Source organism: Buttiauxella sp. AC038, assembly GCF_979253565.1.
On sequence record NZ_CEEDCQ010000001.1, the window covers coordinates 1,612,352 to 1,670,022 of the forward strand.

Consider the following 57,671-nt stretch of genomic DNA (forward strand, 5'->3'; position numbering starts at 1 on the left):
CCACAGTTTGTGGCAGTTCAAGCGCCAGCAACTGGCCATCCCAGGTCAGAACTTGCATGTCTGGCATGCCGCCTTCCGGAATGAATTGCAGCTCTTCTTCAATCTGGTCTTTGGTGAAGATATACGGCGTGTAATCTTCTTTATCCATAAACACGTATTCGTTGCCGTCAATGTAAGAGAAGTCAACGTAACGGCGGGTCAGAGTGATGGTGTCGACAATATCATCACCTTTGAAGCGCTCTTCAACTTTCTGGCCAGAACGGACATCAGAAAAACGCATTTTATAAAGCGTTGCTGCGCCACGGGCGCTAGGTGCCTGGATATCGATATCTTTAACAATCAGCAGCTTGCCGTTGTAATTAAGTACCATACCCTTTTTGATTTCATTAGCTCTTGGCATCGGTGTTTCCTGTAAAAAATTGAGGAGCGAAAATATTGCGTCAAATTACTCGGGAGGCGTCTTTCAGGCAAGCGGATTTCAATGCAGATAGTGCATAAATCTACGTAGTAAAGCCGCACTGCTACTGCTAGAGTCCTGATCCTTGTCAGCCCACTGGAGTATTGTTGATGGACTGTCGTCCCGATTGCGGCGCGTGTTGTACCGCGCCTTCTGTATCAAGTCCTATTCCTGGCATGCCAGATGGCAAGCCCGCTGATACTCCATGTGTTCAGCTTGGCGCAGATATGCGCTGTAAAATCTTTCTTTCGCCGCTAAGACCAAAGGTTTGCGCAAACTTGCAACCGTCGCGGGAAATGTGCGGTACAACGCGCAAGCAAGCCATGGATTACCTGATCTATCTGGAAGCTGCGACTGCGCCCTAGATATCTTTAATTTTCATCATGCAATAAGCGGTGATGGCTATCATTCCCAGCGCGATATAAAACACCGTGTGGTAGTTCCAGATTTCGGCGACTACACCGGCCATCGAGCCGGCAATAATCCAGCCGACACGCGTCGTATTGGTATATAGCGTGGTAGCCGCTCCCGCCTGTCCCGGCATTAAATCCTGAAAATACAACATCCCAATACCTGCCAGAATGCCAATGAAAATAGCGTTCAGCAGTTGCAGGCCCAGCAGCATGAATTCGTTATGTAACGTCAACATACCAATGTAGAACAGCAGACCTGCGACTCCCGCAATACGCATTAGAAAACGCTTACCAAAACGTTTGGCGTAATAGCCCGCGATAAGCATGGTTGGGATCTCAAGCCCGGCGGCTGTCCCCATCATCACTCCCGCCAGCTTCTCCGGCAGATGTAATTCATTAATGATGTAAAGCGGCATATTAATAATGTAGAGACTGTTACAGCCCCACATCATGGTGCAGGCGACGAATAGCAGTAGGGCATCACGGCGGTTACGGCGCGGAGCTTCAAGCGTGGTGGATTTAGTTACCACCTCTTTACGCATTGATGGCAGGAGCAGCCGTACCATCACGCTGCAAACCACAAATGCGAAGGCCGCGCTCAGATACATAGTGGTAAAACCAAAACCTAAAGCCAGCGCGTAGGCGATAGGTGGGCCAATCACCCATGCAAGGGAGACCTGCGCACGCAAAATAGAGCTGAACATCACCGCTTCACGGCCCGTACTGTCAGCGTGTTCGCGCGCCAGGGCAAACATCTGTGGGTTAGCAGTGGAACCAAAGCTGCTGAGGAAAACGCCAACAAACAGCAACACAAAATAGTTACGGTTCCACGCAAACAGCACGCAGGCTAATGCACCCAATAAGCAGCAGACAAAAATAAGCGATTTGCGATCGCCTTTTCTGTCAGAACGCCCCGCAAGAAACTGGCTGACCAAAATACCGATGATGGCGCTGCCAGTGAAAAAGAAACCCACCATCGCAGGACGAACATGGACTTCTTCCGTCAAAAACAGGCTCAGAGTTGGGGTTTGTAATGCCCCCGCAATTCCGGTTAAAAAAGCTACAATCAAAAAGGCGGAAGAAGTTAAGTCAAGGGGCTTGCGTGTTGCTGCTATGGGGGAGTTTTGCATGCTCTCAGTGTCGGCTGGTCAATGAACGCGCGGATTTTACGCGCCTTGCCTGGAAATAAACAGTTGTTCAAATCAAAAGCGACACGAAAAGTTAAAACGCTGTTCCTGGCTATGTTCAGCAAAAGCTGATGCTTATAAATTGTCTGCTGAACGTACCGTGATGCTGCTCACTTTTTCGGCTCCAATGGGAGTGAAAATGTGCGTAACCTCTAAATTCTGGTAACGAAAATACAACATATCTTGCCTGAATCGCGGAGGATCTCCACACTACTTGAAACGTTTCAGCGTCGTCTTATTTAGTTTCAGGAGTGGGATGGCGCATTTTTCTCATTGCAGCTGAATCGTTTCAATTCAGCAGGAGAGGAGAACCATGTTCCAGTTATCTGTGCAGGATATTCATCCGGGCGAAAGTGCCGGAAATAAAGAAGAAGCCATACGTCTGGTTGCCACTGCGCTCGCGCAGGCAGGGAACGTCAGTATTGGCTATGTAGAAGGTATGCTGGCTCGCGAGCTGCAAACCTCCACTTACTTAGGCAACGGTATTGCTATCCCACATGGCACTACTGATACACGTGATCTGGTATTGAAAACCGGCGTTAAGGTGTTCCAGTTTCCACAAGGAATCGAATGGGGTGAGGGCCAGAAAGCTTACGTTGTGATTGGCATTGCAGCTCGTTCTGACGAACACCTTGGTTTACTGCGTCAGCTGACACATGTGCTCAGTGATGACGAAGTTGCTGAACAACTCACAACCGCGACTTCAGCAGAAGAGCTTCGCGCATTGCTGATGGGCGAAAAACAATCTGCATCTTTGCTGTTTGATAACTCATTATTAGCGCTGGATGTTACCGCCACCGACCTGATGACGCTTCAGGCATTAAATGCCGGGCGCATTAAACAGGCGGGTGCTGCCAACTCTGCTTTTGTAAGCCACGTAGTTTCCAGCAAACCACTCTATCTCGGGCAGGGTATCTGGCTTAACGACAGCACCGAAGGCAACCTTGCGAGTGCTGTGGCAATCAGCCGCCCAGCATCAGTTTTTGAAGCAGACGGCCAACCGGTATCGCTGTTGATGACGGTTGCAGTGGCCGACGACCAACCCTTACAAGTTCTCAATCGCCTGAGCGACATGTTGATAAACAACAATGCTGACCGTTTGCTGAACGCAGATGCACCTGGGTTGCTGACGCTGCTGACCACTGATGTCCCAGCTGAACAAAATAGCCTGAGTGCTGATTTCCAGATTCGCAATGAACATGGTCTACACGCCCGTCCTGGTACGGTGCTGGTGAATACCATTAAACAATTTAATAGCGAGATTACCGTGACAAACCTTGATGGAACCGGGAAGCCAGCCAATGGTCGCAGCCTGATGAAAGTCGTCGCACTGGGCGTGAAAAAAGGCCACCGCCTGCGCTTTACGGCCGTAGGTGAGGATGCTGAACTTGCGCTGCAAGCCATTGGTGAAGCGGTTGCTGCCGGTCTTGGTGAGGGGGCAGCATGAGTCGTCGTGTCGCAACAATTACGTTAAACCCGGCTTACGATCTGGTCGGTTACACCCCGGAAGTTGAACGTGGCGAAGTAAACCTCGTGCGTACAACGGGTCTGCATGCCGCCGGTAAAGGGATTAACGTTGCTAAAGTTCTTAAAGACCTTGGCATCGATGTCACGGTAGGTGGATTCCTGGGTAAAGATAACCAGGATGGTTTTCAGCAACTGTTCAGCGAGTTGGGTATTGCCAACCGTTTTCAGGTGGTGCAAGGCCGTACCCGCATCAACGTAAAACTGACTGAGAAAGATGGCGAAGTGACCGACTTTAATTTCTCAGGCTTTGATGTAACTCCTGCAGATTGGGAGCGTTTTGTTGCTGATTCCCTGAGCTGGCTTGGTCAGTTTGACATGGTGTGTGTCAGTGGCAGTTTACCTGCCGGTGTTTCACCTGACGCTTTCACTGACTGGATGAAGCGTCTGCGTAGCCAGTGCCCTTGCATTATTTTCGACAGCAGCCGCGAAGCATTAGTCGCAGGTCTGAAAGCCGCACCGTGGTTGGTTAAACCAAACCGCCGCGAGCTGGAAATCTGGGCTGGTCGCAAATTGCCAGAGATGAAAGATGTGATTGAAGCTGCCCATGCACTGCGTGAGCAAGGAATTGCGCATGTGGTGATTTCTCTGGGTGCCGAAGGTGCACTTTGGGTTAACGCATCGGGTGAGTGGATAGCGAAACCGCCAGTATGCGAAGTCGTCAGTACCGTTGGTGCGGGGGATTCTATGGTCGGCGGGCTTATCTACGGCCTGTTAATGCGTGAATCTAGCGAACATACCCTGCGTTTAGCGACGGCAGTGGCTGCGCTGGCTGTAAGTCAGAGCAATGTCGGAATTACAGATCGTACTCAACTGGCGGCTATGATGGCCCGTGTTGATCTGAAACCATTTAACTGACAGCAGGAGAGGAACTATGAAAACGCTGCTGATTATCGAACCAGGTCTTGGGCAAGCTCGTGCGTACCTCGCGAAAACATTGCTGGGTTCAGCCGCGCAAAAAGCGCGCTTGCAGATTATCGACAATCCGAACGATGCCGAAATGGCAATCGTTGTGGGAACCGCTATTCCTGCCGATAGCTCGCTGAATGGCAAAAAGGTATATCTGGGTGATATTGACCGTGCAGTTCAGCACCCGGAACTGTTTTTAGGTGAAGCGAAAGATAAAGCGAAGCCTTATACCGCTCCAGCTAGTGCTGCACCGGTCGAGCTGGCTAAAGGGCCAAAACGCATTGTTGCAGTAACTGCTTGCCCAACGGGCGTCGCGCATACCTTTATGGCTGCTGAAGCCATTGAAACCGAAGCGAAAAAACGTGGCTGGTGGGTAAAGGTTGAAACACGCGGTTCGGTTGGCGCAGGTAATGCAATTACCCCTGAAGAAGTGGCTGAGGCCGATTTAGTCATTGTTGCGGCCGATATCGAAGTTGACCTGGCAAAATTTGCTGGCAAACCGATGTATCGCACCTCAACAGGTCTGGCACTGAAGAAAACGGCACAAGAGCTTGATAAAGCAGTTGTTGAGGCAAAGCCTTTTGCAGCGACAGGGCAGAGTGCAGCCAGCGCGAATGAAGGAAAAAAAGAGTCGGTAGGTGCTTATCGCCATCTGTTAACCGGTGTTTCCTTCATGCTACCAATGGTAGTCGCGGGCGGTCTATGTATCGCGCTGTCATTCGCTTTTGGTATCGAAGCATTTAAAGAGCCAGGTACATTGGCTGCGGCACTGATGCAAATCGGTGGTGGTTCAGCCTTTGCGCTGATGGTGCCGGTTCTGGCGGGTTACATTGCTTTTTCTATCGCTGACCGACCAGGCCTGACGCCGGGTCTTATCGGCGGTATGTTGGCCGTTAGCACCGGTTCTGGTTTTATCGGCGGGATTATTGCGGGCTTCCTCGCAGGCTACGTTGCTAAGATGATTAGCACTAAGTTGAAACTGCCACCAAGCATGGAAGCATTGAAACCAATCCTAATCATTCCACTGTTCTCAAGCCTGATTGTGGGTCTGGCGATGATTTATCTGATCGGTACGCCGGTTTCGAAAATCCTCGAAGGTCTGACTCACTGGCTGCAAACCATGGGCACCGCGAATGCGGTACTGTTGGGCGCAATCCTTGGCGGTATGATGTGTACTGATATGGGTGGGCCGGTGAACAAAGCGGCTTACGCATTTGGTGTCGGGTTACTCAGTACCCAAACTTACGCACCGATGGCCGCCATTATGGCTGCAGGTATGGTGCCACCGTTGGCGATGGGTCTGGCAACATTTATTGCGCGTCGTAAATTCGACAAAGCTCAGCAGGAAGGCGGCAAAGCAGCGATGGTTCTGGGGCTGTGCTTTATCACCGAAGGGGCTATCCCGTTTGCAGCACGTGATCCAATGCGTGTTCTTCCATGCTGTATCGTTGGTGGTGCTGTGACTGGTGCAATCTCCATGGCCGTAGGCGCTAAACTGATGGCTCCACATGGCGGCTTGTTTGTTCTGTTAATCCCAGGTGCGATTACCCCGGTTGTGGGTTACCTGATTGCGATAATTGCTGGAACATTACTGGCGGGTCTGTCTTATGCCTTCCTGAAACGTCCGGAAGCAGAAGTTGTCGCAAAAGCTGCATAAGTAAACGAGTCTAATCGGGGCAGAGAATTCTCTGCCCTTTTTTTATGCCCATATTTTGTATCCCACCTCTCAAATCTCCCCTGCCTTGCAAACTGTACCTACAAAAAATTGTGACTTTGTTCATATCTATTCATTTTAGATCTGGGTGATGTATTTACTTTGCTCAAAACACGCCTACTATAAACACATGTTTGAATATGAACATGTGCTCTAATAAATAAACTCATGGTGGTTTATCTACCTGGTAAACTCATTTTTATGGCAGTTTATTGCCAGGGGACGAGCTATGCGTGAAAAGGAATACATAGTAATCATTGGCTCGGCCAATATGGACGTTGCCGGGTATTCAAATGCATCTTTAAATTATGCTGACTCAAATCCGGGCAAGATAAAATTCACGCCAGGCGGCGTTGGTCGAAATATTTCTCATAATTTGGCGCTTCTTGGTAAAAATACATGGTTGTTGACTGCTGTGGGTGGTGATTTTTATGGCCAGTCATTGTTGGCACAAACAAATAAATCTGGAGTGCATATTGATAAGTGTCTTGTTGTGCCAGGGGAAAATACATCAAGTTATTTATCACTACTTGATAATACCGGTGAAATGCTAGTCGCCATTAATGATATGAGTATTACTAATCATATTTCTGCCGAATTTTTAACACAACATGCTGATTTTATTCGTGGAGCAAAAGTGATCGTCGTTGATTGTAATCTCAGCGAAGAAACACTGGTTTGGGTATTGGAACATGCACACGATGTACCGGTGTTTGTTGACCCGGTTTCAGCCTGGAAGTGCGTCAAAATTCGCGAGCGGCTCAATCAAATTCACACCCTGAAACCCAATCGACTTGAGGCGGAAACCCTCAGCGGAATTACGCTTTCCGGCCGGGACGATGTCGGAAAAGTTGCCTCCTGGTTTCATCAGCATGGCTTAAACCGTCTGGTGCTCAGTATGGGGGGAGACGGTGTTTATTACAGCGATATCAATGGGGAAAGCGGCTGGTCTGCGCCCGTTAAAACCAAAGTCATTAATGTTACCGGCGCCGGTGACGCCATGATGGCAGGGCTTGTTTCCTGCTGGATGGATGGTTTGCCATTTATAGATTCAGTTCGATTTGCGCAGGGTTGTTCATCCATGGCACTTGCCTGTGAATATACCAATAACCCTGATTTATCTGTTGCGAATGTTACATCGTTAGTGGAGAACACAGAATGTCTGAATTAAATATCTCATCCGAATTATTGCAAATTTCACCAGAAGTACAGGAAGCATTAAATAATAAAAAACCGATTATCGCACTGGAATCAACGATTATTTCTCATGGCATGCCTTTCCCTCAAAATGCACAAACAGCAATTGAAGTAGAAGAGACTATTCGTAAGCACGGAGCCGTTCCAGCCACAATCGCTATTATTGGCGGCGTAATGAAAGTCGGCTTAAGTAAAGATGAAATTGAATTATTGGGCCGTGAAGGTCATAGCGTGACAAAAGTCAGTCGCCGAGATTTACCTTTTGTTGTCGCAGCCGGGAAAAATGGTGCCACGACCGTTGCCTCCACTATGATTATTGCCGCTCTTGCCGGAATTAAAGTCTTTGCGACAGGTGGAATTGGTGGTGTACATCGTGGGGCAGAACATTCATTTGATATTTCTGCTGATTTACAAGAACTGGCAAATACTAATGTCGCGGTTGTTTGTGCAGGTGCGAAATCTATTCTCGATCTCGGGTTAACGACTGAATATTTAGAGACATTTGGTGTGCCATTAATTGGGTATCAGACCAAAGCTCTGCCAGCATTTTTCTGCCGCACCAGTTTATTTGACGTCAGTATTCGTTTGGATAGCGCGCAAGAAATAGCCCGCGCGATGGCGGTGAAATGGAAAACTGGCCTGAGCGGTGGTCTGGTTGTCGCGAATCCGATCCCAGAGCAGTTTGCGATGGCGGAAGAGAAAATTAACGCAGCAATCGACCGGGCGGTAAGGGAGGCTGAAGAGCAGGGCGTCGTAGGAAAAGAGAGTACGCCATTCCTGCTGGCACGTGTGGCGGAACTCACCGGTGGCGACAGCCTGAAATCCAACATTCAGTTGGTGTTCAACAACGCCGTACTAGCCTGCGAGATTGCCAAAGAATATCAACGGCTCGCCTGATAAAAAACCATGGGCAGAGCGGTCGCCCGCGAATATCAAACATACCAAAACCTGGCGTTAACGTCGGGTTTCCTGGCATGAAGGGAGAATCATTATGGACATAATGAGAAGTGTTCTGGGTATGGCGGTATTACTGGCAATCGCATTTCTGCTGTCAGTAAATAAAAAACGTATCAGCTTGCGTACCGTTGGCGCGGCGTTATTACTGCAAATCGCCATTGGCGGCATCATGCTCTATTTTCCTCCGGGGAAATGGCTTGTTGAACAGGCAGCACTCGGTGTGCACAAAGTGATGTCCTACAGTGATGCCGGTAGCGCATTTATCTTTGGTTCACTGGTGGGACCAAAAATGGATGTACTGTTTGACGGCGCCGGATTTATCTTTGCCTTCCGTGTATTGCCTGCCATCATTTTTGTTACCGCGCTTATCAGTTTGCTCTACTACATTGGCGTAATGGGGCTGCTAATCCGTGTGCTTGGCGGTATTTTCCAAAAAGCGCTGAACATCAGTAAGATCGAATCATTCGTTGCCGTCACCACCATCTTCCTCGGGCAAAACGAGATCCCGGCTATCGTGAAACCTTTCATCGATCGCCTTAACCGCAATGAACTGTTTACCGCAATCTGTAGTGGGATGGCCTCTATTGCTGGCTCAATGATGATTGGCTATGCCGGAATGGGCGTGCCGATCGATTATCTGCTGGCGGCGTCTTTGATGGCAATCCCAGGCGGCATACTGTTCGCCCGAATGTTGAGCCCGGCCACAGAGGCATCTCAGGTAACCTTTGAGAACCTGTCATTCACTGAAACACCGCCAAAAAGCATTATTGAAGCGGCGGCAAGTGGGGCGATGACCGGGCTGAAAATCGCAGCAGGTGTGGCGACGGTTGTCATGGCCTTTGTCGCTATTATCGCGATGATCAATGGCATTATCGGCGGCATTGGCGGCTGGTTTGGCTTTGGACATGCCACACTTGAAGGAATCTTTGGCTATCTTCTTGCCCCGCTGGCCTGGCTCATGGGCGTAGACTGGAGTGAAGCGACGCTGGCTGGAAGCCTGATTGGTCAGAAGCTGGCCATTAACGAGTTTGTTGCGTATCTCAACTTCTCTCCGTATCTGCAAACTGCCGGTACCCTGGATGTAAAAACGATCGCAATCATCTCTTTTGCGCTCTGTGGCTTTGCAAACTTTGGCTCTATCGGTGTGGTGGTTGGTGCGTTTTCAGCAATTGCACCAAAGCGTGCGCCAGAAATTGCGCAGTTGGGAGTGAGAGCACTGGCCGCAGCTACGCTCTCTAACCTGATGAGCGCCACCATTGCCGGTTTCTTTATTGGTCTGGCATAACATCGATGCGTGCCAGTGGCGACTGGCACGCTACATCATGCTTTCGTGGTTTGTAACAGGTAAAGCGCGTTATCGGCGGAAAGTGTTGGGTTATTTATGCTAATGCTGGCGCGTGATAATGCCGCGCAGGCCATCGCAAAATTTGCGCTATCGCGAAAATCGCTCCCTTCCAGAAAACTGTAAATCAGACCTGCCATAAAGCCGTCATCGGCACCAAAGCTGTCAACCACCGGATGTGCAGGACGGGAAAGTAAGAATTGCTCACCGTTGTGCTCACTACAAAAGACAGACTCATCTTCAAGGCAAACAAAGATTTGCTGCACACCTTGCTGATGCAGGGCATTCACCGCCTGTAGGCGGTCTGCGTCTGAATTTATTGGCTGGCCCCACAGAATCTCCAGCTCTTTTTGCGTGGTTTTCAGGGTATGAATACGCGAATACCAAGTCTTGATTTTTGCCGCTTTGAACTCAGAAACGGTGTCGATAAAGACAGGAATATTATCAGCAATGGTAAATACCCACTCAATGGCTTCCGGCGTCAGGTTGCAATCCGCCAGCACCACACCGGAGTGGCGAATCAAATCTCGCGAGCTATTAAGCAATTGCGGCGTGAGTTGTTGCAGAATGTGGGTGTCGTTAATCGCCAGCACCGTTTTTTCTTGCTGATTGGCGATGGACAGATAGGTTGAGGTGTTATGCCCATGCAGGCGGATACAGCTGGAGACATTGACACCCGCCTGGCGAGTCTGTTCCAGCAGCGTTTCTCCGTAAAAATCGCTGCCTACTGCTGAGATCAAATGGACATCACGACCCAGCAGCGCCAGGTTATGTGCAATATTGCGGCCCACGCCACCTGCCGAGCAGTGAATGCTGCCAGGGTTGGAGGCCGCCTGCGGATAATGAATATCCGCAACACCACGAATATCCATATTGATCGCGCCGACGACTACGCAATACGCTTGCTCGGTAAGGATATAGCCCTTGCCCTTAATCATCCCTTTACGCATCAAATCCATAATGTGGGCTGCAACGCGTGAACGGCTGATTTGCAAAATATCAGCAATTTCATTTTGCTGAATAAGCGGATTGCGACGCAGAATTTTGAGTATCTGCTTTTCCCTGTCGTTCATGGTTATGCAACCGCCTTTTCAGTTTGTTGAGCTTTCAACCAGGCTATCTCTTCAGCCCAGATATCTGGGTTCGTCGTCTCCAGAATTAGCGGAATCCCATCGAAACGGTTATCACGCATGATCCAGGCAAACGGCATGTGGCCAATATTGCCTTCACCCAGACTGTTATGGCGGTCGACACGGCTCCCAAAAGCACTTTTCGCGTCATTAAGGTGCATGCCACATAAATATTCGAACCCAACAATTCTCTCGAATTCAGCGAAGGTATTTTCGCAGTCTTCTTCGGTGCGCAGGTCATAACCTGCTGCAAAGGCGTGGCAGGTATCAATACACACGCCCACTCGGGATTTGTCTTCTACGCCATCAATGATTGCGGCCAGATGCTCGAAACGAAAACCGAGATTGCTGCCCTGGCCCGCTGTGTTTTCAATCACCGCAGTCACGCCTTCGGTTTTATCTAGCGCAATGTTTATCGACTCAGCAATGCGGGCAAGGCACTCTTCTTCAGGGATTTGCATCAGGTGGCTGCCGGGGTGGAAGTTCAGCAGCGTTAAACCCAACTGCATGCAACGTTCCATCTCATCAATAAAGGCTTCACGGGATTTTTCCAGCGCTTCCTCAACCGGATGGCCAAGGTTAATGAGATAGCTGTCGTGAGGGAGGATTTGTCCCGGCCCGTAATGATACTTTTCACAGGCTCGTTTGAAATTGCTGATAACTTCGTCAGTAAGCGGAGCTGCACGCCACTGGCGTTGGTTTTTGGTGAACAGGGCAAAAGCAGTGGCTTCGAGTTCGTGCGCGCGAATTGCGGCATTTTCCAGACCACCTGCAGCACTGACATGTGCGCCAATAAACTTCATCATTCTTACTCCTGTCAAAACCCGCTATCGGGAAACGGACAATGATAGCGGGTTAGACAGGAATTTTCCGTACCTCTTTATGCCATCAGGTGATGGATACCAAGGTTAATTGCGCCACCGCCAACGATCAGCCAGAGAAATAGCACTAGAGCCATCAGCAGCGGGCGTACACCAGCTTTTTTCAGCGCGCTGAAGTGAGTGGTTAAACCCAGAGCCGCCATCGCCATTGCTAGCAAGAAAGTATCCAGTGTTATCAAAGCATTGACCGCCCAAGCTGGCAGTAAGTGCAGTGAGTTAAACATCGCAACCACAATAAACAGCACCGCAAACCATGGAATGGTGATTTTGCTTTTCTGCGCCTGGCCTGCCGGAGCCAGTTGTTTGACGCGAGCTGCCAGGAAAATCAGGAATGGAGCCAGCATCATTACGCGCAGCATTTTCGCAATTACCGCCGCGTTTTCAGTTTCAGGGCTGATGGCATGCCCTGCGGCAACCACTTGAGCGACTTCATGCATCGTTGAACCGGTATAAATCCCAAAGGTTTCTGGCGTGAACCATTGTGTAACGTACGGATAAATCATTGGATAAATGAAGATCGCAAGCGTGCCAAAAATCACCACCGTTGCGACCGCTACGGTTACTTTGCTGGCTTCGGCTTTCACAACCGGCTCGGTTGCCAGAATCGCCGCAGCACCGCAAATACTGCTACCGGCGCCAATTAACCAGCTGGTTTGTTTATCCAGACCAAACACTTTCTGACCCAGCCAGCAGGCGAGGGCGAAGGTGCTGGTTAATGTCAGAACATCAATAATGACACCGCTGGCGCCGACATCCGCAATCTGAGAAAACGTCAGTCGAAAGCCATATAAAATGATCCCAAGACGCAACAGATGTTGCTTGGCAAACAGTACACCGCCATCACAGTGTTGCCAGATTTTCGGGTAAAGCGTGTTGCCAATCACCATCCCGCACAGAATCGCGAGCGTTAATGCACCGAGTCCGAGACCTGCCACGGAGGGAATATTCCCCAACCAAAGCGCCAGTGCAGTAATTGCACCTGCAAGCAGCAGTCCTGGCAGGAAATGCCACAATGTATGTCGATGAGTGGGAATTGATAACGTAGCCATAACCTTCTCCTTTGTGTAGCCGTCATACTTCAAGCTGCAGGTGCGTTGGCTGCACGCGCTCACCCGAATCACTTACCGGCGTAAGCTCATCGGGGTTCTCGCGCTTGCCGCCTTCCTACAACTCGAATTATTTTGGCTTTATTGGCAAAAGAGTAAGTCCAGGTGGTTTAAAAATAAAATTGATTATATATTTATAATCAATCTGAATAAGTGTTAAGGCGTGTCCACTATGCATATCACACTGCGGCAACTTGAAGTCTTCGCTGAAGTTCTCAAAAGCGGCTCTACTACACAGGCATCGCAAATGCTGGCGTTGTCTCAGTCTGCGGTAAGTGCGGCGCTGTCCGATCTTGAAGGGCAGTTAGGCGTGCAATTGTTCGATAGGGTAGGCAAACGCCTGGTTGTCAATGAACATGGCCGTTTGCTGTATCCGCGCGTGGTGGGTTTGCTTGAGCAGGCAGTAGAAGTCGAACAACTGTTTAAAGAGGATAACGGTGCCATTCGCGTTTATGCCAGCAGCACTATAGGCAATTATATTCTGCCGGAAATGATTGCTCATTATCGCCGCGATTTTCCAAATCTCCCGCTGGAAATGAGCGTTGGCAACAGTCAGGATGTGATTAACGCAGTTGCCGACTTCCGGGTTGATATTGGTCTGATTGAAGGGCCGAGCCATATGACCGAATTGGTGACCGAGCCCTGGCTGGAAGATGAGCTCGTCGTATTTGCGCCACCAAGCGCACCTTTATTGCAGCAGCCGGTCACTCTGGAAAGTCTTGCACAGCAGCAGTGGATCCTGCGCGAAAAAGGTTCTGGTACACGTGAAATTGTCGATTACTTGCTACTTTCTCATCTGCCGCAATTTCATCTCGGTATGGAATTGGGAAATTCGGAAGCCATTAAACATGCGGTGCGCCATGGTCTTGGCATCAGTTGCCTGTCGCGAAGGGTGATTGCGGAACAACTGGAAACTGGCTCGCTGGTGGAAGTGCCAGTACCGTTGCCGCGCCTGGTGCGTACTTTGTATCGGATTCACCATCGTCAGAAACATATTTCTAATGCCTTACAGCGTTTTTTAAAATATTGCGATGAGTAGCAGGCTAGCTGGATTCACAGGTGTTGTTTACAAGGCGTCCTTGTTTAAAATCAATTAAGACTTTGCTGTTTTGGGTATCCTGCTGCTCAGCAAACAGGCTGCTACCCCCTTTGTAAACGTCAGAGATTATAAAGCAATGGATGTTAAAGAAACTGCATCAGCTCGCTACACCGACAACCTGAATCTTTATCGACTCTGTGCAAACTGTGCCGCAATTTTAACCATTGTTGTTGGCACGGGATTTTTACTGCTTGATATCGTTACAGTACACGGCATTGCAATGCAGTGGGTGATGTTGGGGGCCGCAGTAGGCACCACAATTTTATTGATTGGGAGGCGTTACTTTCCTCGATTTTGTTCAGCCTGTTTGCTGGCAAAGTTTCACTTTTCTAATGCCTATTTTGCCTGGAAAGGGCTTGATATCAGCCCTTGGTTTACGCTAATCAGCTCCACCTTTTTCTGCATGGGTTTTGTTGAATCGGTGCAGTCTATGCGGATTAAAAAGGGGCTGAATTCATTTTGGTTTGCGCAGCCACGTGTACTACCAATCATGCTAATTATTTTGACTGGCACTCTTTTGGCTATGATTTCTAGCGGTTACATATATAAACTCATTTTTTAATAAAATAAATTATACAATTGTTGTTAATTTAAAGTTGCCTGCTTGGTCTCGCAAGACATTAATAAATTATAAAATCAATATACCGTATTTAAACGGAGTTAATTTGTGATTTTATAAATTAATCATGAATACAGTAAGTTACAAATAAAATTCAACCCTGCTTTTTGTTATTGTTTTTATTGATGCGCTGTTTATAAATCGCCACGTAGTATGGCGTTTTTAAATCCAGAGTTTCTAAAATGAGCAATTTATTGATTACCGGAGCCACAGGTTTTCTGGGTGGTGCTGTATTAGCTCGAGCGCTTTCTGATTCTTCAATTAACTCATACTTGTTATTAGTAAGGGCTAACTCGCCTAAAGAAGGTGTCGTTAGGGTCAGGAATAACCTTGCTAAGTTTGGTTGCAGTGAAGCCTTACTTAATAAAATTAATGAAGAAAACATATTACTCGGTGATTTAGCTGCTTCAGAAGATTTTTTGGATGATGCCAGGCTCTCTTTTGTAACCCACGTGATCAACTCCGCCGCTGTCGCTTCATTTGGTGATAATGCGCTGATCTGGAAAGTGAACGTTGAAGGTACACTTAAATTCGTCAAACGGATGGCGGATGTGTCGGGTTTGGTCCGTTTTGTACATGTGGGAACCGCAATGTCATGTGTACCGGATGCAGGGACGCTGGTAACAGAAAGCATGGCGCGCAAGCCTGAAGAAGAGCATTTGGTTCAATATACGTGGTCTAAATCCACCATTGAGCAATTGATGGTAGAACATTGCCCGCAACTGCCTTTAGTTATTGCTCGCCCTTCAATTGTGGTAGGGCACAGTGAAGAAGGTTGCCGTCCATCCAGCAGCATTTTCTGGGTATTCCGCATGGTGCTGATGCTTGGGAAGTTCATGTGTTCAATGGAAGATAAAATCGATGTTATTCCTGTGGATTACTGTGCTGAGGCACTTTTGTTATTAACAAAACGCTCAAAGCTAACCGAAAGGGTTTATCACATATCAGCGGGTGACACAGGTAGTACTCAGTTTGTCGAAATAGATAAAGCGATGGCCGCGGCACTCAATCAAAAACCTATCTATTCTACTTATCAGCAAGTGGATTACAGCGAGTTGGTAAAAGAACGCAGAGATTTCAAAACAATTTACGGCCCCTGTAATGAAAGGCTGATGCTAAGAGCAATGCGTTTATATGGTGAATTTTCTAGGCTGAATGTGCGTTTCTCGAATAAGAAACTGTTGGATTTAGGTATGTCACCGCCGCCGCGTTTTGTCGATTACATCAACCGCTGTGTTGAAACGACACGTGATGTCACTATCCCCGAATTAATGAAGGTCGATTTTAAATAGCAGTAACTTCTATTACCTGCAGGGGAAGGGACTCCCGCATCTCATTCAAATGTCGAAAAAAACCTCTCACAGACTCCCTGGTATAAGTGCGTTACTTATAATCCACCGCCGATTATGAAGCTCTCTTATAACAGCGTATTTCTACTATAAGTCTGACTCTGGTTTGCTACAATCTCGCCTCATTTTTTGGACGGACCGCAATTTTCTATGGTTTCTCAAGATAAAACAACACAAGCGCCTGGCTTACGCCGTGAGTTAAAAGCGCGCCACTTAACGATGATCGCCATCGGCGGTTCCATCGGTACTGGGCTATTTGTTGCCTCTGGTGCAACCATTTCTCAAGCGGGCCCTGGCGGCGCGTTGCTCTCCTACATGCTGATTGGTCTGATGGTGTACTTCCTGATGACAAGCTTGGGTGAGCTTGCGGCATATATGCCGGTTTCGGGCTCTTTTGCTACTTACGGGCAACAATACGTTGAAGAAGGCTTCGGTTTCGCGCTGGGCTGGAACTACTGGTACAACTGGGCGGTAACTATCGCGGTTGACCTGGTCGCATCACAACTGGTGATGAACTACTGGTTCCCTGATACCCCTGGCTGGATCTGGAGTGCACTGTTCCTCGGCATCATGTTCTTGCTGAACTACATCTCCGTTAAAGGTTTTGGTGAAGCAGAATATTGGTTCTCACTGATTAAAGTTGTCACCGTTGTCATCTTTATCATTGTCGGTGTGATGATGATCCTCGGCATCTTTAAAGGTGCACAACCTGCTGGCTGGAGCAACTGGGCAATTGGTGATGCACCGTTTGCTGGTGGATTCTCCGCGATGATTGGTGTCGCGATGATAGTCGGATTCTCATTCCAGGGGACTGAGCTTATCGGTGTGGCTGCTGGCGAATCTGAAGATCCAGGCAAAAACATCCCACGTGCTGTGCGTCAGGTGTTCTGGCGTATCCTGCTGTTCTATGTGTTCGCGATTCTGATTATCAGCCTGATCATTCCTTATACCGATCCGAGCCTGCTGCGTAACGATGTAAAAGACATCGGCGTCAGCCCGTTCACCCTGGTATTTGAACATGCTGGTCTGTTGTCTGCGGCGGCAGTAATGAACGCCGTTATTCTGACGGCGGTACTGTCTGCGGGTAACTCCGGGATGTACGCTTCAACTCGTATGCTCTACACCCTGGCATGCGACGGCAAAGCACCACGCATTTTCTCTAAGCTGTCCAAAGGTGGTGTGCCGCGTAATGCGCTGTATGCGACAACCGTTGTAGCGGGTTTATGCTTCCTGACATCCATGTATGGCAACCAGACAGTTTACCTGTGGCTGTTGAATACCTCAGGGATGACTGGTTTCATCGCCTGGTTGGGTATTGCGATTAGCCACTACCGTTTCCGTCGCGGGTATATCAAGCAAGGTCTTGATCTTAAAGATCTGCCGTACGTATCCGGTTTCTTCCCAGTGGGGCCAATCTTCGCCTTCGTCCTGTGCCTGATCATTACACTTGGCCAGAACTATGAAGCGTTCCTGGCTGATAAAATCGACTGGGCAGGCGTAACGGCTACCTATATTGGTATCCCACTGTTCCTGGCAATCTGGATGGGCTACAAGATCGCCAAAGGCACTCGTTTCGTTAAGTATGAAGAAATGACGTTCCCAAAAACGTTTAAAAACTAAGTGAGAAGGGCGCGATTATCGCGCCCTTTTTTACCCCCTCTGGCATCAACCTTCCGCATTATCTCCTTTCGATACATTACAAACTTTAACAATTTGATTGATAACCATTCTCGTTTAATTTATGGTGTCGCCACGCTTTATCTCGGCTGGATGTCGGTGAGTAAAGTGAGCAGTTGTTTGCCAAAGTAGCCAGCAACGCATTAAGGAATGTGAGCGCAATCCATCGTTTAGTTTGCCATTCACCTCATGGAGAAAGGAATGTTAAGGTTGAATCCCATCGTCCGGGGAGGACTTTGCGCGTCGATAATCAGTGCTGCGTTTCCGGTTATTGCCGAAGAACGTGAAGACACCATGGTGGTTACTGCTTCGGCTACCGAGCAAAACCTCAAAGATGCCCCTGCCAGTATTAGCGTTATCACCCAGGAAGACCTGAAAAGGAAACCGATCCAGAACCTGAAAGATGTGTTGCAGGAAGTCCCGGGCGTGCAGCTCACGAACGAAGGGGATAACCGCCAGGGCGTCAGTATCCGCGGCCTGAGTAGCAGCTACACGCTGATTCTGGTGGATGGCAAGCGGGTTAACTCGCGCAATGCGGTGTTCCGTCACAATGATTTCGACCTTAACTGGATCCCGGTCGATGCCATTGAGCGTATCGAAGTGGTGCGCGGGCCTATGTCTTCGCTCTACGGTTCGGATGCGTTGGGCGGTGTGGTGAACATTATTACGCGCAAAGTTGGCAAAGCCTGGCATGGCACCGTGACGGCGGATACCACCGTTCAGGAAGATCGAGATCGCGGTGATTCCTATAACAGCAATTTCTTTGCCAGTGGCCCAATCATCGACGACCTGCTTGGGGTGAAAGTTTACGGCAACCTCGGCAAGCGCGAGAAAGATAAGCAAGAGGCTTCCAGCACCAGCGCAACAGGTGAAACGCCGCGTATTGAAGGCTTTACCACCCGTAGCGGCAGCGCTGAATTTGCCCTGACACCAACAGAAAATCAGGATATGAGCTTTGGCTATGGTTTTGACCGCCAGGACCGCGATTCGGACTCGCTGAATAAAAACCGCATGGAGCGCCAGGATTATTCGATTTCCCACAATGGACGTTGGGATTACGGCAATACCGAACTGCGTTTTTATGGCGATAAGATTGATAACCTCAACCCTGGTAATAGCTCGCCAATCACCTCGCGCAATAACAGCCTCGACGGCAAACTGGTTCTGCCTTTAGGCGAGATCAACCAGTTGCTGACTTTCGGTGGTGAATGGCGACACGATAAACTGTCAGACCCGGTAAACCTCACCGGCGGCAACAGCTCTGAAACGTCTGCCAGCCAGTACGCACTGTTCTTAGAAGATGAGTGGCGGATTTTTGAACCGCTGGCGCTGACTACCGGCGTGCGTATGGACGACCACGAAACCTACGGCGACCACTGGAGCCCACGCGCATACCTCGTATACAGCGCGACAGATACCATCACCATGAAAGGTGGCTGGGCGACGGCATTCAAAGCCCCTTCATTACTGCAACTTAGCCCGGACTGGACCAGTAACTCCTGCCGTGGCTCTTGTAAGATTGTCGGTAGCCCGGATCTAAAACCGGAAACCAGTGAAAGTTTCGAGCTGGGTCTGTACTACGCAGGTGATGAAGGCTTGCTGGACGGGGTTTCAGGCAGCATCACTACCTTCCAGAACAACCTCGACGATATGATTGATATTAATCGTACTTCGAGCATCAGCCAGGCTCCGTCCTATCCAAACTTTGTTGGTTTTGACAGCGCGGGTCGCCCAATCTTCAAATACTACAACGTCAACAAAGCGCGTGTTCGCGGTGTTGAAACTGAATTGAAAGTGCCATTCAGCGAGCAGTGGAAACTCACACTGAACTATACCTATAACGATGGCCGAGATTTGAGCGGTGGCGGCAACAAACCATTAGCTTCGCTGCCATTCCATACTGCGAACGGTACGGTGGATTGGGCACCATTAGATGACTGGTCATTCTATGTGTCTGCAAACTATACCGGTGAGCAACGTGCCACAACCGACGGCTCGCCAACACCTGGCGGCTACGTGGTGTGGAATACGGGCGCTGCGTGGAAGGCAACGAAGAGCGTTAAGTTACGTGCCGGGGTAATGAACCTGGGTGATAAAGATCTGAGTCGTGACGATTACAGTTACAACGAGGATGGCCGTCGTTACTTTATGGCGGTGGATTACACGTTCTGATTTGAGCTTTTGCCCTCACCCTAACCCCCTTGTCAGGGTGAGATCTATAAGATGAGATGTTTTTCCGTTCACCCGAACGTCTGGTTATCTCTGCAACCGTTGTTAACGGTGAACGAGCCAAGGAGAGAACGCCCTCTCCTTGGCAATCCTGGCGCCCGGCCATTAAATTGCCGCTACGCGGTAAACCCCAGCTTATCCCCAACGTTCAGGGTCGTTCGCGACTCGCTCCCGGCGATCACAACCGACCCTGGGACTGAAAGGGAAAATGGAGGTTTACTGCGAAGCAGCGATTTAAACGCCGGGAGCCGGGATTATCAAGGGTGCTGCGGTAGCACCCTTGATACGTTCACCGGTTCGGTGAGGACAGATATCACTGAACCTTTAGTGAACGGAATCTACTCCGTATAGGCAGGAACCTCCCCTCAAAGTTGTGTATAAGAAACATCCCCGGGGTGAGGGCAATGAATTACGCCAAATGCTCCGCGTGGAACCGCAAATGGTCTTCGATAAACGAAGCAATAAAGTAATAGCTATGGTCGTAACCCGGCTGCACACGCAGCGTTAGCGGCCAGTTTTTCTGACGTGCTACTTCAGCAAATTGCGCCGGTTGCAGTTGATCTGCAAGGAACTGATCCGCATCACCTTGATCGATAAGCACAGGAATGGCGTTGGAACTATCAGCCTGCATCAACAAGCAGCAGCTATCCCATTCGCGCCATTTCTCTTGGTCTGTACCTAAATAAGCATTAAAGGCTTTTTGGCCCCACGGCACGCGAGTTGGGTTCACGATCGGTGCAAAGGCCGAAACAGAGCAATAACGATCAGGATTTTTCAATGCGATGCTTAGCGCACCGTGGCCACCCATCGAATGCCCAAAGATAGAGGCTTTCTCACTGATGCTGAAGTTATCAGCAATCAACGCTGGCAACTCATCATTAATGTAGTCGTACATACGGAAATGGTCGGCCCACGGCTGTTCGGTGGCATTCAGGTAAAAACTTGCTCCCTGACCAAGATCGTAGCTTTCATTATTCGGTACATTTTCACCACGTGGGCTGGTATCAGGCATTACCAACACAATCCCTAATTCAGAAGCGACACGTTGTGCTCCGGCTTTGGTGGTGAAATTCTCATCATTGCAGGTCAAACCGGACAGCCAGTACAGAACCGGTGGAGGTGTGGTGCGTGGAGTTGGCAGAAAAATACTGAACGTCATCGGACATTTCAGTACTGCAGAATCATGGCGCCAGCGCTGTTGCCAGCCTTCAAAACATCGGTGTTCTTCGAGGAGTTCCATCCAGAGGTCCTTAATTTTACCCTTCATACTTCAAGCCGCATTTTTGTTGGCTTTCCTCGCTCACCCCAGTCACTGACTTATGTCAGCTCCAGGGGATTCACTGCGTCGCCGCCTCAATGCAACTCGAATTATTTTAGGTATATATTCAATGTGATTGAGGAATATTCACTTCTCCCCAGTCTAGCCATGCGGCATCATACTGGCAACGAAATCGCAACATTTGGGGTGATAGTGGCGGCACGTATCGCGTTGACTGGGTTTCTGGTGTTGGTGGTTGCAATGGGCATTGGCCGATTTGCATTCACACCACAAGTCCCATTAATGATAACTGAAGGGCAACTTACCTTAACCAGTGCGGGTTTGGTAGCAGCGATTAACTACCTCGGTTATCTGGCTGGCGCATGGGATGCCATGCGTGCACATCGGCGGGTAGAGTTGCGTTTGCATGCTGGTGTCTGGGGAGCAGTCATACTGACGCTACTTTCTGCTACCGTGGATTCAGCCTTGTGGCATGCGTTGATTCGTTTTCTGATTGGTTGTGCCAGCGGCTGGGCGATGGTGTTAATCGCCGCATGGAGCAATGAGCAGCTGGCACATTTAGGCAAGCCGGGGTTAAGTGCGGCGGTGTTCGCAGGACCGGGGGCGGGAATATTTGTCAGCGGGTTGTTGGCGGTGGCAATCCACAGTTACGGGTTGTCAGCAAGCAGTGCCTGGCTGGTTTATGGCGCTCTGGCGCTGCTGTTTATCCTGTTAATCGCCCGAAATTTGCCACGCAAAGGGGAGTTGCACCGCCCGGAAACGGCACCCGAGCCGCTGGTGTTAACGCCACAACTCAAACGCCTGGTGTGGAGCTATAGCCTGGCCGGATTTGGTTATATTCTCCCCGCCACATTTTTATCGCAGATGGCGAGCGCACGTTTTCCTGGTAGCGCGTTTGCGCAGTTTGTCTGGCCGATATTTGGCGGTGCGGCGGTTTGCGGTATTTTGCTCGGCATTGCCGCGCGTCAAAAGCTGCAAAGCCATCAGCGCCTAGCGCTGGTTTTGTGGTTGCAAGCGCTTGGGGTATTCGCCTCAGATATGATTCCCGGCATGGTCGGGCTGGTTTTAGGTTCGTTGCTGGTAGGAGGTGGCTTCTTATGTGCGGTGCAATTATCGTTGCAATATGGACGCGAGCTGGCACCAAAGCATACCCGTTACATGGCAGGATTACTCACTACCGGTTATGCCATGGGGCAACTGGTGGGGCCGATGCTGTCAGCATTATCGACTTCGCTTACCGGGCAACTTGAGCCTGCGTTATACGTAGCCGGCGTAGCATTATTGATTGGCGGCGGCCTCGTCTGGCGTAAAGAGTAAAGGTATTGACGATTTCAATAATTATCGTTCGCACTACTGGATTATGCGACCGTGCTCACGCACAATGAGCGCACACTTTGCCCCATGTAGGGCCGAGGTCAGTCACACCTGCAGGAGAAAACAACATGTCATCACTAAGTCCAGAAGCCGCATTGGTTCATGAAGCATTGGTTGCACGCGGCCTGGAAACGCCACTGCGCCCACAATTGCGTGAGCTCGATAACGAAACCCGCAAACGCGAGATTGCCGGGCATATGACGGAAATCATGCAGTTGCTGAATCTTGATCTCAGCGACGATAGCTTGATGGAAACCCCACATCGCATCGCTAAAATGTATGTCGATGAGATTTTCTCCGGCCTTGATTATGCCAACTTCCCGAAAATCACCGTCATTGAGAATAAGATGAAGGTTGATGAGATGGTCACCGTGCGCAACATTACGCTCACCAGCACTTGTGAACACCATTTCGTGACTATCGACGGTAAAGCGACAGTGTCTTATCTGCCGAAAGATACCGTGATTGGCTTGTCGAAAATTAACCGCATTGTGCAGTTCTTTGCGCAGCGCCCGCAGGTTCAGGAACGCTTAACCCAGCAAATCCTGATTGCACTGCAAACCTTGCTTGGCACCAACAATGTGGCGGTATCTATTGATGCAGTCCATTATTGTGTGAAAGCGCGTGGCGTGCAGGATGCGACTAGTGCGACGACAACCACATCTTTGGGTGGATTGTTTAAATCCAGCCAAAATACACGCCAGGAATTCCTGCGCGCAGTGCGTCATAACTAACATTAATTAGGTAGGGTGTATGAGTAGAAACGTTACGCTGGATTTTGTCCGTGGCGTCGCTATTCTCGGCATCCTGCTGCTTAATATCGTGGCCTTCGGTTTACCGAAGGCTGCGTATCTCAATCCAGCCTGGTCCGGTTCCGCTACTGGTCACGATGCCTGGACGTGGGCGATTTTAGATCTCTTTGCTCAGGTAAAATTCCTCACCTTATTTGCTCTGTTATTTGGCGCGGGCTTGCAGATGTTGTTACATCGCGGCAAACGCTGGATTCAGTCACGTCTGACGTTATTAGTTCTGCTCGGTTTTATGCACGCTATTTTCCTTTGGGATGGCGATATTTTGCTGGCCTACGGTTTAGTGGGGTTGGTGTGCTGGCGTCTGATTCGTGATGCACCGGGTAATCGTTCATTGTTTAATACTGGCGTTATCTTGTATCTCACCGGTATTGGCGTGCTGCTATTGCTAGGTTTTATTTCCGGCGATGCACCGAACCGCTCGTGGATCCCCGATGCTGCAAATTTGCAGTACGAGCAGTGGTGGAAGCTTAACGGCGGGACGGAGGCCATTAGCAATCGCATCGATTTGCTCTCATCTAACCTTGTAGCTCTGGGCGCGCAATACGGTTGGCAACTGGCGGGGATGATGCTGATTGGCGCGTCATTAATGCGCAGTGGCTGGCTGCGAGGCGAGTTTAGTCTGCATCATTATCGCCGCATTGGCGTGTGGCTGATTGTGGTTGGGTTGCTAATTAACATTCCTGCGATTTATGCCCAGTGGCATCTTGGCTGGATGTATCGCTGGTGTGCTTTCTTGCTGCAAGCGCCGCGTGAATTAAGTGCACCGTTTCAAACTATTGGCTATGCAGCACTCGCATTTGGCTACTGGCCGCAGTTGTCGCGCTTGCGCCTGGTGAATGCAATAGCGCATGTGGGGCGAATGGCATTGTCGAACTATCTACTGCAAACAGTGATTTGCACTACCTTCTTCTTCCGCATGGGCTGGTTCATGAAGTTTGACCGCCTGAGCCTGTTGGGAATTGTGCCTTTTGTCTGGGTAATCAATATCTTATTCTCTATGCTCTGGCTGCGTTACTTCCGTCAAGGGCCTGTTGAGTGGCTCTGGAGACAACTAACCGCACGTGCTGCAGGGGTATCACTGAAGCATCCAGCAAGATAATGATATACATCACAAACGTTAACGATATGTATGTAACCGTTTTCATTGGTGTGATCATCCTCACGTAGTCATTCCCAAGTCGCTGCCAGAATAGCCACCTTGCCATATACAGGGTGTATTCATGAGACTAATTCCTCCTTCGCCTGGTGATAAATATGATCACCATTCGTGACGTTGCCCGAATCGCCGGCGTCTCCGTGGCGACCGTATCCCGTGTACTCAATAACAGCGCGCTAGTAAGCGCTGATACCCGTGAAAGTGTGATGCAGGCGGTGGCGCAATTGGGCTATCGCCCGAATGCTAACGCCCAGGCTCTGGCAACGCAGGTCAGCGATACAATTGGTGTAGTGGTGATGGATGTGTCCGATCCATTTTTTGGCGCATTGGTCAAAGCGGTGGATGTTGTGGCGCAAGAGCACAACAAATATGTGCTCATTGGCAACAGCTACCATCAGGAAGAAAAAGAGCGTCATGCCATTGAGGTATTGATTCGTCAGCGCTGTAACGCATTGATTGTTCATGCTAAAGCACTCTGTGATAAAGAGCTCGCCGAGTTCCTCGATCACATTCCTGGCATGGTGCTGGTTAACCGTATTGTGCCCGGATACGAGCATCGATGTGTCGGACTTGATAATGTCAGTGGCGCTTTGATGGCGACTAGAATGCTGTTTAATCAAGGTCATCAGCGCATCGGATATTTGGCATCGAGCCATGCAATTGAAGATAACGCGCAGCGTCGGGAAGGATGGCTGCGTGGCATGAGTGAACAGGGGATTGTACCGCCCGAAAGCTGGGTGGGCGTGGGTTCACCCGATATGCAGGGTGGTGAAGCGGCAATGGTTGAGTTGTTAGGCCGCAATCTGCAACTCAGTGCGGTATTTGCCTATAACGACAGCATGGCAGCAGGTGCGTTAACTGCTTTGAAAGATAATGGCATTGTCGTGCCGCATCATGTCTCAGTGATTGGTTTTGATGACATTCCGATAGCACGTTACACCGATCCACAACTTACCACGGTGCGTTACCCCATTGTTTCAATGGCACGCCTGGCGACCGAACTGGCGTTACAAGGGGCGGCAGGAACGCTCGATAATGGTGCAACACACTGTTTTATGCCGACTTTAGTTCGTCGCCATTCTGTTGCTCCACGGCAAATTGCGGCACCGATCACTCTCTGAAAAAAGTCTTTTATGTAACCGGTTTCAATTTGTGAGTAAATTCACAGTTAATTAACAATGTGATGACTATGATGTCAGCGTCTTATCAGCTGAAACTATATGTAACGGTGACTAATCAGTTTACTTATAGGTATTCGGCAAAAAACTACCAATAAAAGCTGTTATGGAACGTTATTGAACACGGAAGAGTTTTTTAGAACAGAAAAATTTTCGGCATTCAGTAACGTTTTTGTAACAACGCTGCCTGCCTGAATACCCCTAAGAACTACCCTGCAAAAAAACCGGAGATACCATGAATAAGAAGGTTTTGACCCTGTCCGCCGTTATGTCTTGCATGTTGTTTGGTGCAGCCGCTCATGCAGCTGATACCCGTATTGGCGTGACCATTTACAAATACGACGATAACTTTATGTCAGTGGTTCGCAAAGCGATTGAGAAAGACGCAAAAGCTTCGCCAGACGTAGAACTGCTGATGAACGACTCACAGAATGACCAGTCCAAGCAGAACGATCAGATTGACGTACTGTTGGCAAAAGGCGTGAAAGCACTGGCAATCAACCTGGTTGACCCGGCTGCTGCTGGCACCGTTATCGAAAAAGCGCGCGGCCAGAACATTCCAATCGTGTTCTACAACAAAGAACCTTCTCGCAAAGCGCTGGATAGCTACGACAAAGCTTACTACGTCGGTACTGACTCTAAAGAATCAGGCATCATTCAGGGCGACCTGATTGCAAAACACTGGGCGGCTAACCCTGCGTGGGATCTTAACAAAGATGGTCAGGTTCAGTTCGTACTGCTGAAAGGCGAGCCTGGTCACCCGGATGCTGAAGCGCGTACGACCTACGTTATCAAAGAGTTGAATACTAAAGGCCTGAAAACCCAACAGCTGCAGTTAGATACTGCAATGTGGGACACCGCTCAGGCGAAAGATAAGATGGACGCATGGTTGTCTGGCCCGAACGCTAACAAAATCGAAGTGGTTATTGCCAACAACGATGCGATGGCAATGGGTGCAGTGGAAGCGCTGAAAGCGCACAACAAATCTTCTATTCCAGTATTTGGTGTGGATGCCCTGCCAGAAGCGCTGGCACTGGTTAAATCTGGCGCAATGGCCGGTACCGTTCTGAACGATGCTAACAACCAGGCAAAAGCAACCTTCGACCTGGCTAAAAACCTGGCCGCTGGTAAGCCTGCCGCTGATGGCACTAAGTGGAAAATCGAAGACAAAATCGTTCGTATCCCATATGTCGGCGTTGATCAAAGCAACCTGGCTGAATTTACGGGTAAATAAGTCATACCGTGATTGCCGGGCGCAGATTTGCGCTCGGTATCAAACCTGATACTCAGTCGAATTAGGATACTCTTCAGATTTCGAGTTGCAGGTAGGCGGCCAGGGAGCTTATCCCCAGGAGCTTACATAAAGTAAGTGACTGGGGTAAGTGAGTGCAGCCAACACCCCTGCGGCTTGAAAGATGAAGAGTATGGAACCAGGTATAATTATGGTCGACAATAATACAAATCAATCGTCGGAATATTTGTTGGAAATGACCAACATTAATAAATCATTCCCCGGCGTTAAGGCACTGGATAATGTTAATTTAAAAGTCCGTCCTCATTCTATTCACGCATTAATGGGTGAAAACGGGGCTGGTAAATCAACGTTATTAAAATGTCTTTTTGGAATCTATGCCAAAGATTCCGGCAGCATCCTTTTTCAGGGAAATGAAGTTAATTTTTCCAGCACTAAAGAAGCGCTGGAAAATGGTATTTCCATGGTGCACCAGGAACTTAATCTGGTTTTACAACGTACCGTGATGGACAATATGTGGCTGGGGCGTTACCCAACCAAAGGTATGTTTGTCGATCAAGACAAAATGTACCGTGATACCAAACATATCTTCGATGAGCTGGATATTGATATTGACCCGCGCGCCCGCGTTGGTACGTTGTCAGTATCACAAATGCAGATGATCGAAATCGCTAAGGCGTTCTCTTACAATGCCAAAATTGTCATTATGGATGAGCCAACATCCTCACTGACAGAAAAGGAAGTTAACCACCTTTTCAAAATCATTCGTAAATTAAAAGAGCGTGGCTGCGGCATTGTTTATATTTCTCACAAAATGGAAGAGATCTTCCAACTGTGTGATGAGATAACCATCTTGCGTGACGGACAATGGATTGCCACCCAGCCATTAGAAGGGCTGGATATGGACAAAATCATCTCCATGATGGTAGGACGCTCTCTGAACCAACGCTTCCCGACAAAAGAGAACGTGCCGGGTGACGTGATTTTGGAAGTGCGTAATTTGACTTCGTTGCGTCAGCCTTCAATTCGTGATGTCTCCTTTGATTTGCATAAAGGGGAAATTCTCGGTATTGCCGGCCTGGTCGGTGCGAAGCGTACTGATATCGTTGAAACGTTATTTGGTATCCGCGAAAAATCTGCCGGAACCATTAACCTGCACGGTAAAAAAATTAATAACCATTCGGCAAATGAAGCGATTAACCATGGCTTTGCGTTAGTAACTGAAGAGCGTCGCTCGACAGGGATTTACGCCTACCTGGATATCGGCTTTAACTCGCTGATTTCTAATATTCGCAATTATAAAAACAAAGTTGGCTTATTAGATAATTCACGCATGAAAAGTGATACCCAATGGGTAATTGACTCAATGCGTGTAAAAACACCTGGTCACCGTACTTCTATTGGTTCGTTATCTGGTGGTAACCAACAGAAAGTTATTATTGGGCGTTGGTTATTAACACAGCCAGAGATATTAATGCTGGATGAGCCAACTCGCGGGATCGATGTTGGTGCTAAGTTCGAAATTTATCAGCTGATTGCTGAACTTGCTAAGAAAGGGAAAGGAATCATTATTATTTCGTCCGAAATGCCGGAGTTGTTAGGGATTACAGATCGTATTCTGGTGATGAGCAATGGTCTTGTTGCCGGAATTGTAGACACTAAAACAACCACGCAGAACGAAATCTTACGTCTTGCGTCAGTGCATCTTTGATAATTTAGGGGCTATTGAAAATGAGTGCGTTAAATAAGAAAAGTTTTCTAACTTATCTGAAAGAAGGCGGCATTTATGTCGTTTTGCTGGTGCTACTGGCAATTATTATTTTCCAGGATCCGACGTTTTTAAGTTTACTCAACTTAAGTAACATCCTGACCCAATCCTCGGTGCGTATTATTATTGCATTGGGTGTGGCGGGGCTGATTGTGACCCAGGGTACTGACCTTTCTGCTGGTCGTCAGGTGGGTCTTGCGGCGGTAATCGCGGCTACACTTCTGCAATCAATGGATAACGTCAATAAAGTTTTTCCTGAGATGCACAGCCTGCCTATCCCGGTGGTACTGCTTATCGTGTGCTCTATCGGTGCAGTCATTGGTCTGGTGAACGGAATTATCATCGCCTACCTGAACGTGACGCCGTTTATCACCACTTTGGGTACCATGATTATCGTTTACGGTATTAACTCCCTGTATTACGACTTTGTCGGAGCATCGCCGGTTTCTGGTTTTGAGTCGCATTTCTCGACATTTACGCAGGGCTTTATTGCGTTAGGTAGTTTCCGGCTATCCTACATTACGTTCTATGCGCTATTTGCTGTGATGTTCGTATGGGTGCTGTGGAACAAAACTCGCTTTGGTAAGAACATCTTCGCCATCGGTGGTAACCCGGAAGCGGCTAAAGTTTCAGGCGTTAACGTTGCACTGAACCTGATCATGATTTATGCGCTGTCAGGTGTGTTCTACGCCTTCGGTGGGATGTTAGAAGCAGGTCGGATCGGTTCTGCAACCAACAACCTCGGCTTTATGTACGAACTCGATGCGATTGCGGCGTGCGTGGTAGGCGGCGTGTCATTCAGCGGTGGCGTAGGTACGGTTGTCGGCGTAGTGACCGGTGTAATCATCTTTACGGTCATCAACTACGGTCTGACTTATATCGGCGTGAACCCTTACTGGCAGTACATTATCAAAGGCGCGATTATTATCTTCGCAGTAGCCCTGGACTCCCTGAAGTACGCTCGTAAGAAGTAATATTCATTGTTTTACCAAGACCCGCACAGCAAGCTATGTGCGGGTTTTTTTATGGACTTTGCCTGCCTCTATTTCTTATCTTTCTTCTGCAATTCCAGCAACTGCTCTGGCGTCACAGCCGGATAAGCTTGAGCATCTTCGGGGACTTCATGCATGGCGGGAATAGGGACTAGCGGCCCAAGGAAACGCGGCTCACGCTTGAAGATATACAAATCTGCCAGCGCACCCAGACGCGCACCAAACTCTCTGATACGTACAGTCATCATATTTTTTGGTGAAGGAACGGCGTAACACTGCGCCTGAATCCCCATATGCAGGGCGATAAACAGTGCGCGTTCGCAATGGAAACGCTGAGTGATAATAATAAAATCATTGGTATCAAACACTTTGCGAGTACGTACTATCGAGTCCAGAGTACGAAAACCTGCGTAGTCCAGTACGATATCGGCAGGGTCAACGCCACCGGCAATCAGATCTTTGCGCATGGTCATCGGTTCGTTGTAACTCTGGAGGGCGTTATCTCCGCTTAAAAGCAGATAGTTCACTTTGCCGCTGTTATAAGCATTTAAAGCGCCCTGAATACGGAATTGATAGTACTGATTAATCACGCCAGTGCGGTAATACTTGGCGGTTCCCAGCACCACACCGACCTGACGGTACGGTAAATCCTGAAGTTCGTCGTAGACGTAAGGCGCTGTTTTCCAGCTTATCCAGCGGTCAAGACACAGCGCAGCTACCACAGCCAAGCCGATGATGACCAACAGGCTATAAAACAAGCGCTTCAACATGGACTTGCAGCTCAATAAAGGGATGAAATTTTATTCAAGGCTACTTTACCTGGTGGTTAAGAGCAAGATTCGTGGAGTTGGTTGAATTAAAATTCGCCAGAACGGGCGTATTTACACCCGTTCTGTGAGTTTTAGCTCAGAAGTGCGCGGTCGATATTCAGGCAACCCAAAGCTTTCAGGGTCGCGGCCGTGGCATCCCATTGCGTCAATGGCGCATCAGCTTTCTCTGCAAGGATCGCTCGTTGAATTTCATTGTAGTCATAGCCTGAGAGGCTAAGCAGATTCAATGCAGCTTGTAGCGGAGGCAGGGAAGGGTTGAATGCTGCGTTCTCAGCATAACTTCCTTTGAAAATCGTTCCATCGCGCATTTCCAGTGCCACACCAGAAGGCGCGTTACTGTATGGCGCATGGCTGCGGTTTGCCGCTGCAATAGCCGCCTGACTTAGTTCATCACCGTGCAGCGCAAAGCCGTGGTCCATTGCATCAAGCAGTAATGTTTTGATTTCTAAATCGCGAGGGCCAAAGGCATCAGGCAAATAGTCGCCGAGGGTTGCAGGCTTACGACCTGGAAGGTTAATGCGCAGTGCCACGCCGCTGTTCAGTTCATTCATAAACTGGCGGCAGTGCCCACAAGGCGTGTAGTTGACGGTAATTGCAGCAAGGGCTTTCTCCCCGCGCATCCACGCATGGGTAATCGCGCTTTGCTCGGCATGAACGGTCTGCTGCATGGTGGAACCAAGAAACTCCATATTGCCGCCAAAATAGAGATTACCGCTTACGCCACGAGCCACTGCACCAACATAGAATTGAGATAAATCAGCACGAGCACAGGCGGCTGCAAGCGGCAGCAAAGCGAATGCCAGTGCATCGTCATCAAGGCCGGTCTGGGCTTTCAGTGAATCTACTTCCGTTGCACTAAACATTGCCGGGAAGTGAGAGTCAGCAATCAAGGGTTGCAAAGCGGCTTGCAAAGAAGCCGGGAGCTGTGCGAGAGCAGCCTGAAAACGTGAGCGCATAAGTAGTAGCCTCATAACAAGTAATTGAACCGCAGTTTACGGGTCTGTATGGGCTTTATATGTGATCTTTATCTAATTACAAATGCAACATATGAAATAAAGAACAAAATTGCGCGATCTCTCGCAAGTTTTAACCAAACACAGCCAAAATCACCGGGAATAAGAACGGAGCAACCAGGGAAGTGATGATGCCGCAAATTACCAACGCCAGTGAGCTAAATGCACCTTCCTGGAAATCCATCTCAGCGCAACGTGCGGTACCCAGCGCGTGGGAGGCCGCACCCATCGATAAACCGCGAGATGCTTTGGTTTTAATACCCATTAGATTCAAAATACTATGACCGAATACCGCGCCCAAAATCCCCACGAAAATCACGCATACGGCGCTAATTGCTGGGATGCCGCCGATACTGCCGCCAACAGCCATGGCAATAGGTGTTGTGACAGACTTAGGTAAGATTGACGCTGCGATTTGCGGTGTGGCACCCATTAATAATGCAACGGATGTACCGGTAATCATCGCCACCATGCTGCCAATAAAACAGATGGTGATAATGGATTTCCAGCGCGCACGAATCTGGTGAAGCTGTTCATACAGTGGGAACGCGAGGGCAACTACAGCCGGTTGCAGCAAATCGTTGAGCACTTTACTGCCGGCAAAATAGTGATCATAAGGCGTGCCGGTAAATACCAGAATAGGGATGATAACAATCATCGAAACCAGTAACGGGTTCAGCAGCGGCGACTTATAACGCATTCCGATTTGGCGGGCGAGAAAGAAAGTCACCACCGTTAAAGGTAAAGACCACCAGATATGATGCATCATTTTGTTTCGCCCTCACTTTCACCCACAACTTTACGTTCGCCGTGCACTAAATGAGAACTCCAGCTCACGATGACTAATACCACTAAGGTACTGATAAAACAGGAAACCACCACCGGGCCGAATTGCTGTTTAATCACATCGACATACTGCATAACGCCTACGCCAATCGGTACAAAGAGAAGCGCCATATAACGAATCAGCAGATGGCAGCTTGGCTTAACCCACTTGGCTGGCAGGATTTGCAGAGACAGCAAAACAAACAGAATTAACATGCCAATAATACTGCCGGGAATGGTGATTGGTAGCAGCGAAGAGATAGCAATGCCTGCATATAAACATATGTAAATTAATATAAAAGACCGCAGGTACTGCCAAATTACGGTGAGCAAGTTACGCATGGTGATTACCCTTTAATAAACGCATTCATCATACAATTAAAGCTTAAAATGTGCTACCGATCACATCATGAATTATGAGCATACCAAATATTCCTCGAAGGAACTTTCCAGAATGTTTTGGGCAATCTCACAGCACCATGTTTTGCAGGCATAAAAAAAGCGACCCGCAGGTCGCTTTTTAACTCAAACGCTTGATTAGTTCAGGCGAACCGGCATACCGGAACGGCCCAGAACTGCTTGATCGACAACAGCGCTGTCAACATCAGGCTGAGCGGTAATCGCAGTCACATTGCTTTTCAGCGTGATTGGCACGATCTCAGTTGAGTTGAACTGTTCTTCAGTTGTAGACAGTGGGTTGTGTACTTCAATGTAGCGCGAACCATCAGGCTCAACAGTTGCTTTCACTGGTTCATTGATGAACTGAACACGGGTCCCGACTGGCACTTTTTCGAACAGGAACTTGATGTCTTCATTACGCAGACGCACACAACCGTGGCTTACACGCAGGCCGATACCAAAGTTCGCGTTAGTACCGTGAATTGCATACAGGCGGCCAATGTACAATGCATACAGACCCATAGGGTTGTCTGGGCCAGCTGGAACAACGGCTGGTAATGGAGTACCGGCCGCGATGTATTCCGCATGCATTTTTGCAGTCGGCGTCCATGTTGGGCCTGCTTTCTTACGTTCTACTTTGGTCGTCCAGTTCAGTGGGGTGTCTTTACCCAACTGGCCGATACCGATTGGCAACACGATTACAGTGTTAGTACCCGCCGGGTAATAGTAGAGGCGCATTTCAGCACTGTTGATAACAATGCCTTCATGAACGGTATCCGGCAGGATGAGCTGCTGAGGAATGTTCAGGATGGTGCCTGGTTTTGGCAAATACGGGTCAACGCCTGGGTTTGCTTCCAACATGTTGGAAAGACCCATTTGGTAACGCGCTGCATATTCTTCCAGCGGTGCGGTGCTACCTTCAGGAATTGTGACAACCTGGTTTTGACCAATCAGACGGCTGCCATCGGTTGGCAGAGGATAGGTCACGGCAGAAGCTGTTTTGCTAAAAGCCACAACAGCCACAAATGCCAGTAAAATTGTGCGTAGTTTCATATTCATGTTATGCAATGTATTTATGGCCATGCAGGCTAGTTAGTGAAGAAACGGAGCGATTTGAGCGCGCATTATATGTGCATTCCCTCAGCCTGGGAAATCAGATGTGGATTAAATCACACTTTTTTGCACATTGATTATTTTATCACCAGCGCACAAGCAGAGCGATCTGCACGTTGAGTTATGGCATAATGTGCCCGATCTCACATAATACAAACCTTCTTTTACCAGGACATCTCTGTGCTAGTTTCCAGTAACGTCACAATGCAGTTCGGCAGTAAGCCGTTGTTTGAAAATATTTCTGTCAAATTTGGCGGCGGCAACCGTTACGGCTTGATCGGCGCTAACGGTAGCGGCAAGTCTACCTTTATGAAAATCCTCGGTGGCGATTTAGAGCCAACGCTGGGTAACGTTTCACTTGATCCGAACGAACGCCTCGGTAAGTTGCGTCAGGATCAATTTGCCTTTGAAAAATTCACCGTTCTCGACACGGTAATCATGGGCCACGCTGAACTCTGGGAAGTAAAAGAAGAGCGCGACCGTATTTACGCGTTACCAGAGATGAGCGAAGAAGACGGCTACAAAGTTGCCGATCTGGAAGTCCTGTACGGCGAAATGGACGGTTACACCGCTGAAGCGCGCGCGGGTGAACTGCTGTTAGGTGTAGGCATTCCTGTAGAACAACATTACGGCCCGATGAGCGAAGTTGCTCCAGGCTGGAAACTGCGTGTGTTGCTGGCGCAGGCACTGTTCTCAAACCCAGAAATCCTGCTGCTTGATGAACCGACGAACAACCTGGACATCGACACCATTCGTTGGCTGGAAACCGTGCTCAACGAACGTAACAGCACCATGATCATCATTTCGCACGACCGTCACTTCCTGAACATGGTTTGTACTCACATGGCGGATCTGGACTACGGCGAACTGCGTGTTTATCCAGGCAACTACGACGAATACATGACAGCGGCAACACAAGTGCGTGAACGTCTGTTGTCTGATAACGCGAAGAAAAAAGCGCAGATTGCTGACCTGCAATCCTTCGTTAGCCGCTTTAGCGCCAACGCCTCTAAATCTCGCCAGGCAACTTCTCGTGCTCGCCAGATTGATAAAATCAAACTGGACGAAGTTAAAGCATCCAGCCGTCAGAACCCGTTCATTCGCTTCGAGCAGGACAAGAAACTGTTCCGTAATGCGCTTGAAGTTGAAGGTTTGGCTAAAGGCTTTGATAACGGCCCGCTGTTCAAAGACGTTAACATGCTTCTGGAAGTGGGTGAGAAACTCGCCATTCTGGGTACCAACGGCGTGGGTAAAACTACTCTGCTTAAAACGCTGGTCTCTGAACTGACTCCAGATGCAGGTACTGTGAAGTGGTCTGAGAACGTGCAAATCGGCTATTACGCACAGGATCACGAATACGAATTCGAAAATGACCTGACGGTGTTCGACTGGATGAGCCAGTGGATGCAAGTAGGTGACGATGAGCAAGCGGTGCGCAGCATCCTTGGTCGTCTATTGTTCAGCCAGGACGATATTAAAAAGCCTGCGAAGGTGCTGTCCGGTGGTGAAAAAGGTCGCATGTTGTTTGGTAAATTAATGATGGAACGTCCTAACGTTCTGGTCATGGATGAACCAACAAACCACCTGGATATGGAATCCATTGAATCGCTGAACATGGCGCTGGAAATGTACCCAGGCACGCTGATCTTCGTTTCTCATGACCGTGAATTTGTTAGCTCGCTGGCAACCCGCGTGATTGAGATTACGCCAGAGCGCTTGATTGACTTTACCGGTGGCTACGAAGATTACCTGCGTAGTAAAGGTATCGATAACTAAGGTTATTGATAGTCAATGAAAAACCGCCTTCCGGCGGTTTTTTTATATCTTAAATCCTCCAGAAATCCTGCTCTTTCCTGTCAACGATCAAGCGGCGCTTCTCACCCGCCGGTAGCGTTAACGCCATCTCTTTCCATGCTGGGATGTAATCACCTTTGCAGGTGAACTCCACACGGATCTCGTCTGCCGTACAGCGAATTTCCCAGTTCAGCCACAGCGCATTACCTTGCTGATAACCCCATGACTCGCCATCATCTTCAAACAGGCTACCGTGAGAAACGCCAGTGCCTTGTAACGGATACACTTTTAGCTCGCGTACATTGTCAGCACTCGCTTTCACGTGAGTAATACGCGCGGAATGTGGCAGTGCGGCTCCGGCGCGAACCAGCAGTGGCAGGCGTTCCAGCGGTGCGTCGACAACAATCGCCTGGCCACCGCTATACCATTGGCCGGTGTAATAGTCGTACCAACCCACGCCATTTTCAGGCAGCCAGACTTCGCGCTCACGCAGGCCTTCTTCCACCACACTTGCCACCAGCAAATCGCGACCCAGCATAAAGTCGTCACACTCTTCGAAGGTTTTCGCGTCGTGTTCGTGGTCGAGAAACGTCGGGCGCAGCATCGGCTCGTCGTCGGCATGGGCCTGCCACAGCAACGTGTAGAAGTACGGCAACAGGCGATAGCGTGTTTCGATAGCACTACGAATTGCCGGGGTTACCGATGCATACATCCACGGTTCGTTGACGGTGCTATCGTCATTCCACGAGTGAATAGTGAAACGCGGATGCATCACGCCGTTTTGAACCCAGCGTACAAACAGTTCGGCCTCTGGTTTGTCACCGGAGAAACCGCCGACATCGTGCCCCACGTTGTACAACCCAGAAAGGCTCATACCCACGCCCATGCGGGTGTTATAGCGCAGAGTATTCCAGTTGGTGCGGTTATCGCCGCTCCAGGTCTGCACGTAACGTTGCATCCCGGCGCAACCGGAACGGGAGATCAAGTATGGGCGTTTTTCTGGAGCAAACTTCTGCTGTGCTTCCAAAGAGGCGCGCATCATCAGCAGTGGCATCACGGGGCGGATATTTTTGATCGCAATCTCTTCGCCAAAACCGTGGCAGCGCGCTTCGCCATCCCACACTTCGTATTCGTTATTATCATTCCAGGTAGAATCGATACCCATTTCCAGCAACTGCGTGGTCACACCGTTCTGCCACCATTTAACCGTTGCCGGATTGGTGAAATCAAGATGTGAACCTTCGTCATCCCAGAAGATCGAACGTTCCGGGCTATCCAGCTCCGAATCCTTAATAAACAGACCTTGCTCAACCACTTCCTGGTAACGCGGGTGATCTTGCAACAGGCAAGGCTTAATGTTCGCTGCAAGTTTAATGCCTGCGTCGTGGAACGACTGGCTCATCACTTTCGGCTGCGGGACCTTGTCGTAGTTCCAGTTGAACACGTAACGTTTGTTATTGATTGAGGTATAACCCGATGACAACTGGAATGAATCGCATGGAATCGCATGTTCGTCACACAGTTTGATAAAGCTCATCAGCTGGTTTTGCGCATCGGGCGCATCGGTGTAGTGCATCGTTGAACCGCTGTACCCGAGACTCCATTTCGGGCCAAACAGCGTTTTACCCGTCAGGCGAACAAACGCTTTGGTGACATCCAGCACTTGCGGGCCGAGGAAGATGTAGTAATCCACATCACCAGATTCAGCCTGCCAGCGGCGATAGGGCAGATGATAGTTGTCGATTTCATTGCCCAAATCCAGCCAGCAACTGCTCAGGTTGTCGTAAAACATCCCGAAGCTCACATCCGGGCGGCGTGTGATGGTAAACGGAATGTGTTTGTAGAGCGGGTCAGTGGATTCTGCGTTATAGCCCATTGCGTCCAGGTTGCGCATTTCATAACGCTTACCGGTACGTTGAAGTGGACCCGCTTTTTCACCTAAACCGTAATACTGCTCTTCTTTATAGCGTCGCTGATAGTGCGCCACGCCATCGCCATGTGCGTTGAGCAAATAAGCGCTGGTTGGGCGGTCGCTTGCCAAGAATTGCCACTCGGCTGCTTCGTTCAGATATTCCCATTGAAGCCATAGCGGCTGGTGAACAGTCACACGCAGTTTATCGCTGCTGATGCGAAGCGTATCGCCGAGTTCTTCCATGGTGAAACCCGGCAACGCAAAACCTTCCAGACTTTCGCGGTTACGCCCTTCCCATGGCACATCATTTTCTGGCGCGATACTCCACGTACGGTTCAGCGCCAGCTTGTTTTCGCGTTTAATCAGCACGCGGAACATGCCTTGTTCCAGCACAAAAAGGTTCAGGCGGTGCTTCCCATCCACGCTCAATTCCACGTGGTTGGCATCAGACTTCAATAGTGTCCAGGTCTTCAAAATTTTCATTATTCACAATCCGTTTCAGGCACGCTTGGTGCGGCGTTCAGCAATAAAAGAAATCAGGAATACAGCGCCAATCAGGTCAAAGAAGCCCATGGCGATAAAGAGAGGGTTGTAGCCAATCTTGTCAGCGGTGACACCAATCAGCAGTGAGAACAAGAAGCTGGCAATCCAGGCGGCAGAGCCACGCATGCCGTTGACCGTGGCCATTTGGCCTTTATCAAAGGAGTCCACCACCAGTGCACTCAACATGCAGGAAATTATCTGGTGCCCAAAGCCGCCGACAGAAATCAAGGCGATGGTGACGTACGGGTCTTTGGTGATGGCAACCAGTGCCAGAGAAATCATCAGGAACGCACCGGTAACCGAACTTGCCACGATGGAGTTGGTACGGGAGCAACCAAACCAGCGGGTATAAAGCTTGGTCAGGTAACCACTTGCCACACTACCAAGGTCAGCTGCGAGGAATGGCAACCAGGCAAACATGGCGATTTGTTTGAGGTCCATACCGCGTTCATTTGCCAGATACAGTGGCACCCAGAAGCTCAGTACCGCCCAGGCTGGTTCAGCCATGAATGCGGGAATCGCGATACCGTAGAAACGTTTATTTTTGCCAACCGTTTTCAGTGCAGTCAGGAAAGGTAATTTCACCGCAGCGGGTTCGTTATCTTGCTTGATGAATTCCAGTTCATCTTTGCTCAGATTCGGGTGTTGTTCAGGGTTGTGGTAGAACAACCACCACAAAATCACCCACAACATTGCCAGTACGCCGGTAAACATAAACGCGCCCTGCCAGCCGAAAGAGGCATGAGCAAAATAGACAATTGGCGGTGCAAGCATGGCACCAATAGAGAAACCAACTCCAGCCCAACCCGCGGCGATAGGGCGTTCTTTTTTCGGGAACCATTCACCGATGGTTTTGGCATTTGCCGGTGTTGCTGCGGCTTCAGCACCCCCCATAAAGAAACGCAAAATTGCCAGATGCATCCAGCTACCGGCACCAGCGTGCATCACGCACACCACAGCCCAGATCCCGGCACAAATCAGGAAGCCGAGTTTCAGGCCGATGACATCAATCAACCAGCCGCAAATTGGCTGGAATAGAGTATAGGCAAGCTGGAATGAGGCGACTATCCATGAATATTGCTCGGTGGTAATGCCGAGGCTGGTTTTCAGCTCAGGGGCCAAAATACCCAGTGAGTTACGGGTGATGTAGTTAACGGTAACGCCTAACAAAAACAGGACCAGAACCCACCAGCGCAGGTTGCGTACGGTACGCTTGGCCTTAACGGCGGTGACTCCCGGATTTATGCCATGACTCATGTCGTTCTCCACTAGAAGAGCTATCTATCGAAATATTTACCACAATCTTGAGATTGTGAAAGTTGTATCTAATTGATTAATAATTATTTTATTTGCTTCTTGCCACGAAAATGCAGGCTCAGTTGCGGCAATGGAGAGAGCGTAAAACAGTTATAAAATGGTCAATAGCGACTTTCATGCAAAAATTTTCACATGAAAGAAAAATTCGTGCGTTCGATAACGAAAATACCAGCGATTAAGCCCTACACTTCATCGTGAAAATTTTTTCATGGGTGAAATGGGCGCAGATCACAAAATGAGTAAAAAGCTAAAAATTGCCGAAATCGCTGCCGAAACTGGGCTTTCAATTAGCACGGTCTCTCGCGTGTTGGCTGGGAAATCGAACACCAGCGAACAAGCTCGCCTGCAAGTGCTGAACTGCGCTGGTCAAAAAGGTGTGCTTGCCGGAATGGCGGCGGGGCGCATGCTACTTAATAGTTTGGTCGTTTTTGCCCCGCAGCGTGCGTTCGATGAGCGATCTGATGTCTTTTATTATCGTGTTACACAGGGCGTGAGTAAGGCTCTGGCACCGCATGAAGTCCGGCTGCGCTACTGTGCTCTCGAAGAAAACGACAGTGATGCCAATATGTTCCTGAGCAAAATGAATGAAGTGGAGACGGAAGCGGCGATCTTACTGGGCATTGATGATCCACATATCCACGATCTGGCGTTCGATCTCGGTAAGCCCTGCGTGTTGATCAACTGCCGCGATCGCAAAATGCGCCTTCCCGGCGTTGCGCCCGATCACCAACTGATTGGCGACTATGCGGCAAGCTACTTATTTGAGCAGGGGCACAAAGCCGTAGTCAATTTGCTCTGCCTGCGCCGCTATACGATGGAGTTACGTCTGGCGGGGATTCGTGATGCCTGGGATGCTAACAATCTGCGATTTGATGATGCGCAGCATTTGATTACCGCGCAGAATTTCAGTGCTAAAGAGAGCGAAAGATTAATCAGTGAGTTTCTGGAAAAGACGCCTCGTCATCAGCTACCCACCGCCTTGCTAGTCGGTGGGGATTTTATGGCAGCAGGGGCTGTAAGCGCACTTCAAAATGCGGGACTACGAGTACCACACGATATTTCAGTGATGAGTATCGACGGTTTTAATCTGGCGGCTATTCATGATGTGCCGCTGACCTCGGTTCATGTTCCGCGTGACCAGCTTGGCGAAGAGGCTGTGCATATACTCCAGCAGCGTTTAATCCGCCCGGATGCCCCAGTGGGGAATTTACTGCTAAACGGTACGCTGGTAGTGCGTGATTCGGTGCGCCGCATTCGCTCGAATAAGCGCCATGCGGCGGTCAATAGCGTGGGGCTTTATGACGAGTGATTGACCTTAATAGCAATTCACCAGGCTCTGCTGGTTGAGTTTACCCAACTTGCGACGAATAGAACCCATATGCCGGTAAATCGTTTTTGCTGTTACGCCTCTAAGTTGCGATATTTCATGCAGTGAAGCGCCCTGTGATAAATAGTTGGCAACCTGTTTCTCCGTTCTGGAAAGTTGTCTTTTTTCTTCTCCTGCTCCAAATTGTCGTAAACCAGGCCAGCATTGGGTTGCTTACGCAGGCGTTGTTTGATTGCCTTCTCGTAATTCACCAGTGGACAATTAAGGTTAATCTCTTCCGGGAAATGAATGTGACCCCAGCATAAAGTGTTGTTCATAAGAAAAATATAATCTGAAAAATTATTCTGCTTTAACTGTGTCTGAATAAAACGATGAAATTCAAAGAAACTGCTAAACATGCCAGTGTCGACAATAATAAGGTTTCGATGCTGCATTAAATCTTGTGGTATTTTTTTATGTAAATGCTTCAGTGCTAAGGTGATGAAAGAGCAGTGGGTGGCGTAATGAATTCCCTGGTGTGGCATAAAATAAACCCTCCATGTATTAACTTTCCTGAATTAAATATTTTATTTGTACATGTCATATTATCTGGTGCTTAACTTTATATGTAATGATTTTTTAGTATGTGTGATGCAAATAAATCATCGACTAATTAGTTTACATTTTGAACAGCAGAAAATAATATGTTCGACGAATTTATGAACTAAATATCTTGAAAGGCAGGGGGTAATCTCTAGCTTCTCTACATGGTGCTATAATCTGGTTAAATGTGAGGTTGCCATGAACAATTTGCCAAAAATTAATCAGCTTAAAAACCTGCGAGCAATCATTCAATATGGCAGCATCCGCGCGGCTTCTCAGGCCGTCCATCAAACTCAATCGGCTATGACGCGCAGCATTCAGGAGCTGGAAAAAACGCTGGGTGTGACATTGCTCGACCGAACCGCTCGCGGTGCGCTACTGACCGAAATGGGGCGGTTGTTTGAACCCAGAATGAATCTGGTGCTTAACGAGCTTGAGCGCGCAGTAGATGAAATCCGCCAGCAGGAAAGCGCCACCAATGGCACAGTCGTGTTTGGTTGCTCACATTTACCTGCCTTTGGCATTATGCCAGGTGTGTTAACAAAGTTTCAGCAACGACACCCTAAAGCAGCTCTAACCGTTATAGAAGGCCAACTTTCTGAATTGCTCGGCTCATTGCGCCTGGGGCGTATGGATTTTTTTATCGGCATCATTACGCCGGATATTGCCCTGCATGAATTCAGCGAGGAACAGCTCAGCGTGGCAAAATTCTGTGTGTTTGCCCATAAGGATCATCCGCTGGCGGAGTGCCAGTCGTTACTCGAATTACGCAATGCTAAATGGTATCTCCCGACGGCAAGCACTGGCTTCTTTAGCGCAATCGAAAAGGTTGTTTTCCCCGGTGGAAAAGGGCCGGATTGCTCGGTGTTGTACGGCGATTCAACAACCATTGCTGAACAGCTCATTTTGGCTGAGGGCTATCTCTCCGTTGGTCCGCAAGCCATGCTGGAGCTCCCATGGCTCAAAGAAAAATTATGCCAGGTGAACGTAAAAGAGACTTTGCCAAACGGTAATTACAGTTTGATTTACCGCCAACAGCAAACACTAACGCCCATCGCTAAATTACTCATCAATGAGATTCGCCATGAATTTATCAAGTAATCTCTTATTGATAATTCTACTCATTATAAAACGCGAATAAAAATTGCGAATTTCATCAATACATACATATTGAATATTTCACATGGGAAGTGAGACTAATCTACATAAGGTAAATGTCATGTCTGGTCAATTTTATAAATTTCATTTTCAGCTCGATAATCTTATGGCAAATTCTTTTAAATTAATTACGCCACTAATCATTATCCCGCTTTCTTTTTCAACTCTGGCGGCAATAATTAATAACGGCCAAACCGTTACGGTTCCTTTTACTCATGGCGCACAAAACCCTGATGACACATCCAGCCCAAATGAATGGAAAGTGGATGGTTTTATTGGCAATTTAATGAACAACGGCACACTAAACATTTTGTCTGAAAATGGCGTCAGCGGATCCGTACATGCCTTTACTATGACGGCGGGTACCCAATCTGGAGAGTCGGGTACCGTGCTTATTTCAGGGCCTGGTTCAAAATTGGTTAACAACAGCTTCCTTGTCGTGGGGAGCAACGGTAGCGGTAGTATGACGGTCCGTGATGGTGGATACGTATCTAACAACTCTACTGGGCAATTAGGGGTCAGTAGCGGCTCGAATGGTTTTGCCCACGTGACGGGGCCAGGATCAAAATGGGACTCAAACAGCGAACTGCTCGTTGGCCTGGCTGGACAAGGAACCGTGCAGGTTAGTGATGAAGGGGCGCTCTCCGTAAACAACATAATCATTGCCAGGGACGCTGGAAGCACAGGAATAATGGTGGTGGGGGCATTGGAAGGTGCCACTCCCCTTGCACCCGGAATCATTCAGGCCAACAGAATTTCAGGCGGAGCGGGGAACGCGACCCTACTGCTTAATCACTCTTCGCAAGATTATGTCCTGGACAGCACTCTTAATGGCGCCAGGGATAATGCAGTGGGGTCTGACACCGGGCTGGTGGGTAATTTCGTCATTGACTCGCTGGCAGGTACAACACATTTAAACAGTGACCATGGTGATTTCACCGGCACCTTGCAGGCGCGTGAAAACGGGACGTTAAGCGTCAACGGCGATATGTCCCAGGCCACGGTTTCTCTCCTTTCCGGTGGTGTGCTTGAAGGAAATGGGCGCGTCGGCAATACCACTAACGGCGGAACAATTTCCCCAGGAAATTCCATCGGCACATTAACTATCGATGGGGATTACCACGGTGCGGGTGGCACGCTGGTGATGGAAAGTGTCCTTGGCGGTGATAATTCCCCTGCCGACCGGCTGATCATTACCGGGAGTGCAACAGGCGACACCCACGTCGAGATCGTTAACCTGGGGGGTGAAGGTGGCTTTACCGAAAACGGCATTCCTCTGATTTATGCCGCACAGCTTTCCGACGGCAATGCCTTTAAGCTTAAGGGTGATTTTACTACGCCCGAAGGGGAACAGGCTGTGGTGCACGGAGCGTATGCCTATGCATTTCGAACCCTTCAATATGGCACCGGGCGCTGGTGGTATTTGACCTCCGATCTTAGCGACCCGCAACAACCTGTCGCGCCATTGCCGGAAGTGCCAACGCCAGGTACGCCTGAGCCTGGCACCCCAACCCCTGGCGTACCTGTGGTCGAAACACCAGAACCTGGTGTGGTAACCCCTGGCGTGCCTGTTTTCCCTGTCATTCCTGAAGGGCCAGATGAAATTGCGCCGCAACGTTACCACCCAGGGGCTGCACTTTATGAGCAGTACCCGCAGGTTCTCGCTGAACTTAATCGAGTTCCCACTTTGCAGGAACGCGTTGGCGATATTGCGGATGATAAGAAAATCGGTGCCTGGGGGCGGATGGAAGGCAATTACAGCAAAAATCAGCCTGTTGCCTCCACCACCGATGCCGATCGTAAAATAAACCTCTGGAAAATGCAGACGGGTGTCGATGGTGCAATCGTTGATAACCACAATGGCTTGCTGACAGGAGGTGTTAATTTTAGTTACGGACAGGTCAATGCCGATATTAGCGCATATTCAGGAAGTGGTGACATCGACACCACTGGTTACGGCCCGGGATTGACGCTCACATGGTATGGAAATAACGGCCTGTATGTGGATAGCCAAGTGCAGATGATGTTCTTCAATAGTGATCTTAATTCCAGTACCGTCGGCACGTCTTTGAAATCGGATAACAAAGGTAAAGGCTATGCTGGTTCAGTGGAGAGCGGCTGGCGTCTTGATGCGGGAAACGGTTATGCCATCACCCCACAGGCACAACTGGTATGGTCACGAGTGAGTTTTGATAGTTTTGACGACACCTTTGGCAGCAAAGTTTCACTTAAAGATGGCGATAGTTTGCTGGCGCGGCTGGGCGTAAGCGGTGATCACCGGGCCGAATGGCAGACGAAGGACGACACTAAAACCCGTAGCTACGTGCATGTGAACCTGGATGTGCTTCAGGAAATGGCGGACGGCAGTACCGTTAAGATTGAAGAGGTGAAATTCAGCTCTCGCGATGCCCGCACGCAAATTGCGCTTGGCGTGGGCGGTACACTGGACTGGAACGATGGGCGCTACGCGGTTTATGGCAAAGTTGGCGTTCAGGCGAGCCCGCACAATCCGAGTGATAACTATGGTGCCGGCGGGAATGTAGGTATTCGAATCAGCTGGTAATGCGCGAAAAGGTTGATGGCAGCAGAATGCTAAGCTGCCATCTGCCTGTTAGTTACCACACACTTCGCATTGCGAATTTCGCGGCAGTCTCATTTCGCGAAACTGGCAGGTCATCGCATCGTACATCACGATTTTTCCGCTTGCTGGTGTGCCGTAGTTTGCCAGTAGCTTGATGGCTTCCATCGCTTGCAACGAACCAATTACGCCTACTAGCGGGGCCATCACCCCGGCTTCCACACAGGTCAGCGCATTCTCGCCAAACAGGCGGCTCAGGCAGCGGTAGCACGGCTCGCCATCCTGATAAGTAAAGACGCTGATTTGCCCTTCCATGCGAATGGCGGCACCGGAAACCAGCGGTTTTTTAGTGGTGAAACAGCACTGATTAAGTTGGTTGCGAATCGCCACATTATCGGTGCAGTCGAGCACCAGGTCATGCTGTGCGGTTAGCTCCAACAGTTGCGCTTCGTCTAACAGCGCATTCACCGCTTCAATCTGAATATGCGGATTAATCGCCGCCAACATATCTCGTGCGGAATCCACTTTAGGCTGCCCGATAGTGGCATCACGATGTAGCGTCTGGCGCTGCAAATTCGACAGCGCCACGGTATCAAAATCCAGCAATGTCAGGTGACCGACACCGGCAGCGGCAAGATACGGGGCGGCGGCACAACCCAGCCCGCCAAGCCCAACAACCAATACACGCGCAGCTTTCAACGCTTCTTGCCCGTCGAAATCAAAACCGCGCAGAATAATCTGGCGGTTATAGCGCAGCATTTCCTGGTCGCTTAATTCAGCGCTCATCTTTAGCCCCCGAACAGGTGGTTGAATGGTTCAACCTCAACCCAATCGCCTGCGTCAACATTGCCACGCTCACGTTCCAGCACGATAAAACAGTTGGCCTGGCTAAATGAGCTGAAAATATGCGAACCCTGGTGGCCGGTGCTCAATACTTCTAATTGCCCGTCTTCGCCCCTGCGCATGATGCCGCGCTGGAAATCGAGACGGCCCGGCGATTTTTTCAAACGCCCGACGGTACGCGCGCGCTGGCGTGGCGGCAGGGCATTGCCTTGCTCGCCGCTGAGTTTGGCAAGCAACGGTTGAACCAGCTGGTAAAACGTCAGTGCCGCGGAAACCGGGTTGCCCGGCAGGCCGCAGAACCAGCTATTTGTCAGACGACCGAAAGCAAAAGGTTTGCCCGGCTTAATCGCCAGTTTCCAGAAACCGACTTCACCCAACTCTTCGAGCAACTGTTTGGTGTAATCCGCTTCACCCACAGAAACGCCGCCGCTGCTGATGACCACATCGGCCTTGCTGTCGGCTTCAATAAATGCGGCGCGCAGCGCTTCGGGGTCATCACGGATAATGCCTACATCGATAACTTCGCAGCCCAATTGTTCGAGCATGATATGCACCGCAAGGCGGTTGGTATCATAGATTTGACCGTCGCCAAGCGGAGTGCCTGGCAGTTGTAGCTCGTCGCCAGTTGAGAACACGGCGGCGCGAACTTTGCGCAGTACTGCAACATTAGCAATACCCAGAGAGGCAATAAGCGGTAACTCAGCCGCAGTCAGTTTTTTGCCCGCGGGTAACACACTCGCACCCTGGCGAATATCTTCACCGCGCAGACGCACGTTTTGTCCGTTTTTCACTGCTTCGTTAAAACGCACACCGCTTTCGGTCACTGTGGCTTCTTCTTGCATCACCACGGCGTCGGTTTCTGGCGGTACAGGCGCGCCGGTCATAATGCGGATGCAGGTGCCTTCAGGCCAGACGCCTGCAAACGGCTGCCCGGCAAAGGCTTTCCCCGCGACAGGCAACGCCGTGCCCAGCGCGATATCTTTCAGGCGCACCGCGTAACCGTCCATTGCTGAGTTATCAAACCCCGGTACATCGATTGGCGACGTGACAGGGTGGGAGGTAATGCGCCCACAAGCCGTCAACAAAGGGATGGACTCAGATTCAGTGACAGGAACAATACGCGACAACATCTGTTCCATTGCGGTTTCAAGGGGGATAAGCCCGGCGGTAAATTCCATGAAAGCTCCTGCGGCGCGGGAAAAATATGTCGGACATTATGGCAGAGAAACGCCGCTGGCTGATATACCCGTCATACTTCAAGTTGTGGGGGTGTTGGCTGCACTTACTTACCCCAGTCACTTACTCAAGTAAGCTCCTGGGGATTATGCGGCCCATCCATGGGCCTTACCCCTTTGGGGACGCTGCAAGCAGCGTTCAAATTTGTTCCAGACAAATTTGTAGCTCCCTTGCCGCGTTACTCGGCGAAGCCTCGCCCCTTTGGGGCCAGCGCAAGCGCTGTTCAAAAGGCTGAAGCCTTTTGTCCCACAACTCGAATTATTTAGGGTAAGAGGAGTAACCCAAGGCGCCATTTCCCTTTACATCACATTTACATCTTTCTATATTCAAAAATCGTATTAGTTAACAGTCACTATTCTGATATTTATAGCTTTCGTAGTTTCCGTAGCTCGGATAAGCGCAGCGCCATTCGACAACACAACGGACTCCGACAATACAACGAACTCTGACAAGGCAATGTCGAAATGAGCAAAGCAGTAATCGCGATTCACGGTGGCGCGGGAGCCATCACTCGTGCGCAACTTAGCCCCGAAAAAGAGCTGCTCTACATTAAAGCGCTGTCGGAAATCGTTGAGGCGGGCCAGGCATTGCTGGCCGCTGGCGGCAGTGCGCTTGATGCCGTTACGGAAGCCGTGCGCTTACTCGAAGAATGCCCGTTGTTCAATGCAGGAACCGGTGCGGTGTTTACTCACGACGGCACGCACGAGCTGGATGCCTGCATCATGGACGGCAATACCCTCGAAGCCGGAGCGGTGGCGGGTGTCAGCCATATTCGCAATCCCGTGCTGGCTGCTCGCCAGGTGCTGGAACACAGCCCGCACGTGCTGCTCATCGGGCGCGGGGCGGAAAATTTTGCCGAGCAGCACGGCCTTGAACCGGTATCACCGGACATCTTTTTCACACAGGAACGTTGGGATCAACTACAGCGTGCCCGCGCAAACCAGCAAACCGTATTGGATCATGATGGCGGCGAGCCGATTAACCCGGATACCAAATTTGGCACCGTCGGTGCCGTCGCGCTCGATCAATATGGCAATTTGGCGGCGGCTACATCAACGGGTGGCATGACCAACAAAATGCCGGGCCGCGTCGGGGATTCACCCATTATTGGCGCAGGCTGTTACGCCAATAACGCAAACGTTGCGGTCTCGTGTACTGGAACCGGCGAAGTGTTTATGAAGACGCTGGCGGCCTACGATATTGCAGCTCTGATGGAATATGCTGGTCTCAGCCTGCATCAGGCGACAGAACGAGTGGTGATGGAAAAACTCCCGGCGCTAGAAGGCAGCGGCGGAGTGATTGCCATCGATAACGAGGGCAATGTGGCACTGCCTTTTAACAGCGAAGGAATGTATCGCGGCTACGGTTATGTAGGCGATGCTCCAAGCGTTGGAATCTATAGTAGCCAGGAGCATTGATGCCCCATAGTCATGAACTGCCCGAAGATGAAGTGCTATCTGTCAGTGCACTCAACGTTAGCTTTCGCCAGGAAAAAGTCGATACCCAGGCGGTGTCGGGCCTGTCATTTACGCTAAATCGCGGAGAAACACTGGCGATTGTCGGGGAGTCTGGCTCAGGGAAATCAGTCACTGCGTTGGCGTTAATGCGCCTGCTGAATAAGTCAGCGAGCATTGTCGAAAGCGAAAAAGTCCTGCTGCGCCGCCGAAATGGCCAGGTGATTGAACCAGCAGAGTTAAGCTCATCGCAAATGCGCCATGTGCGCGGTGCAGATATTGCGATGATTTTTCAGGAGCCGATGACATCGCTAAACCCGGTGTTTCCGGTTGGCGAGCAAATCGCCGAGTCTATTCGTTTGCATCAAGGGCTCGATAAACACGCGGCGATGGAAGAAGCGCGCCGCATGCTTGAACGGGTACGTATCCCAGAGGCGAAAGCTATTTTAGGGCGCTACCCGCATCAGCTTTCAGGGGGCATGCGCCAGCGTGTGATGATTGCCATGGCACTCTCATGTCGCCCCGCGGTACTGATTGCCGATGAACCCACTACTGCGCTGGATGTGACTATCCAGGCGCAAATCCTCCAGCTGATTCGCGTCCTGCAAGATGAAATGCAAATGGGGGTGATTTTTATCACTCACGATATGGGCGTGGTGGCGGATATCGCCGACCGTGTGCTGGTGATGTATCGCGGCAAAGCGGTTGAAACCGGCACGGTTGACCAAATTTTCAATGCCCCAACACACCCTTACACCAAAATATTGCTGGCCGCAGTACCCCGCCTTGGCGCCATGAATGGCCGCGATTTACCCTGCAAGTTTCCGCTCATTGACCCCGAAAACCTTAATAACCCCGAGCCGGAAACGGAGCAAGACACCATCAAACCTGGCTCAACACCGGTACTGCAAGTCCGTGATTTGGTTACGCGGTTCGATATTCGCAGCGGTATTTTTAACCGGGTTACCAGCCGGGTACATGCAGTAGAAAATGTCAGTTTTGATTTATGGCCAGGTGAAACGCTGGGGCTGGTGGGGGAGTCGGGCAGCGGCAAGTCCACCACCGGACGAGCACTATTGCGGCTGGTAGAAACTCAGGGCGGCAGTATTCACTTCAACGGCCAGCGTATCGACACGCTCTCCAATGCCGACATGCAGCATGTGCGTAAAGACATCCAGTTTATCTTCCAGGACCCGTACGCCTCACTCGACCCGCGTCTGACCGTTGGCTATTCGATTATGGAACCGTTGCTGGTGCATAACGTGATGCCCAAAGAGCAGGCGCAGCAGCGTGTGGCGTGGCTGCTTGAGCGAGTCGGGTTGCTTCCTGAACATGCGTGGCGTTATCCGCATGAGTTTTCCGGCGGCCAGCGCCAGCGCATTTGCATTGCCCGCGCACTGGCACTCAATCCAAAAGTGGTGATCGCCGATGAGTCTGTCTCGGCGCTCGACGTTTCTATCCGCGCGCAAATCATCAATTTATTGCTCGATTTGCAGCGTGAATTTGGCATCGCCTTTTTGTTTATTTCCCATGATATGGCAGTGGTGGAGCGTATTTGCCATCGCGTGGCGGTGATGTATCTCGGGCAAATTGTTGAAATAGGCCCACGACGTGCGGTGTTTGAAAACCCGCAACACCCATATACCCGAAAATTAATGGCGGCGGTTCCGGTTGCAGATCCCGCACATCGTCGTCCCAAACCGGTTTTGCTTTCTGATGACATCCCCAGTAGCACGCACAAACTGGGGAGTGAACCGAAGGTTGCAACGCTTGTAAATGTGGGACCGGGGCATTTTGTCGCCCGGCCCCAGTAAAAATAATATTCCGGCCAAGGATAAACAGGGGAACACAATGACCATATTTGAGAATAAAAAATGGCTGCTGGCAGCGGGTCTTGCGACCAGCGTCATCGCCACACCGGCATTTGCTGCAAAGGATGTTGTCGTCGCTGTTGCATCCAACTTCACTACGCTTGACCCGTATGATGCCAATGACACGCTTTCACAGGCGGTAGCAAAATCGTTTTATCAGGGGCTGTTCGGCCTTGATAAAGAGATGAAACTGCAAAATGTGCTGGCGGAAAGCTACACCGTTTCTGACGATGGGCTGGTTTACACCATCAAACTGCATCCGGGCGTTAAATTCCAGGATGGCACCGACTTCAACGCCGACGCGGTGAAAGTGAACCTTGATCGCGCCAGCAATCCGGAAAATCATCTCAAGCGCTATAACCTGTATAAAGCGATTGCAAGCACCGAAGCGGTTGACGCAAACACGGTAAAAATCACCCTTAAACAGCCGTTCTCTGCGTTTATTAATATTCTGGCCCACCCGGCAACGGCGATGATTTCACCGGCTGCATTGAAAAAATACGGCAAAGAGATTGGCTTCCACCCGGTAGGCACCGGCCCGTATCAGCTGGATACCTGGAACCAGACCGATTTTGTGAAGGTGAAGAAATTCGACGGTTACTGGAAACAGGGCCTGCCTAAACTCGACACCATCACCTGGCGTCCGGTGGTTGATAACAACACCCGCGCGGCCATGCTGCAAACCGGCGAAGCGCAGTTTGCCTTCCCAATCCCTTACGAGCAGGCAGGAGTGCTTGAGAAAAACGACAAGTTGGAACTGGTGGCATCACCGTCCATCATGCAGCGTTACCTCAGCATGAACGTGACGCAAAAGCCGTTTGATAACCCGAAAGTACGTGAAGCGATAAACTACGCGATTAACCGCCAGGCACTGGTGAAAGTGGCGTTTGCCGGATATGCGACCCCAGCCGAAGGCGTTGTGCCGCCATCAATCGACTTCGCGCAAAAATACAAACCATGGCCGTATGATCCGGCAAAAGCGCGCGAACTGCTGAAAGAAGCGGGTTATCCGAACGGTTTCGAAACCACGTTGTGGTCATCGCACAATCACAGCACCGCGCAGAAAGTGTTGCAATTTACTCAGCAGCAACTGGCGCAGGTCGGCATTAAAGTGAAAGTCACGGCGATGGATGCCGGGCAGCGTGCCGCTGAAGTAGAAGGCAAAGGGCAGAAAGAGAGCGGTGTGAGAATGTTCTACACCGGCTGGTCGGCCTCGACCGGTGAAGCAGACTGGGCTCTATCGCCATTGTTTGCCTCATCAAACTGGCCGCCAACGCTGTTTAATACGGCTTTCTACAGCAACCCGCAGGTTGATAAAGATTTGACTGAAGCGCTGAAAACCACCAATCGTGATGACAAAGCGAAACTGTACAAAGATGCGCAGGACACCATCTGGAAAGAGTCTCCGTGGGTGCCTCTGGTGGTGGAAAAACTGGTTTCTGCACACAGCAAAAACCTTAGCGGTTTTTATGTGATGCCAGATACCGGATTTAGTTTTGATGATGCGGATTTGAAATAACAACGGACTGTGCTGTTGTAAGGTGGATTAGCGTAAGCGACATCCACCGCAATACCTAACTCGATGGAGCGCCATTGTTTAACTACTTCCTCAAACGTCTGCTGGGCCTTATCCCTACACTGTTGATTGTCGCGGTGCTGGTGTTTCTGTTCGTCCATATGTTGCCTGGTGACCCGGCTCGTTTGATTGCCGGGCCGGAAGCAGATGCCACCGTTATTGAGATGGTGCGTAAACAGTTAGGACTGGATTTGCCGCTATGGCAGCAGTTTTTGCATTACATCGGCAATATTCTGCAGGGCGATTTCGGCACATCAATGGTCTCGCGCCGCCCGGTTTCTGAAGAGATCGCCAGCCGCTTTATGCCGACATTCTGGCTGACCATCACCAGCATGGTTTGGGCAGTGATTTTCGGCCTGTTCACCGGCATTATTGCTGCCGTCTGGCGCAACCGCTGGCCAGACCGTTTAAGCATGACTATCGCCGTTTCCGGGATCTCTTTCCCGGCATTCGCCCTTGGCATGTTGCTGATGCAGGTTTTCTCCGTCGAACTGGGCTGGTTGCCGACCGTAGGAGCCGACAGCTGGCAGCACTACATTTTGCCCTCGGTGACGCTTGGCGCGGCGGTAGCGGCGGTGATGGCGCGCTTTACGCGAGCCTCGTTCGTGGATGTGCTGCAAGAAGATTACATGCGTACCGCACGCGCGAAAGGCGTGAGCGAAACGCTGGTGGTTATCAAACACGGGCTGCGCAACGCAATGATCCCGGTTGTCACCATGATGGGCCTGCAGTTCGGTTTCCTGCTTGGTGGCTCAATTGTGGTCGAAAAGGTGTTTAACTGGCCGGGGCTTGGGCGCCTGCTGGTGGATTCGGTTGAGATGCGTGATTACCCGGTGATTCAGGCGGAAGTGTTGCTGTTCTCGCTGGAATTTATTGTTATCAACTTAGTGGTGGATTTGCTGTACGCCGCCATTAACCCAGCTATCAGGTACAAGTAAGGATGCGACTCTTTAACTGGCGCCGCCAGGCGGTACTGAACGCGATGCCGATAGTTCGGCCAAACCAAGTGCGCACGCCCTGGCACGAATTTCTGCGCCGCTTGCGTAAGCAACCTGTGGCGATGTTTGCTGGGATGTTCGTACTGTTTTTGATTGTTATTGCTCTGATTGCGCCATGGATTTCCCCATTCGATGCGGAAAACTATTTTGATTACGACCGACTTAACGACGGCCCGTCGATGCTGCACTGGTTTGGTGTCGATTCACTCGGGCGCGATATTTTCAGCCGCGTGCTGGTAGGCGCGCAAATATCGCTGGCCGCAGGAGTATTCTCGGTATTAATCGGCGCGTTGATTGGCACGTTCTTCGGGTTGCTGGCTGGTTATTACGAAGGCTGGTGGGACAGGGTGATTATGCGCATCTGCGATGTGCTGTTTGCTTTTCCGGGGATTTTGCTGGCGATTGCCGTGGTAGCGGTGTTGGGTAGCGGCATGTCGAATGTGATTATCGCGGTCGCCATTTTTAGTATTCCGGCGTTCGCTCGCCTGGTACGAGGCAATACGCTGGTACTAAAACATCAAACCTTTATCGAATCGGCGCGCAGTATCGGTGCCTCGGACGCAACCATCATCTTTCGCCATATTCTGCCGGGGACGGTTTCGTCGATTGTGGTCTATTTCACCATGCGTATCGGCACGTCAATTATCTCGGCCGCGAGCTTGTCGTTTTTGGGTTTAGGTGCACAGCCGCCAACCCCGGAATGGGGGGCAATGTTGAACGAAGCACGAGCCGATATGGTGATTGCACCACATGTGGCTCTTTTCCCGAGTCTGGCGATTTTCCTGACGGTGCTGGCGTTTAATTTGCTGGGGGATGGGCTGCGCGATGCGCTGGATCCGAAGATCAAAGGGTAGTCTGAGGATAAAAAAGGTGGATGTCGCTTGCGCTAATCCACCTTACAACGTCTTTTCGTATGCCGGATAAGCGTAGCGCCATCCGACATTCAGAAATTAAACCACTGAACCCCACAGGTCATATTCATCCGCGTTTTCAACCTTCACGCGCACCACATCACCAGGTTTCAATTTGGTTTCGCCATTGAGGTAAACCGCGCCGTCGATTTCTGGAGCATCAGCCATACTGCGGCCAATCGCGCCTTCTTCGTCAACTTCATCAACGATAACCAGAATTTCGCGACCCACTTTTTCTTGCAGACGTTCAGCAGAGATCTGCTGTTGGAGCTGCATGAAACGGTTCCAGCGCTCTTCTTTAACTTCTTCTGGCACAGGATCGGCCAGTTCGTTGGCGGTAGCACCTTCAACCGGGCTGAACTTGAAGCAACCGACGCGATCCAGACGAGCTTCTTTCAGGAAGTCGAGCAGCATCTGGAAATCTTCTTCCGTTTCGCCTGGGAAGCCAACGATGAAGGTAGAACGCAGAGTCAGATCCGGGCAGATCTCGCGCCATTGCTTAATGCGCTGCAACTGGCGATCAACGCTGCCTGGGCGCTTCATCAACTTCAGAATACGTGGGCTGGCGTGCTGCAGAGGGATATCCAGATACGGCAGGATTTTACCTTCCGCCATTAATGGAATCACATCGTCAACGTGTGGATATGGGTAAACGTAGTGCAGACGCGTCCAGACGCCGAGTTTTGCCAGTTGTTCACACAGGCTAACCATGCTGGTTTTCACCGGCTCACCGTTGTAGAAACCGGTGCGGTGTTTAACATCCACGCCGTAGGCCGAGGTATCTTGCGAAATCACCAGCAGCTCTTTCACGCCCGCATCAACCAGACGTTTCGCTTCAGACAACACATCGCCAATCGGACGGCTGTCCAGATCGCCACGCATTGAAGGGATGATGCAGAAGGTGCAACGGTGGTTACAGCCTTCGGAAATTTTCAGGTAAGCGTAGTGACGCGGGGTCAGCTTCACGCCTTGTTCCGGCACCAGGCTCAAGAACGGGTTATGTTTTGGTTTTGGCACATAGTGGTGAACGTGCTGCAAAACTTGCTCATAGCTATGTGGGCCGGTGATTTCCAGAACTTTAGGGTGTACTTGGCGGATTTGATCTTCTTTGGCCCCTAAACAGCCGGTCACAATCACTTTGCCATTTTCGTTCAGCGCTTCACCGATCGCTTCGAGCGACTCTTGTACGGCACTGTCGATAAAGCCACAGGTGTTAACGATAACCATATCGGCATCATCATAGCTAGGCACTACATCGTAACCTTCGGTGCGCAGCTCAGTCAGAATTCGTTCAGAATCGACGAGGTTTTTTGGGCAGCCGAGGGAGACAAAGCCAATACGGGGTTGTTGCATACAGGTCACGCTCACAAAGTAATCAATAAAAGAAAAACCGGGCGATTCTACACGGGTTTTGGATGTGGCTCTACTGGTTGTTTTTTCCAGCGCACAAGATGAAATTTCAGAATCATTGAAGTGCCTTAGTTTTTGCTTACCTGGGGCGCTGGTTCTATTATCTTCCCGCTCGCCTTAAACATCATCCCCACTAATAGAGATAATACTTAATGCGCAAGATTTTAGCCCTTACCGGTATGCTGACTGCGGTTGCATTGCTTTCTGCCTGTAATGTGATCCCAACCCCTCTCAACACACCGCCTGCGACGGCGCAAAAATTTGTTTGTGGCGGTGAAAAACTCGCTATCGATGGCGACTACGCCTGGTATAACGGCGATCGTTACTCCTATCAAAGTATGAGCGGCGGACAGGCATTTTATCGCTACCACAGCAGTAACTTCGGCCTGAAAAAAGTCGGTGAAAACCGCACCATGCTTGTCGGCCTTGATGCTAAACCTTGTGTGGCGGCAAACTAATTGATGAATGCGCCCCGTCGCCTGAGTACGCTGCTGCTCGGTTTTATGTTGGCGGGGTGTGGAACGCTGTCGAATGTTGCTCCTGAGGCTGAAGTGCCGCAAAAAGCCCAGCGAGCGTGCGGGGAGCCCGCAACTCGTGATATCAACCAGTGGTTGCCTGCCATGGTTGAGGAGCAATCACCCGGCATGGTGGTGGGGGTGATTGACGCCCACAATCAGCGCCATTATTGGCATTTTGGTGTCACCGATGCCGAACGCAATAAGCCGGTCAATGAACACACTTTGTTTGCCGTGGGTTCGCTCAGTAAAGGCATGACCGCCGAGGCAACGGCGGTGTTAGTGGCGCAGGGGCGCTTGCACTGGTCAGATACGCTCGAAACATTGCTACCGCCATCGGTGGCGTTAAGCCGTGATGCGAAAAAAATCACGCTGCTGCAACTGGTGACGCATACCTCTGGTTTGCCACGGCAAAACATGGATTTGCCAATGCTGACGGCCTTTATTCGTTATCTTGGCAACGGTGAGAATTTCTATTCGCATCTTGATAGTGACGATGTTGTCGCAGACCTGGCTGACTTCAGTAAACCGGGCAATGCCGAACCGCGTTACTCAAACCTGGGTTATGCGGTGCTCGATTACGTTCTGCGCTACCAGACCGGCCAGCGGGCCGATCAACTGGTGCAATCGCTGATCTTTGATCCTCTCGGGATGCATAACAGCAGTTTTACCCCGCAAAAACTGAAAAGTTACCCGCTACGAGCTATTGGCCATGCGGGAAGCCAGCCGAAATTTATCCCTCGCGGGCAAGTGGTGCCTGACTGGCAATTCACCGGCAATATGCTTGGCGCGGGTGGTTTGTATACCGACACTGCCGATTTACTGACTTTTGCCGCAGCACACCTTGCCAGCACTGGCGATGCAACGGTGGATAAAGCGATTCACGATACGATGCAGGTCTATTATCCACGGGATAAAGAAGCCGCCAATATTGCCTGGGTGACAGATACCTATGGCGAGCAATCCATCACTTATCAGGTGGGATATATTGGCGGTTACTCAAGCTATATAGGTATTGATCGCGTGAATCATTTTGCCATTGTGGTGCTGCAAAACAGCTTCACCTGGCAAAATAACCTTGGGCACAGTGTGTTACGACAAATGCTTGAGGAGCAGCGTCAGGCTGCGACTTGTAGTGTCAATGCCGCTGCGTAATCCCTTGTTTAACTGCAATTGTTAGCCATTGTAAAGGTTGTTGCCAGGGATCAAAAAACACGGCAAAAAAGACAGGTCAGCTTAAAATTTATCCATACTATAAGTGTGTGTTATCAATTCAAACCACATGGAGGGTAAATGCATGAATGGAGAGCCACTCAAACGAGATCTCTTGAAAAAGATGATTATCGCCAAAATAGACATCGCTGCTTATCTCTCTTTGAGAAAAGCTAAAGGCTATATGTCTGTGATGGAAACTGAGCATCTGCGCGATAACCTGTTTGATTTGTCTACTGAGTATCGTGAGAAGGCTTTACGCCTCAAATTCCACCTTGCAGCGCAAGAAATGGAAAGTATTAACCAGGGAATGAGTGCGGTGTGTTCTGCCGGAGTTTGCCTGATGACCGGGCGTCACGATTGCCCACAATATATCGCCATCGATGCCGAAAGACTGGAAAGCTGCCTGTCCGAACTTTCCAACAGCCTGAAAGATATTATGGGCCACCAACTGGCCGTAGAGTCGTGATATATGGGGGAGGAAACTCCCCCAATTTAAGTTTTTGTAAAATTGCCATCCTACCAATCCTGGAAGACTAACCTTATCGGGTATACCGATAAGGAGAAGGTTATGCCACGGTCGCCATTACGCTCATTCATCGCCGCAACATTATTATTTTCAGCAAGCTTCAGCTGGGCTGCGGATATCAAAG

At 49.9% G+C, this 57,671-nt stretch carries 50 protein-coding genes (2 of these 50 running past the window's edge); 32 read left to right on the forward strand and 18 right to left on the reverse strand.

Annotated elements, in window-relative coordinates; all coding sequences use genetic code 11:
- A protein-coding gene (gene yeiP / locus AC0IXI_RS07755; RefSeq protein WP_064512540.1) for an elongation factor P-like protein YeiP crosses the window boundary here: on the reverse strand, positions 1 to 400 show its 5' portion. It extends 173 nt beyond the left edge of the window; the window shows 400 of its 573 coding nt (coding positions 1-400); its start codon is at positions 398 to 400; the stop codon falls past the left edge of the window.
- A gap of 167 nt (positions 401 to 567) precedes the next feature.
- On the opposite strand from yeiP, the gene AC0IXI_RS07760 reads away from it, so the two are divergent.
- Entirely contained in the window at positions 568 to 822 is a 255-nt protein-coding gene (locus tag AC0IXI_RS07760) for a YkgJ family cysteine cluster protein (protein ID WP_074391982.1), read from the forward strand.
- On the opposite strand, the gene setB is transcribed toward AC0IXI_RS07760, so the two are convergent.
- Positions 819 to 2,000 carry a sugar efflux transporter SetB gene (gene setB, locus AC0IXI_RS07765; protein ID WP_064512539.1) on the reverse strand — a complete coding sequence of 394 codons (1,182 nt, stop codon included), beginning with the start codon at positions 1,998 to 2,000 and terminating at the stop codon, positions 819 to 821. The two genes, AC0IXI_RS07760 and setB, sit on opposite strands and share 4 nt — an antisense overlap.
- 370 nt (positions 2,001 to 2,370) lie before the next feature.
- Between setB and fruB the strand changes: the two genes are divergently transcribed.
- From fruB to AC0IXI_RS07795, 6 genes are all read left to right on the forward strand, one after another.
- Positions 2,371 to 3,504 (forward strand): fused PTS fructose transporter subunit IIA/HPr protein, encoded by a 1,134-nt coding sequence (gene fruB / locus AC0IXI_RS07770; RefSeq protein WP_471682192.1) that lies wholly within the window; start codon positions 2,371 to 2,373, stop codon positions 3,502 to 3,504.
- Positions 3,501 to 4,439: a 1-phosphofructokinase gene (fruK, locus tag AC0IXI_RS07775; RefSeq protein ID WP_064554903.1), complete on the forward strand. Its 939-nt coding sequence runs from the start codon at positions 3,501 to 3,503 to the stop codon at positions 4,437 to 4,439. The genes fruB and fruK overlap by 4 nt, the downstream gene beginning before the upstream one ends.
- A 16-nt stretch (positions 4,440 to 4,455) precedes the next feature.
- Positions 4,456 to 6,147, forward strand: coding sequence for a PTS fructose transporter subunit IIBC (fruA, locus tag AC0IXI_RS07780; protein WP_064512531.1), 1,692 nt, complete (start codon positions 4,456 to 4,458; stop codon positions 6,145 to 6,147).
- Positions 6,148 to 6,433: 286 nt separating this feature from the next.
- Positions 6,434 to 7,375: a pseudouridine kinase gene (locus AC0IXI_RS07785; protein WP_422568903.1), complete on the forward strand. Its 942-nt coding sequence runs from the start codon at positions 6,434 to 6,436 to the stop codon at positions 7,373 to 7,375.
- Complete coding sequence (locus tag AC0IXI_RS07790) at positions 7,363 to 8,298, forward strand: pseudouridine-5'-phosphate glycosidase (RefSeq protein ID WP_471682193.1); 936 nt, start codon at positions 7,363 to 7,365, stop codon at positions 8,296 to 8,298. The genes AC0IXI_RS07785 and AC0IXI_RS07790 overlap by 13 nt, the downstream gene beginning before the upstream one ends.
- 94 nt (positions 8,299 to 8,392) lie before the next feature.
- The gene (locus AC0IXI_RS07795) at positions 8,393 to 9,643 is read left to right on the forward strand and encodes a NupC/NupG family nucleoside CNT transporter (RefSeq protein WP_064512526.1); all 1,251 of its coding nucleotides are present in this window, start codon (positions 8,393 to 8,395) and stop codon (positions 9,641 to 9,643) included.
- 35 nt (positions 9,644 to 9,678) lie between these two features.
- On the opposite strand, the gene AC0IXI_RS07800 is transcribed toward AC0IXI_RS07795, so the two are convergent.
- From AC0IXI_RS07800 to AC0IXI_RS07810, 3 genes are all read right to left on the reverse strand, one after another.
- Positions 9,679 to 10,773 carry a sugar kinase gene (locus AC0IXI_RS07800; protein ID WP_064512524.1) on the reverse strand — a complete coding sequence of 365 codons (1,095 nt, stop codon included), beginning with the start codon at positions 10,771 to 10,773 and terminating at the stop codon, positions 9,679 to 9,681.
- Positions 10,774 to 10,775: 2 nt separating this feature from the next.
- Positions 10,776 to 11,633 carry a deoxyribonuclease IV gene (nfo, locus tag AC0IXI_RS07805; RefSeq protein WP_471683209.1) on the reverse strand — a complete coding sequence of 286 codons (858 nt, stop codon included), beginning with the start codon at positions 11,631 to 11,633 and terminating at the stop codon, positions 10,776 to 10,778.
- Positions 11,634 to 11,710: 77 nt separating this feature from the next.
- Positions 11,711 to 12,760 carry a YeiH family protein gene (locus AC0IXI_RS07810; protein WP_424222504.1) on the reverse strand — a complete coding sequence of 350 codons (1,050 nt, stop codon included), beginning with the start codon at positions 12,758 to 12,760 and terminating at the stop codon, positions 11,711 to 11,713.
- Between the two features lie 229 nt (positions 12,761 to 12,989).
- Here AC0IXI_RS07810 and yieE point away from each other — a divergent pair, with 229 nt between their 5' ends.
- From yieE to cirA, 5 genes are all read left to right on the forward strand, one after another.
- Entirely contained in the window at positions 12,990 to 13,856 is an 867-nt protein-coding gene (gene yieE / locus AC0IXI_RS07815) for a DNA-binding transcriptional regulator YeiE (RefSeq protein ID WP_422568898.1), read from the forward strand.
- 70 nt (positions 13,857 to 13,926) lie between these two features.
- Entirely contained in the window at positions 13,927 to 14,478 is a 552-nt protein-coding gene (locus tag AC0IXI_RS07820) for a hypothetical protein (protein ID WP_471682194.1), read from the forward strand.
- Between the two features lie 239 nt (positions 14,479 to 14,717).
- Positions 14,718 to 15,827, forward strand: a complete 1,110-nt coding sequence (locus AC0IXI_RS07825; protein ID WP_064512516.1) for an SDR family oxidoreductase — start codon at positions 14,718 to 14,720, stop codon at positions 15,825 to 15,827.
- A 207-nt stretch (positions 15,828 to 16,034) separates the two neighbouring features.
- Positions 16,035 to 17,504, forward strand: coding sequence for an amino acid permease (locus AC0IXI_RS07830; RefSeq protein WP_134185235.1), 1,470 nt, complete (start codon positions 16,035 to 16,037; stop codon positions 17,502 to 17,504).
- Positions 17,505 to 17,762: 258 nt separating this feature from the next.
- Positions 17,763 to 19,733, forward strand: a complete 1,971-nt coding sequence (gene cirA, locus AC0IXI_RS07835; RefSeq protein ID WP_471682195.1) for a catecholate siderophore receptor CirA — start codon at positions 17,763 to 17,765, stop codon at positions 19,731 to 19,733.
- A 466-nt stretch (positions 19,734 to 20,199) separates the two neighbouring features.
- On the opposite strand, the gene fghA is transcribed toward cirA, so the two are convergent.
- A complete protein-coding gene (fghA, locus tag AC0IXI_RS07840) occupies positions 20,200 to 21,030 on the reverse strand; it encodes an S-formylglutathione hydrolase (protein ID WP_134185239.1) in 831 nt (276 codons plus the stop codon).
- A 231-nt stretch (positions 21,031 to 21,261) separates the two neighbouring features.
- Here fghA and AC0IXI_RS07845 point away from each other — a divergent pair, with 231 nt between their 5' ends.
- From AC0IXI_RS07845 to mglC, 7 genes are all read left to right on the forward strand, one after another.
- On the forward strand, positions 21,262 to 22,386 hold the full coding sequence (locus tag AC0IXI_RS07845) for a YbfB/YjiJ family MFS transporter (RefSeq protein WP_064512488.1): 1,125 nt from the start codon (positions 21,262 to 21,264) through the stop codon (positions 22,384 to 22,386).
- Between the two features lie 125 nt (positions 22,387 to 22,511).
- Positions 22,512 to 23,177, forward strand: coding sequence for a GTP cyclohydrolase I FolE (gene folE / locus AC0IXI_RS07850; RefSeq protein WP_064512467.1), 666 nt, complete (start codon positions 22,512 to 22,514; stop codon positions 23,175 to 23,177).
- A gap of 19 nt (positions 23,178 to 23,196) precedes the next feature.
- A complete protein-coding gene (gene yeiB, locus AC0IXI_RS07855; RefSeq protein ID WP_424221460.1) occupies positions 23,197 to 24,354 on the forward strand; it encodes a DUF418 domain-containing protein YeiB in 1,158 nt (385 codons plus the stop codon).
- A 155-nt stretch (positions 24,355 to 24,509) separates the two neighbouring features.
- Entirely contained in the window at positions 24,510 to 25,532 is a 1,023-nt protein-coding gene (gene galS, locus AC0IXI_RS07860; RefSeq protein ID WP_064512461.1) for an HTH-type transcriptional regulator GalS, read from the forward strand.
- Positions 25,533 to 25,824: 292 nt separating this feature from the next.
- Complete coding sequence (gene mglB / locus AC0IXI_RS07865; protein WP_064512459.1) at positions 25,825 to 26,823, forward strand: galactose/glucose ABC transporter substrate-binding protein MglB; 999 nt, start codon at positions 25,825 to 25,827, stop codon at positions 26,821 to 26,823.
- Between the two features lie 208 nt (positions 26,824 to 27,031).
- Positions 27,032 to 28,552, forward strand: a complete 1,521-nt coding sequence (gene mglA / locus AC0IXI_RS07870) for a galactose/methyl galactoside ABC transporter ATP-binding protein MglA (protein ID WP_064512457.1) — start codon at positions 27,032 to 27,034, stop codon at positions 28,550 to 28,552.
- 20 nt (positions 28,553 to 28,572) lie between these two features.
- Positions 28,573 to 29,583 carry a galactose/methyl galactoside ABC transporter permease MglC gene (gene mglC, locus AC0IXI_RS07875; RefSeq protein WP_064512455.1) on the forward strand — a complete coding sequence of 337 codons (1,011 nt, stop codon included), beginning with the start codon at positions 28,573 to 28,575 and terminating at the stop codon, positions 29,581 to 29,583.
- A 68-nt stretch (positions 29,584 to 29,651) separates the two neighbouring features.
- Here the strand turns inward: mglC and sanA are convergent, their stop codons facing one another.
- The 5 genes from sanA to ldtB form a co-directional block, all read right to left on the reverse strand.
- On the reverse strand, positions 29,652 to 30,371 hold the full coding sequence (gene sanA / locus AC0IXI_RS07880) for an outer membrane permeability protein SanA (RefSeq protein WP_134185249.1): 720 nt from the start codon (positions 30,369 to 30,371) through the stop codon (positions 29,652 to 29,654).
- A gap of 131 nt (positions 30,372 to 30,502) precedes the next feature.
- Positions 30,503 to 31,387, reverse strand: a complete 885-nt coding sequence (gene cdd / locus AC0IXI_RS07885) for a cytidine deaminase (RefSeq protein ID WP_034458639.1) — start codon at positions 31,385 to 31,387, stop codon at positions 30,503 to 30,505.
- 130 nt (positions 31,388 to 31,517) lie between these two features.
- Positions 31,518 to 32,213 carry a CidB/LrgB family autolysis modulator gene (locus tag AC0IXI_RS07890; protein ID WP_064512453.1) on the reverse strand — a complete coding sequence of 232 codons (696 nt, stop codon included), beginning with the start codon at positions 32,211 to 32,213 and terminating at the stop codon, positions 31,518 to 31,520.
- Positions 32,210 to 32,611: a CidA/LrgA family protein gene (locus tag AC0IXI_RS07895; protein ID WP_064512448.1), complete on the reverse strand. Its 402-nt coding sequence runs from the start codon at positions 32,609 to 32,611 to the stop codon at positions 32,210 to 32,212. The genes AC0IXI_RS07890 and AC0IXI_RS07895 overlap by 4 nt, the downstream gene beginning before the upstream one ends.
- Positions 32,612 to 32,806: 195 nt before the next feature.
- Positions 32,807 to 33,727, reverse strand: a complete 921-nt coding sequence (gene ldtB, locus AC0IXI_RS07900; protein ID WP_064512447.1) for a L,D-transpeptidase — start codon at positions 33,725 to 33,727, stop codon at positions 32,807 to 32,809.
- A gap of 234 nt (positions 33,728 to 33,961) precedes the next feature.
- On the opposite strand from ldtB, the gene AC0IXI_RS07905 reads away from it, so the two are divergent.
- Positions 33,962 to 35,557: an ABC-F family ATPase gene (locus tag AC0IXI_RS07905; RefSeq protein WP_064512445.1), complete on the forward strand. Its 1,596-nt coding sequence runs from the start codon at positions 33,962 to 33,964 to the stop codon at positions 35,555 to 35,557.
- Between the two features lie 49 nt (positions 35,558 to 35,606).
- Here AC0IXI_RS07905 and AC0IXI_RS07910 read toward each other — a convergent pair whose 3' ends face one another.
- Both AC0IXI_RS07910 and AC0IXI_RS07915 read right to left on the reverse strand, forming a co-directional pair.
- The gene (locus AC0IXI_RS07910; protein WP_134185253.1) at positions 35,607 to 37,970 is read right to left on the reverse strand and encodes a glycoside hydrolase family 31 protein; all 2,364 of its coding nucleotides are present in this window, start codon (positions 37,968 to 37,970) and stop codon (positions 35,607 to 35,609) included.
- Between the two features lie 15 nt (positions 37,971 to 37,985).
- Complete coding sequence (locus tag AC0IXI_RS07915; protein WP_154154857.1) at positions 37,986 to 39,287, reverse strand: MFS transporter; 1,302 nt, start codon at positions 39,285 to 39,287, stop codon at positions 37,986 to 37,988.
- A 295-nt stretch (positions 39,288 to 39,582) separates the two neighbouring features.
- Between AC0IXI_RS07915 and AC0IXI_RS07920 the strand changes: the two genes are divergently transcribed.
- On the forward strand, positions 39,583 to 40,656 hold the full coding sequence (locus tag AC0IXI_RS07920; RefSeq protein WP_471682196.1) for a LacI family DNA-binding transcriptional regulator: 1,074 nt from the start codon (positions 39,583 to 39,585) through the stop codon (positions 40,654 to 40,656).
- Positions 40,657 to 40,662: 6 nt separating this feature from the next.
- On the opposite strand, the gene AC0IXI_RS07925 is transcribed toward AC0IXI_RS07920, so the two are convergent.
- Entirely contained in the window at positions 40,663 to 40,779 is a 117-nt protein-coding gene (locus tag AC0IXI_RS07925; protein WP_471683210.1) for a helix-turn-helix transcriptional regulator, read from the reverse strand.
- The gene (locus AC0IXI_RS07930) at positions 40,749 to 41,198 is read right to left on the reverse strand and encodes a hypothetical protein (RefSeq protein WP_471682197.1); all 450 of its coding nucleotides are present in this window, start codon (positions 41,196 to 41,198) and stop codon (positions 40,749 to 40,751) included. The genes AC0IXI_RS07925 and AC0IXI_RS07930 overlap by 31 nt, the downstream gene beginning before the upstream one ends.
- A gap of 256 nt (positions 41,199 to 41,454) precedes the next feature.
- Between AC0IXI_RS07930 and AC0IXI_RS07935 the strand changes: the two genes are divergently transcribed.
- Both AC0IXI_RS07935 and AC0IXI_RS07940 read left to right on the forward strand, forming a co-directional pair.
- Positions 41,455 to 42,357: a LysR substrate-binding domain-containing protein gene (locus tag AC0IXI_RS07935; protein ID WP_471682198.1), complete on the forward strand. Its 903-nt coding sequence runs from the start codon at positions 41,455 to 41,457 to the stop codon at positions 42,355 to 42,357.
- A 163-nt stretch (positions 42,358 to 42,520) separates the two neighbouring features.
- Positions 42,521 to 44,977: an autotransporter outer membrane beta-barrel domain-containing protein gene (locus AC0IXI_RS07940; protein ID WP_471682199.1), complete on the forward strand. Its 2,457-nt coding sequence runs from the start codon at positions 42,521 to 42,523 to the stop codon at positions 44,975 to 44,977.
- Between the two features lie 48 nt (positions 44,978 to 45,025).
- Here AC0IXI_RS07940 and moeB read toward each other — a convergent pair whose 3' ends face one another.
- Positions 45,026 to 45,778, reverse strand: coding sequence for a molybdopterin-synthase adenylyltransferase MoeB (gene moeB, locus AC0IXI_RS07945; RefSeq protein WP_471682200.1), 753 nt, complete (start codon positions 45,776 to 45,778; stop codon positions 45,026 to 45,028).
- Positions 45,779 to 45,780: 2 nt separating this feature from the next.
- A complete protein-coding gene (gene moeA, locus AC0IXI_RS07950) occupies positions 45,781 to 47,013 on the reverse strand; it encodes a molybdopterin molybdotransferase MoeA (protein WP_471682201.1) in 1,233 nt (410 codons plus the stop codon).
- Positions 47,014 to 47,535: 522 nt separating this feature from the next.
- Here moeA and iaaA point away from each other — a divergent pair.
- From iaaA to gsiD, 5 genes are all read left to right on the forward strand, one after another.
- The gene (gene iaaA, locus AC0IXI_RS07955) at positions 47,536 to 48,489 is read left to right on the forward strand and encodes a beta-aspartyl-peptidase (protein WP_471682202.1); all 954 of its coding nucleotides are present in this window, start codon (positions 47,536 to 47,538) and stop codon (positions 48,487 to 48,489) included.
- Entirely contained in the window at positions 48,489 to 50,339 is a 1,851-nt protein-coding gene (gsiA, locus tag AC0IXI_RS07960; protein WP_471682203.1) for a glutathione ABC transporter ATP-binding protein GsiA, read from the forward strand. The genes iaaA and gsiA overlap by 1 nt, the downstream gene beginning before the upstream one ends.
- A gap of 37 nt (positions 50,340 to 50,376) precedes the next feature.
- Positions 50,377 to 51,915: a glutathione ABC transporter substrate-binding protein GsiB gene (gene gsiB / locus AC0IXI_RS07965; RefSeq protein WP_154154843.1), complete on the forward strand. Its 1,539-nt coding sequence runs from the start codon at positions 50,377 to 50,379 to the stop codon at positions 51,913 to 51,915.
- Positions 51,916 to 51,989: 74 nt separating this feature from the next.
- Positions 51,990 to 52,910: a glutathione ABC transporter permease GsiC gene (gsiC, locus tag AC0IXI_RS07970; RefSeq protein ID WP_134185275.1), complete on the forward strand. Its 921-nt coding sequence runs from the start codon at positions 51,990 to 51,992 to the stop codon at positions 52,908 to 52,910.
- 2 nt (positions 52,911 to 52,912) lie between these two features.
- Positions 52,913 to 53,824 carry a glutathione ABC transporter permease GsiD gene (gene gsiD / locus AC0IXI_RS07975; RefSeq protein WP_413498630.1) on the forward strand — a complete coding sequence of 304 codons (912 nt, stop codon included), beginning with the start codon at positions 52,913 to 52,915 and terminating at the stop codon, positions 53,822 to 53,824.
- Positions 53,825 to 53,920: 96 nt separating this feature from the next.
- Here gsiD and rimO read toward each other — a convergent pair whose 3' ends face one another.
- A complete protein-coding gene (gene rimO / locus AC0IXI_RS07980; protein ID WP_064512424.1) occupies positions 53,921 to 55,234 on the reverse strand; it encodes a 30S ribosomal protein S12 methylthiotransferase RimO in 1,314 nt (437 codons plus the stop codon).
- 209 nt (positions 55,235 to 55,443) lie between these two features.
- Between rimO and AC0IXI_RS07985 the strand changes: the two genes are divergently transcribed.
- The 4 genes from AC0IXI_RS07985 to AC0IXI_RS08000 form a co-directional block, all read left to right on the forward strand.
- Positions 55,444 to 55,749 carry a hypothetical protein gene (locus tag AC0IXI_RS07985; protein WP_064559627.1) on the forward strand — a complete coding sequence of 102 codons (306 nt, stop codon included), beginning with the start codon at positions 55,444 to 55,446 and terminating at the stop codon, positions 55,747 to 55,749.
- Positions 55,750 to 55,752: 3 nt separating this feature from the next.
- On the forward strand, positions 55,753 to 56,961 hold the full coding sequence (locus AC0IXI_RS07990; RefSeq protein WP_471683211.1) for a serine hydrolase domain-containing protein: 1,209 nt from the start codon (positions 55,753 to 55,755) through the stop codon (positions 56,959 to 56,961).
- Positions 56,962 to 57,103: 142 nt separating this feature from the next.
- Complete coding sequence (locus tag AC0IXI_RS07995) at positions 57,104 to 57,487, forward strand: biofilm formation regulator BssR (RefSeq protein ID WP_413498626.1); 384 nt, start codon at positions 57,104 to 57,106, stop codon at positions 57,485 to 57,487.
- A gap of 102 nt (positions 57,488 to 57,589) precedes the next feature.
- Positions 57,590 to 57,671: the 5' portion of a PQQ-dependent sugar dehydrogenase gene (locus AC0IXI_RS08000; RefSeq protein WP_471682204.1), read on the forward strand. Its footprint extends 1,037 nt past the window's final position; 82 of the gene's 1,119 nt are visible here — the first part of the coding sequence; it begins with the start codon at positions 57,590 to 57,592; the stop codon falls past the right edge of the window.

Excerpts from the sequence above, each read along its gene's own strand:
- AC0IXI_RS07760 (WP_074391982.1), top strand. The coding sequence starts at position 568 with ATGGACTGTCGTCCCGATTGCGGCGCGTGTTGTACCGCGCCTTCTGTA.
- setB (WP_064512539.1), bottom strand. The coding sequence starts at position 2,000 with ATGCAAAACTCCCCCATAGCAGCAACACGCAAGCCCCTTGACTTAACT.
- fruB (WP_471682192.1), top strand. The coding sequence starts at position 2,371 with ATGTTCCAGTTATCTGTGCAGGATATTCATCCGGGCGAAAGTGCCGGA.
- fruK (WP_064554903.1), top strand. The coding sequence starts at position 3,501 with ATGAGTCGTCGTGTCGCAACAATTACGTTAAACCCGGCTTACGATCTG.
- fruA (WP_064512531.1), top strand. The coding sequence starts at position 4,456 with ATGAAAACGCTGCTGATTATCGAACCAGGTCTTGGGCAAGCTCGTGCG.
- AC0IXI_RS07785 (WP_422568903.1), top strand. The coding sequence starts at position 6,434 with ATGCGTGAAAAGGAATACATAGTAATCATTGGCTCGGCCAATATGGAC.
- AC0IXI_RS07790 (WP_471682193.1), top strand. The coding sequence starts at position 7,363 with ATGTCTGAATTAAATATCTCATCCGAATTATTGCAAATTTCACCAGAA.
- AC0IXI_RS07795 (WP_064512526.1), top strand. The coding sequence starts at position 8,393 with ATGGACATAATGAGAAGTGTTCTGGGTATGGCGGTATTACTGGCAATC.
- AC0IXI_RS07800 (WP_064512524.1), bottom strand. The coding sequence starts at position 10,773 with ATGAACGACAGGGAAAAGCAGATACTCAAAATTCTGCGTCGCAATCCG.
- nfo (WP_471683209.1), bottom strand. The coding sequence starts at position 11,633 with ATGAAGTTTATTGGCGCACATGTCAGTGCTGCAGGTGGTCTGGAAAAT.
- AC0IXI_RS07810 (WP_424222504.1), bottom strand. The coding sequence starts at position 12,760 with ATGGCTACGTTATCAATTCCCACTCATCGACATACATTGTGGCATTTC.
- yieE (WP_422568898.1), top strand. The coding sequence starts at position 12,990 with ATGCATATCACACTGCGGCAACTTGAAGTCTTCGCTGAAGTTCTCAAA.
- AC0IXI_RS07825 (WP_064512516.1), top strand. The coding sequence starts at position 14,718 with ATGAGCAATTTATTGATTACCGGAGCCACAGGTTTTCTGGGTGGTGCT.
- AC0IXI_RS07830 (WP_134185235.1), top strand. The coding sequence starts at position 16,035 with ATGGTTTCTCAAGATAAAACAACACAAGCGCCTGGCTTACGCCGTGAG.
- cirA (WP_471682195.1), top strand. The coding sequence starts at position 17,763 with ATGTTAAGGTTGAATCCCATCGTCCGGGGAGGACTTTGCGCGTCGATA.
- fghA (WP_134185239.1), bottom strand. The coding sequence starts at position 21,030 with ATGGAACTCCTCGAAGAACACCGATGTTTTGAAGGCTGGCAACAGCGC.
- folE (WP_064512467.1), top strand. The coding sequence starts at position 22,512 with ATGTCATCACTAAGTCCAGAAGCCGCATTGGTTCATGAAGCATTGGTT.
- yeiB (WP_424221460.1), top strand. The coding sequence starts at position 23,197 with ATGAGTAGAAACGTTACGCTGGATTTTGTCCGTGGCGTCGCTATTCTC.
- galS (WP_064512461.1), top strand. The coding sequence starts at position 24,510 with ATGATCACCATTCGTGACGTTGCCCGAATCGCCGGCGTCTCCGTGGCG.
- mglB (WP_064512459.1), top strand. The coding sequence starts at position 25,825 with ATGAATAAGAAGGTTTTGACCCTGTCCGCCGTTATGTCTTGCATGTTG.
- mglA (WP_064512457.1), top strand. The coding sequence starts at position 27,032 with ATGGTCGACAATAATACAAATCAATCGTCGGAATATTTGTTGGAAATG.
- mglC (WP_064512455.1), top strand. The coding sequence starts at position 28,573 with ATGAGTGCGTTAAATAAGAAAAGTTTTCTAACTTATCTGAAAGAAGGC.
- sanA (WP_134185249.1), bottom strand. The coding sequence starts at position 30,371 with ATGTTGAAGCGCTTGTTTTATAGCCTGTTGGTCATCATCGGCTTGGCT.
- cdd (WP_034458639.1), bottom strand. The coding sequence starts at position 31,387 with ATGCGCTCACGTTTTCAGGCTGCTCTCGCACAGCTCCCGGCTTCTTTG.
- AC0IXI_RS07890 (WP_064512453.1), bottom strand. The coding sequence starts at position 32,213 with ATGATGCATCATATCTGGTGGTCTTTACCTTTAACGGTGGTGACTTTC.
- AC0IXI_RS07895 (WP_064512448.1), bottom strand. The coding sequence starts at position 32,611 with ATGCGTAACTTGCTCACCGTAATTTGGCAGTACCTGCGGTCTTTTATA.
- ldtB (WP_064512447.1), bottom strand. The coding sequence starts at position 33,727 with ATGAATATGAAACTACGCACAATTTTACTGGCATTTGTGGCTGTTGTG.
- AC0IXI_RS07910 (WP_134185253.1), bottom strand. The coding sequence starts at position 37,970 with ATGAAAATTTTGAAGACCTGGACACTATTGAAGTCTGATGCCAACCAC.
- AC0IXI_RS07915 (WP_154154857.1), bottom strand. The coding sequence starts at position 39,287 with ATGAGTCATGGCATAAATCCGGGAGTCACCGCCGTTAAGGCCAAGCGT.
- AC0IXI_RS07920 (WP_471682196.1), top strand. The coding sequence starts at position 39,583 with ATGAGTAAAAAGCTAAAAATTGCCGAAATCGCTGCCGAAACTGGGCTT.
- AC0IXI_RS07930 (WP_471682197.1), bottom strand. The coding sequence starts at position 41,198 with ATGCCACACCAGGGAATTCATTACGCCACCCACTGCTCTTTCATCACC.
- AC0IXI_RS07935 (WP_471682198.1), top strand. The coding sequence starts at position 41,455 with ATGAACAATTTGCCAAAAATTAATCAGCTTAAAAACCTGCGAGCAATC.
- AC0IXI_RS07940 (WP_471682199.1), top strand. The coding sequence starts at position 42,521 with ATGGCAAATTCTTTTAAATTAATTACGCCACTAATCATTATCCCGCTT.
- moeB (WP_471682200.1), bottom strand. The coding sequence starts at position 45,778 with ATGAGCGCTGAATTAAGCGACCAGGAAATGCTGCGCTATAACCGCCAG.
- moeA (WP_471682201.1), bottom strand. The coding sequence starts at position 47,013 with ATGGAATTTACCGCCGGGCTTATCCCCCTTGAAACCGCAATGGAACAG.
- iaaA (WP_471682202.1), top strand. The coding sequence starts at position 47,536 with ATGAGCAAAGCAGTAATCGCGATTCACGGTGGCGCGGGAGCCATCACT.
- gsiA (WP_471682203.1), top strand. The coding sequence starts at position 48,489 with ATGCCCCATAGTCATGAACTGCCCGAAGATGAAGTGCTATCTGTCAGT.
- gsiB (WP_154154843.1), top strand. The coding sequence starts at position 50,377 with ATGACCATATTTGAGAATAAAAAATGGCTGCTGGCAGCGGGTCTTGCG.
- gsiD (WP_413498630.1), top strand. The coding sequence starts at position 52,913 with ATGCGACTCTTTAACTGGCGCCGCCAGGCGGTACTGAACGCGATGCCG.
- rimO (WP_064512424.1), bottom strand. The coding sequence starts at position 55,234 with ATGCAACAACCCCGTATTGGCTTTGTCTCCCTCGGCTGCCCAAAAAAC.
- AC0IXI_RS07985 (WP_064559627.1), top strand. The coding sequence starts at position 55,444 with ATGCGCAAGATTTTAGCCCTTACCGGTATGCTGACTGCGGTTGCATTG.
- AC0IXI_RS07990 (WP_471683211.1), top strand. The coding sequence starts at position 55,753 with ATGAATGCGCCCCGTCGCCTGAGTACGCTGCTGCTCGGTTTTATGTTG.
- AC0IXI_RS07995 (WP_413498626.1), top strand. The coding sequence starts at position 57,104 with ATGAATGGAGAGCCACTCAAACGAGATCTCTTGAAAAAGATGATTATC.